Genomic DNA, 52852 nt, shown 5'->3' with positions numbered 1-52852 from the left:
ACAGTTATGAAGCTGCTGTGATTCTAGCCTGTGTCTTTATTTGGCTGCCGCTGATTTGAATTCTATACAGACCCTAATATATATACCAATATACAGCTTCAAAGAACAAATATTTTTTTAAGCATTATTAGGATGGTCTAGAAAACATTTAACTCATTTCACTCTCACCCAAATTCAAATTAACGCTAAATCCTATCCCCCTCAAATAGTCACCTCTAAATTATTAGGATAGGAATGTATGCGCGGGCCAAACTCATAATCTCCATAACCAGCATCACTCCGCCCATTACATAATAGCCAAGCGACGACTTGCTGCTGTACCCTGTCGTTATAGAGTAACTTGTAATGACTTACCCCATAAAAAATAGCCTTATGCCCTTCTGGTACAGACAAAGTGTGCTCGCCAGCATGCTCACCTAGTGCCGATTCTATCGTGACCAAACCATCACCCAATAAGCTTGTCGCCTTAGAGTCATAATGAGCCTCAACTAAGGTGGCCGCAACAAAGTAAGCACGAACATGTAAAGGCAGACGAGTGGGATGGCGAAATTCTGCTGGGAGGACACTGCGACCTTCTAAAGCCTGCCAGTCAGCATCGCGAATACTGCCATAACGTAGATCAATGATTCCCGCACTACGCAAATCGCCCAGCTTAGCTAATGAGCCCGCAAAGGGCAGCTTGGCAATCCTATCTTGCACAAAATTACCAATCCGCTCGAGGCTTGCGCCATGATGCGGTGAGCCCAGAGTTACAAGATTACCAACCCGTTTCATCCAATTAAAACCTTGTTGTTTACCATAAAACAGCGCGCTACGAGCGACCAAACCACCCATACTGTGACCAACTAAATCAATCTGGCTGATGTCTGGATTGTTATCTACTAAATCCTGCAATACTTTAGAGAAGTCGTGTCCGTTAATTGAGATGCGTCGTCCTGTATTATAATTAAGGTATAAAACAGTAGATGTCGGCCGACTATGAATAATGCGCGCGCCTAGACTGTCACTCTCGGATGGATACCAGCTTAAATGACTCATGCAAAGACCATGACATAAAATAATAATACGCCCCGACAGTTCATCATGTTGCAGATGACAGCGTCTATTGTATAGAACCATCGAAACAGCGAGGGGATTATCGTGATTGATAAGGTGGTCACCCATGACCCCATTTAAGATATTGACTAACCGTTTCAAATTCTTAGGTAAAGGCTGAGTATGTTTTTGATTGCGCATATTATTATACAGGTGCAATCCTGATGCTAGATTATTACCTACTAAGAACATCACATTGCGTACCGTGCCGTAGATTCGTCCGGTGATACCGCGCTGCCATTTCGTTAAATTTTTTTCATTAAAGCGCCCTAATGGACGTAAAATAATCTCACGGTGGATAGCTTCGACAATATCGGTAACTTCAACCACACCCATCGTTGCAAGCTGAGCCAACCCTTCAAAGAAATCAACTATAGAAATCGGCTTACCTAGGATGGTATCTCTGTTGTCATCGGACATCAGGCGAACTGTTTTATCCACATAAATATATTCAAGCTGAGCCAGCTGCTCATACACGTCACCCTGAAAATGCGTGCTAGAGTCGGAGCTAGCATCAGATTCGCGCTTAGGGCTGGCGAATAGGTCATGGATAGTATCGAGCGGTTTTGGATTGGGCATGATTTTGACATATTCAGCAGTAAGGATAGCTTTATATACTATCCTGTAAGTCGGGTAATGAGAAGGGATGGTTTAACTTATAGGTAGGCTTACACTTACTTTCTAAAGTACTATTTAATAAAAAATCCCATAAATAAAAAACCCCAAGCCGTAACTTAGGATTTTTTATTTATAAAGACCATCTTTTATACAGACAGCTTTTTATGCAGGCGACTCACTGAACTCGCGACTGCCACTCATGCGCGCCTAGTACCAATTTTAATTCATCACCAGCTTGCAATACCCCAACGCCACTTGGCGTACCAGTCATGATGACGTCGCCAGCTTGCAGACTAAAGGCTTGGCTAATCTCGGCGAGTAACTCATACACTGGAAACAGCATCAACGCGCTATCGCCATCTTGCTTGAGCTCATTATTAATATAGAGCTGATATTGCACATGGCTAAAGTTACCAAACGCTTGCAGATCAACCCAATCAGCGAGTACGCAAGCACCGTCGAAGCACTTAGCGCGCTCCCATGGTTGGCCTTTGTCTTTGAGCTGACTTTGCAAATCGCGTAAGGTTAAATCCAGCCCCAAAGATACCCCACCAATCGCTTGCTGTGCCTGCTCAGCAGTAGCGGCGCTTAAGTCAGCTGATAGCTGAATACATAGCTCCGCCTCATAATGAGTATCACCATATACCACTGGATCTGGACGGACAATATCATGCCGTATAGTGACCACAGACGATGCAGGCTTCATAAATAATAGTGGTGAGCTCGGTACTTCATTATCCAATTCACGCGCATGAGCCGCGTAATTGCGACCAACGCAGACTACTTTGCCAATAGACACGCGTGCCGCACGATTGGCTCCAGTACTTTTATCACTACCAGAATCGTGTTTGGTGACACTATCCGCAATGGCATTGGCCAAAGACATATGTGGGGACTGGTTCATAATAGGGTCTCGCTATAAAAATTAATCATACTATTCTCTATCAATAACGCTATTTTACTTAATGAACTTAGCGTAATCTACAAACCGATACTTAGCAGGGATTTCCTTTTTCTCATCTCCTTCATCTGCTGTAAATAACAGCTTTGATTTGCCGTTAACCTTCACTGAGTCAATACTCTCTATATTTTTTAAATCCTAAATTTCAGGTAAGTCAACAGGTATAGGGGCGGCGTTCTCATCGAATACCTCAGTCGGGTTTTCAATAGCGACAATAATGGCCAAGTTTCCTGCCATTAGTGCGCACAGACCAAGCATCAGATCTTGACTTTTATTATAATACGCTAAGCCTTCGATATTAAGCTCATCAAAGTCAGGCTTTTTATCCGTGTGCGCTTTAATCGCAGCTGCAAGCGTTTTAGAGTTGCTCAAATCATCACGTATCAGTATCTGCATGCGCTCCGATATTTTTCACGAGTCAGAAACGGGCGTCACGTTTAATCAGGGCTTTAAACCATTTTGAAAAACCAGTAAAGTAATGGGCTTTTTCAGGGGCTGCTGCGAGGATAGCAAAAAATATGGAGGCAGCAGCAGTGAACATAAACTTCGCTACTGGCACTAAAAATACGGCCGATGAGACGAAAATAAATGCTCCAGAAATCATGAGTACCGAAATAATGATGCCATTGAGCGAAATCATAATATTGGCTTTGGTCGCTGCCAGTGCAATCAAATCAAGCTCCGTTCGCAAGGCGTTATGGAACATGGTTTCGACGTGCCAAGCGATGCTTTAGTGTCACCTGCTTTATCAATGCTAACCGCGGTCTATAGTTCCGACTTCTTTTTCTTCTTTTCTTTACTTAAATCTTTATCCGAGTTTTCACTCGAATCTTTATTTAAATTTTCACTCGAATCTTTATTTAAATTTTCACTCGAGTCATTGCTCAAAATTTACCTACTCTGCAATAATAAAATGGTTCAAGTGACCAACATCATTAAGACGAGTTATGGCCTAAAGTGCGCCAACCATTTTCAATATTTTGATGTTATTTGCCCGTCAGATGAATAACATCGATGCGTTATCACCTTATAGCATGACTCACTATATTGTTTGTCCAAAGCTAATATTACAATTAGGGAATGGTATGTGTGGCCACATCTGGTGGCACATAGGTCGTGTAGCGATTCATTCTTTTTTCAAACAGTCTAAAACTGAATAAAATCACCCAAGACAACAACAGATAAACGATACCCGCCGCAAAGAACAGCTCCATCAAGGTATAAGTGCGCGCGCTGATGGTACGGGCAACCCCAGTGATATCCATCAAGGCAATGGTCGACGCCAACGCACTGCCCTTCAGCATAAAGATAACTTCGTTACTATAGGCAGGAATGACGATACCGAAGGCGCGTGGTAAGGTAATTCGCGTTAGCTTCTGCCACTTTGACATCCCAATAGCGTCAGCGGCTTCAAGTTCACCAACCGGAATGGTTTGAATCGCGCCGCGAATAATCTCTGCTAAATAGGCGCTGGTATTCATGGTAAAGGCAATGATCGCGCACCAGTACGCTTGGCTAAGGACCGGTTCCCATAAGAAAGAATTACGGACGGCTTCAAACTGACCCAGTCCATAATAGATTAAGAATATCTGTACCAGCAGCGGCGTGCCACGGAAAAAGAAAATATAAGAAAAGGGTAATATCTGTACTGCCCAGCTTTTAGACAAACGCAGCTGCGCTAAAATTAAGCCAAAAAACAGCCCAATAATGCCGGAGATAACCACCAGCTGCACGGTTAATACTGCGCCGCCTAATAAGTCTGGGATATGCTCAAAAATAACCTGCCAATTCCAATCCATGAGTAACTCTCCCTTACCCTATAGTCGATTGTTGGTCGATCGATTGACGGCTAAGCTTTTTAGAATAGCGCGCCGCTGGATTGGCGCGCCATTCAAGCCACAGCATAAAGCCAGTAATCAGCATGGTCAGCCCTAAATAAATAATCGCTGCGGCCATATAAAAAGTAAACGGCTGCTGCGTCGACTGTGCAGCACGCGATGACTGATACATGATGTCTTTCAGCCCAATTACTGAGACCAAAGCGGTGTCTTTGAGCAGTACCAAGAATAAATTGCCCAGACCGGGTAGCGCAATTTGCCATACTTGCGGCAAAGTGATGCGATAGAAGGTTTGCAGTGGACGCATGCCAATCGCTTGCGCCGCCTCATTTTGTCCTACCGGAATCTCTTGAATCGCCATCCGAAGAATTTCGGTCGCATAAGCGCCAAAAGCAATAGATAGTGCCATCACCCCGCCCCAAAAGGCACTGATTTCGACATAGTCATTGTAGCCGAACTTTTTGAGGATGCTCATCAGCACCATGGAGCCGCCGTAGTAGATGAACAGCACCAATAAAAGCTCAGGAATACCGCGCATCGTTGCTGTATATAGAGTCGCAAGCTTACGCAGCAGCCAAACTTTCGACAGCTTAGCAGTGGCACCCATCAGTCCTAGAATCATGCCTATGATGAGGCTAGTCGCAGCAAGCTTGATGGTGACGGTTGCGCCGCTCAGTAATAGCGCGCCAAATCCTTGTAAATCAAACACAATTTTCCACTTAGTCTCTTTATATTAGCCAGTTAGCAACATATAAGTTAAAAGAATCAGTACCCAAATCAGTAAATATAACCTTTTGCTATCTATGATAGCGCGCGTGTTATCCTCACATATGAGACCCGTATTAAAGTATGGCAGATTGGCACGGTAAAAATGACTCGTGATTTTATCATATTCACGTTGCGCTATGTTACTGCTTGCACGCAAAAGCAGTGCCAAAATAGACACTCATTATATTAAAACTAATTTACATCGCCCAAATTTGGTGACACTGGGCAGTCAATCTTTTATTAAAAAGACAAAAAGGACATCACCAACATGGCAATATCCTTTTTAGTGACTTCTGAATGAGCGTATAGCTGGTTTATGACTTGCTCATGCTTGAATACTGACTAGCGACTACAGACTACAGACTACAGACTACTTTGCAGTGTCAGTTTCTATTACCGGCTCAGATGCAGCATTATTAATATTGGCCGCTACTGGCATCGCAAAGTACTGTTGATTGATTCTATCGTAAGTACCATTGGCTTTTATATTGGCTAAGGATTTATTAATTTTGGCTTGCAGCTCATCATCTGGACGTACTGCAATCGCAAAGTTATCATTAATATCTATCTCATCACCTTTGAGCGTATAGTCGCTGCCTGATGGTGAGCCGAGCCATTGCAAAGCCGGAAGTTTGTCAGAAACCATAGCATCAACGCGACCGGAGCCTAAATCCAAAAAGGCATTGCTCAAAGTATCATAAAGCTTCATATCGGCTTTTGGATAAGACTTCTCAAACCACTGGGAAGAGATAGTGGCGCGCTGAGCGGCAATCGAATGCGCATTGATGTCACTCTCATTACTGGGGTCAAAACTACTGTCTTGCTTAGCCAAAAATACTAAGGTATTGCTAAAATACGGATCAGTAAAGCTCACTTGCTGCGCACGCTCTGCCGTCACCGACATGGCAGCGACAATCGCATCGTACTTGCCAGCTTTTAGCCCAGGGATAATACCGTCCCAGTCTTGCGCCATAATCTCACAGGTGACCTGCATGTCCACACATAGCGCATTGGCGATATCGACATCGAAACCACCAAGAGTACCATCAGCATTAGTATAGTTAAAAGGGGCGTAAGCCCCTTCTGTACCAATACGCAGTACCTCACCGCTGGCAGCGGCAGTCGCGTCTAGAGTGGCAATATCTGCCGCGCTATCCTGACTATTGCTACAGCCCGCTAGGGTTAAAACTGCCACGCTTGTTAGGATTAGGACAAAAATTTTACTCATGGTCATCCTTGACTTTATTCTTCAATAAAAAGACTGCTAATCCTTAGTAGTTAACTGTCTATTAATTAGTCACTCAGTAAGTTAATCACTCAGTAAACAGGCGCTTAGTTAGCTAGCGCTGCTGCACGCTCTTCTTCCTCAATAGTAGGATTGGCAACACTGTCGATATCATCAAAATTATCAGCGTCGTCAACGTCAATACTATTATCTTCGATTACAATCACATCTTTTACGCCGCCACTCGCCCCTGCTTTTTGGGCCGCCGCTGTAGAGCTGGTACCAAAGTAACTGCTAGAGATTTGATCGTAAGTACCATCGGCTTTTATCTCAGCCAATGCCTTATTGAATTTAGCAACTAGAGGGTCACCTTTCCGAAAGCCAATACCCATTGCATCTTGGTCAGTACTGATTTCTTGCCCTTTAATTTCATAGTCTTTGCCAGCGGCTGTTTTTAACCAATCAAGACCGGTCACTTTATCCGACATCATCGCGCGCACACGACCTGAAGACATATCCAGATAAGCATTGTCTTGGGTATCATAAAGCTTAATGTCAGCGTCTGGATGGCTGTCTTGCAGATATTGCGCAGCAACCGTCGCGCGCTGCGAGGCAATAGGCTGACCTTTTAGGCTATCAACACTGACATTATCGCCTTTTTTACCGATTAGGATAATGGCAGTATGAAAGTATGGATCGGAGAATTCGACGACTTCTTGGCGTTCAGGAGTGATTGAAATACCCGCCATAATAGCATCGAATTTTTGGGCGTTTAAGCCCGGAATCAAACCATCCCAATCTTGAGAAATAATGTCGCAATCGGCTTTCATTTGTGCGCAAAGGGCTTCAACCAGCTCAATTTCATAGCCAATTAGATTGCCATCAGCATCGGTATAGCTAAACGGTTTATAACTAGATTCAGTCGCGATTTTTATAGTCATTGGCGCGCCATCAGTTGCTGTGTCGGTCGTTGCGCCATCTTCTGGGGTCGAGCTATTGCTACAGCTGGCTAGCATCAACATTGCAGCACTAAGCGGGGCCAGCCATAAGGCTTTATGGGTAATTGAAATTGTCATTTTATTATTCCTTCATGAGTGGACCCGCAGCTTATTGATCGGTAGTCCATTGAGCTGTCGTTTATTGACACACCGTTTACTGACCAAAGTTCGCCTTTTCAAGGCTTGCAAGCTTACCGTTGCTACGAATCTCACTTAAGGCTTTATTAAAATCGTCACGCAATGGATCACCTTTACGGACAGCAATGGCAATATTATCATCGTTGTCAATCTCATCGCCAATCATACCGAAGCCATCAGGATTGTCTTTTAGCCATGATTTAGCAGAGACTTTTTCGGCCAATACCGCATCGCTACGACCAGACTTTAAGTCTAAATAAGCATTGTCATAGTTATCATATAACTGAACGGAGTTGCCGTCTTTACCATCATAATTGTCTTGTAAATACGCGCCGGGTGTCGTTGAGCGTTGACCGCCAAGGGTCAGATTTTTAATTACCATAGGGTCAAAGCTGCCTTGGGTATCGGTCAGCCATACCATCGTATTGGCAAAATAAGGCTCGGTAAAATCAACTTTTTCTTGACGTTCAGGGGTGATAGACATGCCAGCGACAACCGCGTCATATTTCTGCGCCAACAGACCGGGGATAATACCATCCCACTCTTGAGCGACAATCTCACACTTGGCTTGCATCTGCTCGCATAGTGCATTGGCGACATCGATATCATAGCCGGCAAGGCTGCCATCGGCATTGGTATAGTTAAAAGGAGGGTACGCACCCTCAGTAGCAATGCGCAAAGTCTTACCAGCGCTACCGTCAGCTTGGGCATCGCCACTAGCATCAGTACTATCTTGAGGTGAGCTACAGGCACTAAGCGCTAGGGCGGCGGTGATGGTCATTGATGACCACAGTAGACGAGAAGTCGACATCATACATTCCTTAGTTTCTGATATGTGTTGCTGATATTTTCACCCTCTGACATCCATGCCAGATAACAAAAATAATAACAGTATTGATAGCTTATAAACTCGTCGATAATACCTGACTCAAAAATCAAAAACAAACGCTTTAGATATTGACTGTCATTATGCCGTTATAAACGGCCTATATGTAGGCCGTTTATAACGGCATAATTAAGTTAAGGCGCTATTAACTTAATACGCGCTTAGCGATGCGACGCCATAAAGTTTCTTACCCGCTCTGATTTTGGGTTGTCAAAGACCTGTTCCGGTGTCCCCATCTCTTCAATGATGCCTTGATGCAAGAACACCACTTGGCTGGAAACTTCACGGGCAAAGCGCATCTCATGGGTGACAATCAGCATGGTACGCCCCTCTTCTGCCAGCTCACGCATCACCGCAAGTACTTCATTCACCAGTTCAGGATCTAGGGCGGAAGTCGGCTCATCGAACAACAAGACTCGCGGCTGCATAGCAAGGGCGCGGGCAATAGCCACACGTTGACGCTGACCGCCAGATAGATTGGCTGGATAAGCGTCTTTCTTATCGAGTAGGCCAACTTTATCCAGCAGCTTTTCAGCATCACTGATGGCCTGATCTTTTTTGATTTTTAATACTTGCGTTGGCCCTTCGATGATATTTTGCAAAATTGTTTTATGTGGCCACAAGTTAAAGTTTTGGAACACAAAACCCACGCGCGCCCGCAAGCGCTCTAACTGTTTAACATCTGCTGCCTGCATCTCACCGGACTTAGTGGGCTTTAATATCAGCTCTTCATTACCAATACTGATGCTACCTTGCGTCGGTTTCTCCAGCAAATTGACACAACGCAATAGCGTAGACTTTCCGGAGCCTGATGACCCCAGAATAGAGATAACATCACCATCATAGGCAGTCAGTGATACACCTTTGAGCACGGCTAAAGAGCCGAAGCTTTTATGAATATTTTGTAAATCTAAGGCGATAGGGCGAGTCGAATCTTTGGCAAGCTCAGGCATGGTTCAACAGATTTCCAATAGTTATGAATAGAAAGTAGTGGCAACAAGCACGATAAAAAAACAGCCCAGGTTGCCATTGCAACTCTGAGCTTATTTTATCATTTTAATAGACAGTGTGTTGTTTTATACGGCTGGGCTAATATATGACCCTGTTCTGTTATTTTAGGTCATTTACCTTAATAAGTCGAGAAGTGTTCTTCTGATTCAGTGCCGTCTAATATTTCTGAATCATCAGCCGTAGCCACGCCCACATCATCATTCATCATGTCAGCATCACCGTCTACTGCCAAACCATCATTTGCCATGCCGTCGTTGGCACTAGCCACTGCGACATCATCATTTAGCATAGGATCATTAGAAGCATCTGCAGTTGCGACGCCTGTAGCTTGTTGCTCCACAGGGGTCTGAGCATCGACTACCGGTTCAGTTTCCATAGGTGGCTCGTTTTTCTTACCGCAGGCACTTAACGCTAGCGCCGCTGCGACTAGCGTTACACCTAGCCATTTTTTATGCATCGTTTTTTGTGTATTCGTAATTCTCATTATTTCTGCCATGGTATTAATCTCTATAGTCTGATAATCAATGCTAGAGCTTACTAAGCTCAGGCAATGCGAAGGTACTTTAGTATTCAACTATCTACTGTTCGACTATACTAACAAACGAATAGTGCTACCTTAGTAGTTACGACACAATTGTGTTGAGAACACGTAACTTCAGAGATTTAGATTGAAAAAATAATGGAAAAGAGAATAATAATAAACATGATAAAAAAGAATGAACAAAATAATGCGGCTGCTCTTTCTATATAAAAGCTAGACAAAAATGCCATAAAGCTACTAAAAGCCTATCTTCTAATAGGCACTGTTCACAAATTCGTCTTTACTATCGCCCTAATCTCCTCTATGTTAAATAGCATGACGCCACAAAAGCTTTAAACCTCCCATTTTTGTCCATTATTGCTAGTATTTGGCACATTTTTTCGCCTGTTTAGGCGCTTCTGCTTTGTTTGGCAGACTACTTGCTACCTTTTTATCAAAACTCAGTTTTGCTTAATATTCAGCAATAATAATTATACAAGACCTTTTATTACCCATTTATAGACATAAGGAAAATACTTTATGAGTCAATCGACTACCACAGATATTACCGCTTATATGCAAACCGTTGGTCAGCAAGCGCGCGCCGCTTCCCGTGCCCTCGCCGCTGCCAATACTGGCGATAAAAATGCCGCACTGATGACTATTCATGAAGAATTAGTCACTGCCAAGCAAGACATTTTATCGGCTAATAAGATTGATATGGATAACGGTCAAAAAAACGACCTTGATGCCGCCCTTCTTGACCGCTTAGAGCTTAATGACGAGCGCTTTGACGGCATGCTTCAAGGCCTAAAAGACGTCTCAAACTTGCCAGACCCTATCGGCGAAGTCACTGATATGACCTATCAGCCATCAGGAATTCATTTGGGCAAAATGCGCGTACCGCTCGGTGTTGTTGGTATGATTTATGAATCACGTCCTAACGTAACTTTAGAGGCCGCATCATTGGCGTTAAAATCCGGTAACGCGATTATTTTACGCGGTGGCTCAGAAGCGTTTGAGTCTAACCAAGCCATCGCTAAATGTATCCATCGAGGCCTCAAAAAAGCTGGATTACCTGAACACAGTGTCCAAGTATTACAAACCACTGACCGCGCCGCTGTCGGCGAGCTAATTACCATGACCGAATATGTCGATGTGATTGTCCCACGTGGCGGTAAAGGCTTGATTGCACGTATTAGCCGTGACGCAAAGGTGCCGGTGATTAAGCATTTAGATGGTAACTGTCATACCTTTATTGACCGTGATGCTGAGCCACAAATTGCTATCGAAGTCAGCGTTAATGCCAAAACCCATCGTTATGGCACCTGTAATACCATGGAGACGCTATTGGTTGATGAAACAGTGGCTAATGATTTACTACCCCAAATTTCTGAAGCTATCATAAAAGCGGATGATGCGATGCAACTGCGTCTCGATGACAAGTCACAAGCGATTTTGAATGACAATGCCAAGCTTAACGGTCATCTATCAGCCGCAACTAGCGAAGACTGGGATACTGAGTATTTGGCACCAATTTTAGCTATTAAAATCGTGGCAGGAATTGATGAAGCGATTGAGCATATCAATACTCATGGCAGCCATCATACCGATGTGATTATCACTGATAACTACAGCAAGTCACAGCGCTTTATCCGTGAAGTAGATTCAGCAAGCGTCATGATTAATGCGTCAAGTCGCTTCGCTGATGGCTTCGAATATGGACTTGGTGCCGAGATTGGTATCTCAACCGATAAGATTCATGCCCGTGGCCCAGTTGGACTTGAAGGTCTAACCTCACAAAAATGGATTGTCTATGGTCATGGCGAAACTCGTGCTTAACGAGTGGTTATAAACCTCAGTAATAGCATTAAATAACTAAATCAAATAATTAAAACGCCAGCATTCATGCTGGCGTTTTTTTATGCTTAACCTGCAGCCTTTAATTGGGAAGTAGGACATATAATCACAAGTGGAAATTCCAGTTACTGTATATTTTTTAAGCGGTAATCATTACAATAGCTTTACCAAATTTAATGTGGGCCAAAATAAGCCAAGCCATTTACTATACTGAATGCTGCAGCACTGCACTTGAGCAAGCAGTTAATAGTCATATTGATGACATATTTACAGCTTTGCTTAGCCGATATTGAGGCATTAAGTAATGAAGATTTAAAGATTTTTAGAATATTCATTGAGGTTGGCTATAAGGATTTTGGTAAACCGCAATTATGGATTGCGGTGTCCAGTGAGAATAAATAATTTATTTCAGCGACTCACTACGAAAATCTACATTCGGAATAAGACTAGGCAGGCTAATAAGCTGGTTTTATCTTGAATTTAGGTTAATTTATATTTATAGAAAGGATTAAGTTATGGAAGTGACTTTAAATGGCTATTACACGCTGATATTTGCAACATTAGTGCTGTTGCTTGGACGCTTTTTGGTTAAGAAAATTAAGTTTTTAGAGGACTTTAATATTCCAGAACCCGTTGCCGGTGGTTTGATTGCTGCGATGATTGTTTATGCCCTCAATGTAATTTGGGGCTATAGCTTTAACTTTCACCAAGGCTTACAAACGGCTACCATGCTGATGTTTTTTGCGTCTATTGGACTGAGTGCTGATTTTGGTAGGCTAAAAGCAGGTGGTACGCCGTTGTTAGTTTTCACCGTCGTTGTGTCAGTCTTCATTATCTTGCAGGATATCGTTGGCGTGGGAATGGCGAGCGCACTTGGACTTGATCCTCTGCTCGGATTAGTGACAGGTTCCATCGCCCTAACTGGTGGACACGGCACGGCAGGAGCATGGGGCATTGTGTTGGAAGAGCAGTACGGTGTGGTCGGCGCGACGACCCTTGGTATCGCTGTTGCAACCTATGGATTGGTAGCAGGCGGCCTTATTGGTGGCCCTGTTGCTCGTAGATTGATTAAAAACCTTGGTTTAAAACCTACGCCAACTAATCTAAATCCGAGTGACGTTGAAAAACTCGCCGGTGAGCAGTCGTTATACAGTACCCAACATACCGAAGATGGTGATCATAGACAGGAGGAAATGTTCGAAAAACCTGATAATATTCGCCTTATTACAGCCTCTTCGACTATTGAAAGCTTAGCATTATTTGCTGGTGCTTTGGCTTTTGCAGATGTAATGACCATAATCGCAGAAGGCACTGTGTTTGAGCTCCCAACATTCGTTTGGGCACTGGCAGGCGGCGTGATTATTCGTAATGCGTTAACCATGGTTTTCAATTTTGATATGTTTGACCGTGCTATTGATGTTATCGGCAACGCCTCTTTGAGCCTATTTTTGGCGATGGCGTTGTTGTCATTGAAACTATGGGAGTTGACTGAATTAGCAGGCCCTGTGTTGATTATCTTGCTGGTGCAGACATTCGTCATGATTGCGTATGTTTACTTTATAACCTTTAAAGTGATGGGCAAGGACTACGATGCAGCAGTTTTGTCAGCAGGACATTGCGGTTTTGGTATGGGTGCAACCCCAACTGCCATTGCCAATATGCAGGCAGTAACCGATCGCTACCTGGCATCGCCTAAGGCCTTTTTGATTGTACCGATGGTTGGTGCCTTCTTTGTAGATATCGTCAACGCAACCGTGTTACAAATATTCACTAAATTGCCATTTATGTAAGCTAGTGAAGCAATAAAATCAGCTTAAACTGAGTGATAAAATAAAAAAACCGCCTAGCATAAGCTAAGCGGTTTTTCTTTTTCAGTCTGACTAAACCTCATAAAAGCTAGTTTTCAGCTCATTAGATAGCAGCTTACTGGTTTTTAGCATAAACAGGCTTTTTAGCACAGATAGCTTCAACTTTTTTGCGGGTATCAGCAATTACTTGCTCATCGCCACGGCTGTCTATTACATCACACATCCAGTTAGCCAAGTCTTTCACGTCTTTTTCATCAAAGCCGCGAGTCGTTACCGCTGGCGTACCGATGCGGATACCAGAGGTTACGAATGGAGATTTTGGGTCATTTGGAACGGCGTTTTTATTGACAGTAATATACGCATCACCCAACCATTTATCCGCTTCTTTACCTGTTATTTCTTGCTTTACTAAGCTGATAAGCATCAAATGGTTTTCAGTACCACCAGAGATGATTTCATAGCCACGATCTTGGATGACGGTCGCCATTGCTTGTGCATTTTTAACCACTTGCTGCTGATAAGTCTTAAAGTTATCTTCTAAAGCTTCTTTAAAACAAACTGCTTTAGCAGCGATAACGTGCATCAACGGGCCACCTTGGTTGCCTGGGAATACCGCTGAGTTGAGTTTTTTCTCAAGCTTATTATCACGTGACATGATGATGCCTGAGCGTGGACCACGTAGGGTTTTATGAGTAGTACTAGTGACCACATCTGCAAACGGTACTGGGTTTGGATAAACGCCAGTAGCTGCAAGACCAGCAACGTGTGCCATATCTACTAAGAAGTACGCGCCAACTTCATCAGCGATATCACGGAAACGCTTCCAATCTACCACTTGTGAATAGGCTGAAAAACCAGCAATAATCATTTTAGGCTTATGTTCACGAGCCAAACGATCTACTTCGTCATAATCGATAAGACCCGTTTCTTCAACTAATCCATATTGTACCGCGTTGTAGTTGATGCCTGAAAAGTTAATGTGCGCGCCATGAGTCAAGTGACCACCCGCATCAAGGCTCATGCCAAGAATGGTGTCATTCGCATCAAGAAGGGCTAAGAATACTGCTGAGTTCGCCTGGCTACCTGAATGTGGCTGAACGTTCACATATTCTGCACCAAATAATTCTTTTGCGCGATCGATAGCCAATTGCTCAACGACGTCAACGTGCTCACAGCCACCATAGTAGCGTTTACCGGGATAGCCTTCAGCATACTTATTGGTTAGATCAGTACCTTGCGCTTCCATTACTGCTTGTGAGCAGTAGTTTTCTGAAGCAATAAGCTCAATATGATTTTCTTGACGAACGCTTTCAGCGGCCAATGCTGCTGCAAGTACCGGATCAAATTCCTTGATTGATATATCTTTGAACATATTTATATCCTATATAATTTCTATTATTAGAAGGGAGCTGGTAAAAGAGAGTCGCCTAGAATCGACTTCTCATGCTCAGCAATAGTTTTGATGCGCTCCTGCATCTTCGGTATCGCTGTAAACAAGTGTACCATGAAACTTTATGTTACGACTGCAAAAGACACTCGCCTTAGCCGGGAAGGGTTACATGACGCTATAATTTTAATAAAAAACCTATATAATCAACAACCTATTTAATTAAAACACACTAAAAATCTGCGATTTTTTACCAGAATTGACTCAATTAAGGGTTAAAACCAAGAAATAGTTACAAAATACCTGACTAATTGGTCAAGTATTTTTCACTTGCTAGCAATAGATTCAAACTTCAATTATTTTCTGGCAAAAACTTGGTAGAAAAGTTTCACTTATCAATAAGCGCCGACCATACCAATTATAGCGTGTTTGCCGCTGCCAGCCATCAGAAGTATGTTGAATAAAACGCTGATTGGGTAAAGTACGGCTGCGTTTAAATAACACATAGCCAATAGGCGTGCCTTTGAGCTGCTGCAAACGGCGTGCGCGCCCTTGTAAACTTGCCACCGGGAAAATGCTTTGCGCTGTGACCCAAGGTAATTCATCATTACCATATAGCTGCGCCTCACGTACCCAGGCCAGCATCGGACGATTCAATGCCGAGCCTTGTAGCCCCAGCTGCTGCTTTTGACTTAAAGACAACTGGCGATACCCTTCAAAACTGCGCTGGACTCGTAGCGGCTGCCCCGCTTTTGCTTCTAATACGGCAGTCAGGGAGCCTTCCGTATTGAGCCAAGGCCTCAGCGCGGGCGGTGGCAATATATTGGTTGGATAAGAAGAATAATTACTGGACATAATAAACTGCCAATAGTGAAAAGCTAAAGTTTAATTTAAAAAATCAGGCATATTATCTACGTTAAAAGGCAACGCTTCGTGTGCTTGCTGGCGATATTGCGCCATCCGCTGGCAGTCTGTGGCACAAAAGTCACTAATCGCTGGTATAAAGCGCGGATCATAAATCCGGTGTAAGGAATGGGTCTTAGTCGGAATAAAACCACGGATAAGCTTATGCTCACCTTGAGTACCTGGGTCAAAACTCGTCAAGCCTTGCTCAATCGCAAATTCGATGCCTTGATAATAACACAGCTCAAAATGTAAACTATCGTACTCACCAAGTGCGCCCCAATAGCGACCATATAAGGTAGATACTGTTTCTTTAGATGGAGCTTTAGACTCAGTATTAAACGCAGTTTTAGAAGAGGTATCGAGACTATCATACAAGAATAAGCTACTAGCAATAATCTCGCCCGCGCTACTATAAGCCTGCGCTAACATTAAATTCTGCGGCATGCTTTGTGCCAATGCCATAAAAAAGCCAACCGTTAAATAGGGCTGCTGTCCGCGTACCGCATAGGTCATGACATAACAGTGATAAAAAGCTTTCCAGTCCTCATCAGTAATTTCATCACCGCATTTTCGTGAACAGTAAATACCTTGCTCTGCAACTTTTCTACGTTCAGCGCGAATGGTTTTACGTTTTTTGGCTTTTAGCGTTGCCAAGAAATCCTCGAAATCAGTAAAGGGCTGTCCGTTCTCAAGCAAATTTTCATTTTGCCATAAGAACTGGCACCCTTGACGTTCAAGTACTGGAACGGCCATGGGTAAAGACTGGCTCTCTAGTTCAATATCTCGGACATCTGTTGCTTTATTGGCTTCATTGTCTGTAGAAGTCGCCAAATTAGCCAATTCAGGAGTGACAAACAAGCCATGCCAGCCTGACGCGCCTACTTGTTGGGCAATATCATCGACCCCAGTAATCGCTGTTTGTACAATCTCAGCGCTAAGGCTTTCGCCTTCTGCCAACCACAAACGCTCGCCAGTGATAGGTGTGTAAGGCACGCTAGTCACCAGACGTGGATAGTAATCAACGCCATAACGCGCATACGCTTCTGCCCATGAATGGTCAAACACGAACTCGCCTTGATGATGGCCTTTTACAAATACTGGCATGACTGCTACAGGTTGCTTGATATCTACAGCAGACCCCATTTCATTTATAGCTGTTTCCGTATTGGTACCTATATTAACGTCAGTATCAACACCTACATCGTCAACGCGATGAACCAACACAAAGATAGGCAACCACCCTGCCCGCTCACCAATCGCGCCGGTATCACTAAGCGCCTGCCAAAAAGAAAACGACATAAATGGGGTGTCAGGCGTCTGCCAATTCGCCAAGCTTTGCCAGCTGTTATCACCGAGTAACGCATACTGTAAACTCATAGTCATATTGTTCATTGCCACTATATTATTAATATTTTAGTTATTAACTAGCCTAGCAAATTTTCACTAGGTTGCTGTCACAATTTGCAAATTAAATGAGCAAAACAGATAAAAACTATTCTCTAAATAGTTATATATTGATCGCAAAAAAAGCCAGCTACAAGAATATAGATGACTTTACTTGTTGTTTTATTCTTTAAAATACCATTAGAGGTTATTTGCCTGTTATTTATACTTAAAATGTGTATATCCGTTTTTTCACTTATATTCAAAACAGTGCTGGTACGGAAAGGATGTAATTTATGCTGATGGCTGGTAGAATAGGGCTCTTAATAGTCTAATATAATTCAGATACATGGGACACGAGCGAAAACAGTATACTTAGTTCATTATGCGAGATTGACATCATATCGGATTTATAGTGGATAAACTATAATATGCCGTCAGCAATTCAGACGATGTAATCAAAGCGCCTTTTTAACGAAAGTTAACGCTAACTAACGAAAAAAATTCCAAGCAGACTCGAAACCCTCTAAAAGACTACCTATAATGTATTTGATCTTACCGCATCGCCCATTATTGCATAAGGGCTATGTAGAACTATTAAATTATATTTAAGCCTTATCATTAACGACAACCAAAAGGAATGCCCTACTACAATGTCAAAAATTATTTATACAAAGACTGACGAAGCCCCAGCGCTAGCGACCCTATCATTCTTGCCTATTGTTGAAGCTTTTACGCAAACCGCAGGAATCTCTATTGAAACTGCTGATATCTCTCTAGCTGGGCGAATTATTGCCTTATTCTCAGAGTTTTTACCTGAAGAACAACGTATCCCTAGCGCATTCGTAGCGTTAAGTGAATTGGTAAAAAAACCTAGAGCAAATATTATTAAATTGCCTAACATTAGTGCTTCTATCCCGCAGTTAAAAGCGGCGATTAAAGAGTTGCAAGATAAGGGTTATGACTTACCTGATTATCCTGATCACCCAGAAACGGATGAAGAAAAAGACGCTCGTGTTCGCTATGACAAAATCAAAGGCAGTGCTATAAACCCTGTTTTGCGTGAAGGTAACTCTGATAGACGCGCTCCAAAAGCAGTTAAGGCTTTTGCAAGAAGTCATCCGCATTCAATGGGCGCGTGGAGTGCTGATTCTAAGTCTCATGTGGCTACTATGGACCATGGCGACTTTGCGGATACTGAAAAATCAGTGACGATCGATAAGGCGACTGATTACCGTATCGAGTTTACCGCCGATGATGGCAGCGTTACCGAGTTGAAAGCCCCAGCGCCGCTACTAGCCGGTGAAGTAATCGATGCGGCTATATTGAGTCATGATGCGTTAACTGAGTTTTTTGATGAGCAAATACAAGACGCCAAAAAGTCTGGTGTCTTATTTTCATTACATCTAAAAGCCACCATGATGAAGGTTTCTGATCCCATTATTTTTGGTGAAGCGGTAAAGGTTTTCTTTAAAGAGCTATTCGCTAAGCATGGTGATACTTTTAAAGAGCTGGACGTCAATGTCAATAACGGCTTTAGTAACCTACTCGCGAAGTTAGATGAGCTACCTGAAGAAAAGCGCAAAGAGATAGAAGCTGACATTCAGAGCATCTACGAGAGTAACCCAGATCTTGCCATGGTTAATTCAGACAAAGGCATTACTAACTTGCATGTGCCCAGTGATGTGATTGTCGATGCATCAATGCCGGCGATGATTCGCAGTTCAGGTAAAATGTGGGGCGCTGATAATGAGCTACACGATACCAAAGCCGTTATCCCTGACAGTAGCTACGCTAGCATCTATGATGAAACCATAAAGTTCTCTAAAGAACACGGTGCGTTTGATCCAACTACAATGGGGTCAGTACCTAACGTTGGCCTGATGGCTCAACAAGCTGAAGAATATGGCTCGCATGATAAAACATTTCTAATACCAGCTGCTGGTAAAGTTCAAGTTCTTGATAGCGACGACAATGTGTTGACCGAGCATGCGGTAAAAGCAGAAGATATCTGGCGTATGAATCAGGCAAAAGACGCACCGATTCAGGACTGGGTTAAATTAGCCGTGACTCGTGCCCGTGCGAGCAATATTCCCACTATTTTCTGGTTAGATAAAGATCGTCCACACCACGCAGAACTGATCAAAAAAGTCGAGCATTATCTAAAAGATCATGATACCAGTGGTTTAGATATTCGTATCATGTCAGTTAGAGACGCCACTCGTTTTACCTTAGAGCGCTTAAAAGAAGGCAAAGACACCATCTCTGTCACCGGTAACGTACTGCGTGATTACCTAACTGATTTATTCCCAATTTTAGAGCTAGGTACCAGTGCAAAAATGCTCTCAATCGTCCCACTCATGAATGGTGGTGGCTTATTTGAGACGGGTGCGGGTGGTTCAGCTCCTAAGCACGTTCAGCAGCTTATAGAGGAAAATCACTTACGTTGGGACTCATTAGGTGAGTTTTTAGCATTGGCGGTATCTTTGGAACATTTAGCAGAGCACGACGACAATGCCAAAGCACAAATATTGGCGGATACACTTGATACGGCGACCGAAAAACTGTTATTGAATAACAAATCGCCATCACGTAAAACTGGTGAGTTAGATAACCGTGGTAGTCACTTCTATCTAGCAATGTACTGGGCTCAAGAGCTGGCTGAACAAAATGACAATAGCGAGCTAAAAGCGAAATTTGCGCCACTTGCCCAAAAACTAGCCAGCAATGAAGACGCGATTGTTAAAGAGCTGAATGACGTTCAAGGCAAACCGGTAGATATCAATGGCTACTACTTTTTCGATGAAGCATTAGCCAAGAAAGTGATGCGTCCAAGCAAGTTACTCAATGACGCTATAGATTCATTGTAGAATCGTTGTATCTGTGCTTAAGCAGCTAAGTTTAGAACATTGGGCTTAAGCGACTTTGCACCTTAAAGCTTTTTAAGCTTAAACAAAAAACACCTCAACGGTCTAAGACTATTGGGGTGTTTTTTATTTCAAAAACTGCCAACCCTAATGAACAGATAGTAATGCTCTGTCACAATGATGTTGTATAAACAAGAGTCCTGTCCTTGTTGTTATCTGAGGGCTAATGCTAAAATTATCCCCTAGCTGTTCATAAACCTTAAGCTAAAAATTTGGCTAAGCACTTGTATTATCTTTCACTTTCATCTGGTGTGAAACATAGCTTTGATTTACTAGCAGCTATCATCAGCGCCTATTTGCAGCAGTATCCCTTTGTAAGTCGAGTTATAATATAAGTTATCAGACACGTCTTATTATTCATTGTAACCAAGAAGAATACACTCCTCTCATGTCAAAAATTATATATACAAAAACTGACCAAGCCCCAGCGCTTGCGACTCTATCGTTCTTGCCTATTGTCAACGCTTTTACCTATACGACAGGCACTGCTATTAAAGCCACTGATATATCCATAGCGCAAGAGGCCGTATAATTATGGAAAAAATCACGACGGCTAGGGGACTGCTTTTTATCTTTGTCTGCGTTGGAGCCTTGTGGTATGCGCTCATTAGCTTTTTGCCCGACAACACTTGGCGCGCTGGTTTCACCATTGGCATGACTTTTCTGTTTAGCGGGGTTTTTCTTTGGTCCCTGTTTAGTACTTTGCAACGTATTTATGGCGACGACGGCAATCTGTGGAAAGAGCTGGCGATGACGGTGCTCAACGCATTTTTATTTTTGCTGACGTTCGCAGCGGTTTACCAGAAAATTGGTATCGTGGACACCACGCTCGACGGTAATCCGATCACGTATGATTTCTGGAATTGCTGCTACTATTCAGTAATCACTTTTACGTCCACGGGTTATGGCGATTTCAGGCCACAAGGTATCGGGCGCGTGTTGGCGAGCGTACATTCGCTGATCGGCTATCTGGTGCTGGGTCTGCTGGCTTCAACCAGCATGTCAGTTGTCAAATGGACGGCGAATAACAGTGGTGTAGATCGAGGCGGCAAAGATTGAGGCTGCGAAGATTGAAAAGGGAACAAGGGCTGAAACCACAGTTCCCGATGACGAAGTCCACCTAGAAATCGTCAGCCTACATAAAATTTGAGCGCTTAAGAGCTATTTGTAACTCCTGCTGTCGATTAATCTATAACCTTAGGTAAAGCGTGTACTGTGCGTATGAAGCTATTAGCTGAAAACGATACTACAAAGATTTTAAAGCCAAAATGCTTTATTGGACAAAGATGGTCTCTACCGTACTTTTTATTCATTTAGGAAACTCTGTTTTATGTCGAGCTCTAGCCTTATCTTATTTAACAAACCTTATGGGGTACAAAGCCAGTTTCGAGAGGATGATGATAATGCTCATACCACGCTTGCACCTTATTTTACCGATAAGTCGCTACGAGTCGCCGGTAGATTGGATGCCACCTCAGAAGGGTTATTGATTTTAACTAGTGATGGACGAGTGAATAAGGCCATTACTCAACCACCAAAGAGCAATGACTTTCATAAAGCCTCAAGCAAACAAGGCAAGACTTATTTAGTGCAAGTGGAAGGCTTAGTAACGTCGGTACAATTAACAGAACTGGCTCGCGGTGTCATATTAAAAGACGGCAAAACCTTACCAGCGTCAGCCTTAATGGTTAATGAAGCCGATTTGCCCATCGTACTCTGGCAACGTGATCCGCCTATCCGCGAACGCAAAAATGTACCGACCTCATGGCTGATGCTGACTATTTATGAAGGTAAGAACCGTCAAGTTCGGCGCATGACTGCGCATGTCGGTCTACCGTGTTTGCGCCTTATTCGTTGGTCAGTGGCAGGGTTTGAGTTAGGGACACTTACCGTTGGAGAGCTTGTGCGCATTCATCTCAATGCGGAACGCTGTCAGCAGTTGGGGATTACCATTTAAACTGTTTCACTTGGCCCTTATTTATTTGGTACTTAGTAAGTTTCATTAGTACACTAAACTCAGTTACGAAGCTTCAAACACTGTGTCTCAAACGAGTAAGGTTTCTTTGTTAAAATTCAACACCTTATTATGCGCGTGTAATGGGTTATATGCGCATGATGAGTTTTGCTAGCTTATCATTTAGCTCTTTTAAGTTAAGGATATATCATGACTGCTTCTTATCGTTTTGCCCTTCTTACCGCCAGTGTAGCCGCTACCCTTGCGCTTAGCGCTTGTCAACCTACTCCTGAGGATAATACTGAGGCAACACCAACAGAAGATGTCATACTGACGCCGATTGAAGCGCCTGAGGGTGATACTAGTGCAGATATAGAGGCACACGCAGACACTGATATGGCTGATGAGGGGGTGATGTCCGATATGCTGAAGGACTATACCAAGTCAATGACTAAGATGCACGATGAGATGATGATTGGCATGAACTATAATGATCCGGATACAGCATTTGCTAAAAGCATGCTGGGACATCATCGTGGGGCGATAGATATGGCAAAAACTGAGCTGAAGTATGGCACCGATGCCGCCATGCTTAAGCTGGCGCAAGAGATTATCGACTCTCAGCAACTTGAGATCGATACCATGAGAAAATGGCTTGCAAGCCACCTTGACTCCGCCAATCCAAAGCCTGAAACCCTAGCCATGCAGCAAGCCTTTGCCAAGGGGAAGGACACAATGCATAGTAAAATGATGGTTGGCATCGCAGATCCTGTACCGGATATGGCATTTGCTCGTGGTATGTTACCGCTTCATGTAGGCGCAGTTGATATGGCGATGGTACAGCTCAAATATGGTAAAGATGAAGAGATGCGTAAGCTGGCACAAGAGATTATTGATGCCCAGCAGCCTGAAATTGAGTTGATGCAAGATTGGATTGCTATGAATGGGGCAGATGAGACTAGTATTAATGAGACGGGTACTGCTGACGCTCAAGACGGTTTACAGACACCAGTAGCGCCTGTTAATGAAGACAAACCTGCTGCTTAAACCGCAGTTACCTTAGCCAAAGTTCAACGTAACTGTTAATGAAAGCTATAGCTTAGATTAATCTTAATAAAAAGCTCTTTGCCAAACATAATCGTTCAGCAAAGGGCTTTTTCAGCGCTTATTTATTAATAAAATATAACCGTTGCTCGCCTTTAATCTTAATAACGCGTCATAACATCAAGCCAAGTTTGCCATGCCGGCGCAGTCGTTTTATTATTTGGAGTATTCTCTGATAGGTTGTCAAATTTGGCCAAGCGCAAGCTTACTTTATGCGGGTATGATTGATTCCTACTGACCTGTTTTTTAGCCTCAGTAGAACTGGTATCGATATCTGTATTAGCGCTGACACTAGTATCCGCATTAGGCGCTACGCTGACACATATCAGCTCATCGCGGCGAAATAGATGACAGTCAATATCATGCTGGGTAGTGGTTAAAGTAGCCAATTGCTTAGTGTCCGCCTTAATACCATCAAGGGCGACAATCACATCATTGGCTGATATGCCGGCTTTAGCAGACGGGCTACCACGCTGTACCCGATTCACTTTAAGCCCAGCTGGTGTCTCACTACAGCTCATACCCCAAGGAACATTTTTATCAGCGGTTTCTTTGTTATCAGCATGGATTTTAATGCCATTAACGGTGAGCAGTTTTTCAATGGGTAGCTCCTCTACCCCATTGACATAACGACTCTCAAAATCATCCCAGTCTGCTTCTGGCATAAACTGACTAATTACCGCGCCCATATCGGCACTACTGATACCAATGCGTTGATTATCATTTTGCTTGGCTTGAGTATAAAACGCCTTGACCACATCGAACAAGCGATAGCGACCGGCACTTTTTTGCAATAAGGTTAAGTCCAAACATAACGCTACCAGTGCCCCTTTATTATAATAACTAATCCCCGCGTTACCAGTATTTTCATCACTACGGTATAGTTTAATCCAAGCATCAAAACTTGACTCAGCGACACTTTGATGGGCTCGGCCATGCGTTTGGTAATAACGGTTTATTTGCTCAGCTAACAAGGTTAGATAACTTGGTTTATCGATCACACCGGAAGCTTGTAGCATAAAGTCATCAATGTACGAGGTAAAGCCTTCAAACACCCATAGCAGCGGGGTGAAGGCTTCTTTACGCAAATCAACCTCGAGCATCACATCGGGGCGCACGGTTTTGACCCACCACGCATGAAAATACTCATGGCTACACAAGCCTAAAAAACGCTGATAACCAGCACTTGGTAATTCAGGCTCATCAGTACGGGGTAAATCTCGGCGCGGGGTAATCAAGCTGGTCGAGTTGATATGTTCCAAACCACCATAATCTTGACCGCTGGCATAAGTCATAAAAGTGTAGTCATTAAACGGCGCATCGCCCAACCAGCTCAGATAAGTCTGACAAATCTGAGTCACATCTTGCTGTAAGCGTCCCATATTAGCGCTATGCTTGCCAGCAATAAAAAAGCGATGGCTCAGGGTCTGATGTGCATCATTTTGAATGATAAAATCAAACTTCTCTTGGATAGCAATCTCAAACGGATGATCAATCAGCTGATAATAATCGTCCGCTTGTAGACCATAGCCCTGTTGGTTGTCGCCATATTCACTAATACTTTGCAAATGACTGGCTTCAAGTCCACACGCCAGCATCGCATTGCTTGCCTCTTTATCTGCCAAAAATGCTGCTGGTACGATTAAGCTTACCTGTACAGGCGACTGTTCCTGCCCTTCAACTGCCAATGCTAATGAGGTAAAGTTACCGTACAGGCGCTGCTGATCGACATAAGCGGTACGTACTGATAAGTCATAACAATACACCTCATAAGAGACATTTAATGTTTGTCCTGCCTCAGCTTTTGGGAGCTGCCACGTATGTTTATCAATCTTTTGGGCACGATAGGATTCAGTGGGTGCATTATCGTCTTCTAATAAGTTTCCTTCTATTAAACGATAATGCACCGCCGTGATATGACGAGCAAATTCACGCATCAAATAACTGCCCGGAATCCATGCCGGTAACCAAAGCTGCGGCGCATCCATACCAGCAGTAAAGGTAAGCGTCACATCCACCAGATGCTCATTAAAGCGCACAAAATCGAGCCGGTAATTAATATCAGTAGTCGTCGCTACATCGTTTGTTTGGGATTTAGTCATGGTCAATTCTTATCATTGTATTTATCATTATGGTAGAAGTCCTAGGGCAAAAACGCAACTGGCAAACCATGAATAATCAATAACTGCCGTACTATCGTCTTAAAATGGCCATTTTTCTAATAATTAATATATTAATTGGCAATTTTTATGGTTTTTACCTTGAAAGTTATAACTGCCATCTCAATTAAAGATGCTAACTGTTAAAGTTACTCAAATAAACTGATGATAATTGACTAATGACATGGCTTTTTGGCTGGCTAATTGGCTTTTTGAGGTTTATTGCAACCGTATTTAAATTTTTATATAAATATATTTAGGATAATTTATGACTACTATCGCAAAAGATACCGCCGTCAAATTCAACTACACTCTAAAAGACGACGAAGGCAACGTACTTGACCAATCTCCAGAAGGTCAGCCACTTGCTTATTTGCATGGCCATAGCAACATCATTCCAGGTCTTGAGCAGCAATTAGAAGGCAAATCTGCTGGCGAAACAGTCAATGCAGTCGTTGAGCCTGCTGATGGCTACGGCGAATACCAAGAGCAAGCGGTACAACACGTACCACGTGATAACTTCCAAGGCGTTGATGATATCCAGCCTGGTATGCAATTTCAATCAGAAGCTGGCGGCCAAGTAATGTTAGTAACGGTTACTGACGTCAATGATGATGAAGTAATTGTTGATGCCAACCATCCATTAGCAGGCAAGCGTCTGACTTTCGATGTTGAAATCCAAGAAGTACGCGCAGCTACTGAAGACGAACTAAACCATGGTCACGTCCATGGTGCCGGCGGCGTTGATCACTAATTTATTGATTACTAAGCCGTTTAACACTAACTTTTACGCAATCGTATTATTGATTGTTAGCAAGAGTTTAGTGGCTAAGTTGATAAGACTGAACGGCTAAACCCAAAAAGGCCAGTAGCACTCATTGTCTACTGGCCTTTTTTTATGGCATAAATTCATGATGGCTTAAATTTATAATGAAACCTTTATACGATTATTATACGACTATTTGATTCAATTATAGTAAAAGTTATAAAGTCCAGATACAACAAAGCCGTGTAGTGACCAGCACTACACGGCTTTTATTACTAACTATCCTTGTTAATATAACAACTTACCTAATCCCGAAGTGAGTTATTATTAACAGGCATCCAGCCTTATCATCCATGATGAGCAATCAATCCCTGAAACAATCTATAAGCCATTTTTAAATACCAATCCCTAGTATCAATAAATAGTATCGTTAGACCGTGCAGTGAGTACATAATCGCAGATTTACCCTTGCTTAGTAAGAGGCTATAGCGTCATTGCATGTAAGCATATGCTTACGTTAAACTCTCGGCTGCTTATTCTCTACGGTATCAGTACTTAACGTCTATAACTTATCTTGAGGACTGACACTAACTTTCGGTTCAGCGCTCAGCATCAGATAAGCGGCCTCATTAATATAAGCTTCATCCTCTGGCAGTTGCGGGCGCTCACGTGCTTTCATTTTGCTACGTTCTTCGAACTTGGCATCCATTGCCGCCTGATACGTATTCCAATTGGAATAAAGGGTCTCACCAGTAGCTTTTAGACGTTGATTTTCGGCTTCTAATGAACGCTTTTCAACCAGCTTCATTTTGGCACGACGACTGTTGATATCAAGGTTGATTGGGGTTTTTCCATCTTCCATATCGCGAATCATATTAAGCGCTGATAAGTAGACAAATTGTGGGTTTTTCTGCTGGCGGATCTTGGACTGCTGGTTCAGTGTCGCTAGCGTATTAGCAGTAAATTTACCTTCGGGCTTATAAGGCGCGGTCTTAATAGTGTCCCAAGGTAGCGCTTTTTTCTGAGCGCGCTCACCAAAGGTGGCATCATCATAGATATTGACCAACTTGACATCAGGAACAACACCTTTATTTTGCGTACTACCGCCGGTGATACGGTAAAATTTGCGTTGGGTCAATGTTGCTGAACCCAGTGCTAAGTTGTCCAGCTGGATTTGTGCCGAACCTTTACCAGTAGTGGTGTTACCGACGACCAGTCCACGACCATAATCCTGTATGGCGGCAGCAAAAATCTCACTAGCAGACGCAGAAGCTAGATTGGTCAAGACGACCACCTTGCCTTTATACAATTGCTGACCACCATCGTCATCGCGGTAAACTTGAACATTGCCGCGATTATCACGGATTTGTACTAGGGGGCCACTCTTAATAAATAAACCAAGCATTTTGGCCACTTCATCTAATGATCCGCCAGGGTTATTACGCAAATCAACCACTAGACCATCGATATTTTGTTTGTTTAATTCTTTTAGAGCGCGCTCAGTATCAATGCTGACACTGCGATACTCTTCGCCATTACGGCGCGCACGATAGTTCAGATAAAAGCTTGGAATCTCAAGCACACCTATGCGTTTTGGGCTCGCATCGATATTAGGACGCTGGATTTCAACCACTCGCTGGGTGACGCCAGATTCTTCTTGCTCGATAACATCACGCACTACAGTCACCGTACGGGCACTGGCGTCTGGGGTATTAGGCTGACGTACCTTTAGGGTAACTGAGGTACCGCGCTTACCGCGAATCAGGCCAACAATTTCACGTGTTGACCAACCCACTACGTCAACCATCGTCTTGCCGTCTTTGGCAATACCAACAATTAAGTCATTAGGTTTGATTTGTCCCCCTTTTGACGCCGGACCACCATCGACTAAGGTCACAATACGCGTATAGTTTGGGTCTTTGCGATCAGGACGGATAGAAACGCCAATCCCTTCTAACTGTAAGCTTGACTGACTTTGCAGCTCAGCCGCTTGAATAGGCGCATAATAGTTACTGTGCGGATCATAAGTGAGCATGGCCGTATTTAATACTGTCTCCATAATCTCATCGTCTTTAAACCGCTGCATCTGTCCTTGCTGACGGGACAAACGCTCGAGCAAAATCTCACTTGGCGTACGCTTATCATCACGCACCAAGTCTTGACCACGAGTGATATCCGGATTGTCTAAGAATACTTTTTCTTTGGCTTTTTCGTCTTCTTGGCCTAAGGTGATGCTTATCAACTGGAACTTTAACTGCCGTACCCAATAGTCACGCTGGGATTTTTTGGTCTTAAAATGACCCAATTTTTCGCGGTCAAGAATAATGGTCTCTTTACTGGTCAAATCGATTTCAGATTTAAGCATTTTTGTAGACATCTCAAAATACTCATGGGAGCGCTTGCGATAACGCTCAAAGATATCCACTCCTGCGGATAAATCGCCACGTTTTAGGCGATTACCAAACTCGCTACCGTATTTCTCTTTAAACTCATCAACATCAGATTGCAAAAATAAAGTGTGATTCGGATCAAGGTTGTCGATATACATCGATAGGATTTCATTGCCCATCTTACTATCAAGCGGCTGGTTTAAATAATGGCTGCGGTCTAATAATGCCGCAACCTGCCGGGCAGTCAGTTGTTGTTCAGGGGTCTGCACGAAGCCATCAGTATCGGGGTTTGCCACCGCAGTACCATAGCTTTGCGTAAGAATAAGTCCAGCGACGCCCACTGACGCCACACTGAGTAACCACTGCGCGGGTTGTTTTTTCATCGTATACACCTAATTGTTGTCAGTTGTGCTCTTAATTTATGATCTTAACTCATGGTTTTAAGTTACAGATAAATATCTAACTATAGTTGCTTGCGGTCTGTCTTTAATAAGATTATAAAGTTAATTTTTATCGCTATAATTATAATAGTTGATAAGTAGGAACTTTAATAACTATGGTTAATAGCCACGACATTTATCTCAGCTTGCCGTAAATAGCGACACATGCCGCCGATAGTCGGTTATTAAAAGGCCGTTAATATTAGCACGGTTATTTATACCGCACTGTCTCAAACTGTATAAACAATCTTACACGCTACGCCTACACATACCAAACTTTCTGTCATACTTATTATGATTCATTACGGGATAGCTGGTTATGAATGAGCCGCTCCCTTATTAACTAGTGATTGAGCAAACCCACTCGCTGAATCAACTGCCAAGTTATGCTCAACGACCAATAGCTGACATAATAGGATTATGGTCACGAAGTAAGACTGAATTTATTTATGGTCTTCGTTTGCCAATCAAGCTCACCCGATAGCAGTGTATAACACTATAAGGAACATGCAATGTATGGCGTCTTAATGATTGATATTGGTAGTACCGCACTGACAGCTGAAGATGTCAGCTTAATCAAGCAAGCACAAGTTGGCGGAGTAATACTCTTTGCACGCAACGTAGCAGATGCCGCTCAAGTTCGCGAGCTATGCGACGAAATTCGCTATCATAACCCTGATATCCTCATCGGTGTCGACCAAGAAGGTGGACGGGTAGCAAGACTGCGCAAGGGTTTTACTAAGCTACCAGCAATGGGCAAGCTTGGTGAGCTATTCTCTCATGACCCCAATCGGGCGCTGACTTGCGCCTATGATTGTGGCTATCTGATGGCGACTGAAGTATTAGCAGTTGGGATAGATCTGAGCTTTGCACCAGTCCTTGATACTAATGGTTTAAGCCAAGTTATTGGTGATCGCAGCTTTCATAAAGACCCGCAAGTTATTGTCGCTCTAGCTTCTCAGTTGATGCGAGGGATGAAAGCTGCCGGCATGGCCACAACCGGTAAGCATTTTCCCGGTCATGGTGCTATTGCCCCAGACTCGCATGTGGCAGAAGCCATCGATGATCGCAGCTTAGATGAGATTATGAACAGCGATATGCAGCCCTTTATACAGACGCTACCATGGCTTGATGCTTTGATGCCGGCACACGTTATTTTTTCACAAGTGGATAATAAACCTGCGGGGTTTTCCAAAATTTGGCTACAAGATATTTTAAGAAAACAGCTAAAGTTCGACGGCGTATTATTCTCTGATGACTTGTCCATGGCAGGCGCACAAGCGGCAGGTGACATTAGCGCACGCGTAAATGCCGCTATTAAAGCTGGCTGCGATATAGCGCTGGTATGCAATGATAGAATTGCCGCTCACGAAGCGGCCGAAGCAGCGCAAGACTTACCTTATCCCAATCAAAGTCGCATCAAAACTATGCGCGGAAAAATTCCAATGTGGCAAGGTAATCTGCAGTCGACATGCCAGCAGTTCGAGCATTGGCAGCAAGCCAAAGACAATGTTATGCAAAATTTTTTTAACCCTCTATCCGAGACATTGCTAACTGATACCAGTGTTAAGCCGAAAGATTCTAATATTGATAAAGAAGACCCTACTGCGTATAAATAGTAGGGTCTTCTAGACGATAATAACTGATATATTGCAATAACTCATATACTTCAATACGCATAAAAAAACCGCACCTTATCAAAGATGCGGTCTTTTATTAGATACGATTTATTTAAGCTTTAATCAAATAAACATTTTATAGATTATTCGCTTTTGGGTCAAGTTCAGTACCACGACTAGGATCGTCCAAATCTGGTAGCAAATCATCATTGTTACTGTCTGTAGGATTCAAGTCTGGATCAAACTTGTTGTTAGCAGCTGGAATCGAGCTTCTAGGCGCTGGCGTAGCCATGTCAGTCGATGTACGATCATCGCTGTCTGGCATTATGTCATCATTATCGCTATCTAATGGGTTCAAATCAGGATCAGATGAGTTTCCACCACCAAGCGTCGCGATATTAGCACCTTCATTATTCATAGCAGACTCGTCATAAACAGTAAACTCGATACGACGGTTACGGAAACGGCCCTGTTCAGTTGAATTATCCGCGATAGGGTCAGTCTCACCCATACCTTTAGTCATCAATTTACTAGCATCGGCGCCTTGTGACACCATATAGTCTTTCATGGACTGAGCACGTTCTTGTGATAACTTCATATTGTAGTCGGCACTAGCAGTTTTATCAGTATGACCGATAATCATCAGCTCCATCTCTGGAACTTGTTCCATCAGTTTTACAGCACGATCAAGGAACTGCTTGTTCTCGTCAGGAATAATTGCTTTATCTACTTGGAAGTTAACAACTTGTAAACTAAGCGCACGAGCAACATCGCGTGGGTCTGGATTGTCACCAAGATTATTCATAGCAGTATCTGTAGCCACTAAACTGTCATCAATCTCTTTTTGTATATCTAATGGACCTTCTGCGACAACATTCATTCCTGGCGCCGCTGCTTGGATATCAGCTACTAATTGCTGAAGCGCTGCGTCATCAGGAGCATTAACGACGATTTCATCATCTTTAATGATCATGCTAGCGTTGGGAACGTTCTTGATGATAGGTAAGATAGAAGCAAGCTGGGCTGCTGCTGGCATGTTCATCGCGAAGTTATCGTCGACATCAGCGCGGCACTTACTGGCTTCATCACCAAAGGTGGTATTCATAGCATTCATGACTGTAGTTTGAAGTGCTTCATCACCGACATTCATGCGGCAAGCATATAGCGTATTGGCTTCTTCACCAGTAGCAATACGTAGCGATGCAGGCTCAACAGCGGACGCTACAGCGGTTTGATTGTCACTGTCAACACCTTGTTCTTGTGTGGCAGCTGGCGTAGCGACAGGTTCAGGATTGTCTTGGCAACCTCTGAGTAAAGCCCAAGCCAATGCCCCTAAAATAATCAGACCAATGATCGGCAACAACGCTTTCATGAAGCCGCTTTTTTCTTCTACTTCTTCATGATGTAGCGGTGCCATACTTGTGGTGTCAGAAATACGCTCTCCCGCAGGAGCTGCAGCGACCATCCCAGCAGGAACAACAGTACTTGCCCATGCAGGAATATGATGCTGATAATTAGCTTTATTATCATTTAAGAATTGTGGTACAGGCGTGGTACCCGCGAGGCTTTTAATCTCATGATAGGCTAAAGGAGCCGCCATCGTCACCAGACCGCGCGCTGCAGTGGCGTCTACATTATGTTCGGCAGCAAGTTCGCGTGAGATGCTATCGCGTTGGCTACTCTCAGTCCATACCCGATCATAAAAACCTTGGTCGTCCTGAGCAATATTTTCATTAGCAAAACGGCTATGAGTGTCCTTGTCCGCTAAACGCGCGGCAAAAATAGCATAAAACTGTTCAAGTAAATTTTTCTTAGCGGGGGTGCTGTCATCTCCAAGTACTGCTGGGCTGACCGTTCGGGTTAAATGACTGATAATATCCATAATATACTTCCTCCGATTATAATTGTTTGATTCTTATCCTTAATGTCTTATTAATTACAGTTTGCAGTAAGTAATAAATAAGGACAAGAAGGTATTACTTATTTTATAAAACTGGTCGATTTAGTAAGATTAATAGGTTTTATAACAAACGCCACTTAGTAACTTCTATCACAAAACTGCCTAACGAAACTACTTAATGAGACTATGATTCAAATACTAATAACTTCCGTGAAGATTACGATGCGTTTAATATATTTATATTATTAATATTTTTAGTTCTTATGTTTCGATAAGTATAGATAAAAACTAGTGGTAAAAATACTAGGGTCTTATACCTCTAATTGATTGCCTGCTAATCAAGCTATCTAACTTACTCATTATAAAAGCAATTGGTCGTCCATCACAACAAACCTGCTGTTGTGTAAATGATACGGTAGGTAATGTTTCAGTTGCAACACGTAACCACAGCTGCTTTATACTACGAATGAATAACATAATAGCTAAACATGATGAATAAAATTTATGAGTGGGCATTATAAGTACAATATCTTTTGTTGTAAGAGCTGCTTACTTTTGAATAAATACAGTTTGTTTGATAATAAATATAGAAAATCAAATCAAGTGATCACTCATAAACTCAATATAGACAGGTGTGACACTTAACAATGCCAATTTAACTAAGCTTCATTCATAAAACCCAGCTGGTTGAATGAAGCCAAGCTAATGAAACGATATCGGACTACATGATATCTTATTATTAACGTTCGCTATTTTCTATAAGTAGTACAAAATAGATCTTGGCCTCGATACCGCTACTGGGTTATTGGACGCCCACCTTGGGCAGGCTCTGAAATGATGGTGTTATTAGCAATGGCGTCCACTTCAGCTTGCGACATCTGTCTTGGATTTTGGGTAGGCTGATTATTTTGTGATTGATTATTATTAATATTATTGCTACTGCCGTTATTGCCATTATTAAGACTACTTTGCGGTTGTGGTGGCGGCGGTGTTTCAAAATTGCTGTTATTGCTAGCAAGTGGCGGATTGGGCTGATTGGTAATCATATTATTATTACTGGTAATGGGGGCACTGCCGTTGTTTGGCATAGCGCCATTATTATTGTAATTCTCATTGTTATAGTCGTCGTTATTATAGTTACCATTATTATTATAAGTTTCGTCGTAAGTATTGGCGGGCGGCTGCGCGTTGGTAGCAGGTATGGCGGAGGTAATATTCATCGCTGGTACTAAAGTATGCATTTCAATAAGTAGATTCTGTAATAACATCTCATCCGGCCCCTCTATGCTCATACTGTCATTTTGCAGTTGCAAGCGCGAGAATGGGGCGGTTCTCATCAGGGTCAAAACATTGGGTAGCGTTTCTATATTTATATTCGCCAGCGTAGTAGCAACCTCTTGTTGCACGGTCAACTCACAGATATTGGCCTGCTCACCAAAGCTCGAATTCAGTGCTCGCCTGAGTGCTGCCTCCAAACTCGCATCACCGACGGTTGCCGAACAGCTATATAAGTTACCGTCGTTATCAACGACCACAATCAATTGCGCTGGGTTCAATACTTGTACCGGTGCGACTGCTTCAATTTCTGGTGTGGTTACGACAGGAGCGATAGCGATTGGCTCTACCGGTTCTACTTCGTTGGGTTTGATAACGAACGCCCAAAATAGGACAATCGCACCCAAGGCCAACGCTAACAGTGATAGACGTATCAATAAATCATTGCGCTGGTTACGGCGGCGTACCTCTCCTATACCCTCAATGGTTCGGCTCTCAGGTGAGCGATAGTCTGAAGGGTTGGCATGGATAGCACCCGTGGTATCGGTATTAGTAGTATTGATAGTATCATCTGCGGTTACTTGCCCATCCCTGCCTTCGACAATCACTGGCACTCCATCAGCGCCGAGTATTTGCCCAGCAGCGGCCGTTACATTAGGCACTTTGCTGTTATCATAAATAAGCGCATCAGATACTAGTGCGGGTTCTTCTACCACTACCGCCACAACAGGCGATATAACAGCTGACGTCCAAACTGGTAAATACTGACGAATAATTGGCTGTTGCACTTGCAAAAATGCCGGTAAAAACTGACCATTCGCCAAGTTTCTAAGCTCTTGATACGCTAAAGGGGCGGCGTTTATCAACAGCTGCCCCGTTTCGGTCTCAGCTATATGGTGGGTCGTTGCCAGCTCTTGAATCAATAAATGACGCTGACTGGGCTGTTCCCAAAGCTGCTCAAACAATGGGCTGCTAGTGACTGCCGGTTCCATGTGACTGGTGGGATCATTACGTTGTAGCTGAGTGTACACTTCCGGTTCTGCCAAACGTGTGACCAAAATCGCATAAAATTGCTCAAGTAAGCTAACGTGCGCCACGCTACTATTAGTGCCTAATACCGCAGGAGTCACTATTTTTTCGAGTTGATCAATAACGTTCATAAATACGGCCTTTACCGGCGTTAATTATAAAAGCAAAAATTTTGCAAAATGGTTAAAAAATTAAAACTAATCACCATGATTAACCTTGCTGATGAGTAAATAAAGCAGTGCACAAGTCAATCACAAAAAATGCTTAAGGTATATATACTTAATGCATTAAATTCGGCCTTAATAGAACTTAATTTGTATGGGTATGTAAATTCTATTGATGCATGATTGTGGTTTGACTTTAATGTATCTAAGATAATAGATAAACACTCCCGCAGCGTTTACGCTACTATTTATCTAAAATTTTAATTTAGCTGTTATTTTAATTAACAGCTACTGTGTTAATAACTATTATTTATGAGCTGTTATTCAGCTGTAATCATTAGGTTTTTAATGCCTTTATCTATCAGACTTGGCTTGAGGATTATTCTTTGTTGAACCACACGACCCTTATTATTATTATCACAGTTATCGTGAGCTTATTGGCGTGGCAAAATAAGGCGCTGTTCAACCGGTTAATTTTCTATCCGCCAGCTGTCGCCGGTGGTCAATGGGATCGCTTTGTGACCCATGGCTTTATTCATGCCGATAGCATGCACTTGCTGTTTAATATGTTTACCTTATACTTCTTTGGTCGTGCTATTGAAGGATTATATCGGCAGTTCTTGGGCGGTTATGGCTTTGTGGTCTTTTACGTGTTGGCCATTATTATTGCAATGATTCCAAGCTACATTAAGAATAAAAACAGCGCTAGCTATTTAAGCCTCGGTGCATCGGGCGGTGTCTCGGCAGTGCTATTTGCCTTTATTTTATTAGCGCCGTGGGAGACCCTTTATTTGTTTGCCATTGTTCCTATTCCCGCAATATTATTTGCAGTGGCTTATGTGGCGTATAGTATCTATGCCAATAAGCGTGGTGGCTCGAATATTAACCATATGGCACATTTATGGGGCGGAGCGTTCGGGATTATCGCAACTATTGTATTGCAACCGCAAGTCCTGCCACACTTTATTAATGCACTATTATCACCCAGCTTCTAGAAGGTACTTTTTTAAGCACTTTCTAAATTTGATAACAACTTATAATTTTTGATGACAACTTATGATTATAGATATTATTGGTGATATTCACGGTTATGCTGATAAGTTAACCGGCCTGCTGAAACAATTAGGCTATGTCCATAATGGTAAGTGTTTTATGCCACCAGACGGACATCGGGCGTTATTCATTGGCGATTTAATTGATCGCGGCTTACAGCAATTGGCGACCCTTGAGATTGTTTTTGCGATGCTCGATGCAGGAGTTGCTGAGGCTGTTATGGGCAATCATGAATACAATGCGCTGGCCTTTGCCACCCTTGACCCACATCATAACAATAGCCAGCCTGCGCGTTATTTACGCTCGCATAATGAGGTGCATGTGCGCCAACATAAGGCGTTTTTGGCTGAAATTCCGTTTGGCTCAGAAGCGCATCAATATTGGCTACGGCGCTTTTATGAGATTCCATTATGGCTTGAGACTGACTATGGTTGTTTTGTCCATGCTTGCTGGGATGTGGATAGCATGGCAGTGCTACAGCCTTTACTAACGGCTGATAACTGTCTGACGCCTGAAGTGCTTATCATGACTGCCCAGAAAAACTCTCCACCTCATGAAGCGTTAGAGCGCGTGCTAAAAGGGGTGGAAACTGCCTTACCTGAAGGCATGGTGATGGTTGATAAAGATGGCGCTGAACGCTCGCAAGTTCGGGTACGCTGGTGGCTGGACGATTTAAATACGAGACCAATTCACGAAATTGCTCGTGCACCCAGCTCAGGAATGGCGCAAATTCCAAAAGATGCTATGGCTGAAAATATCGACTTTGCCTTAAAAACCTATAAGCCCGTGTTTGTTGGTCATTATTGGCTCACAGGAAACCCTGAACCGCTCAGTATTCAAGTAATATGTACTGATTATTCAGCCGCGGTTGATAGTGGCTACTTGACTTGCTATCAACTAGATACTTCTGAACCTCTGCCCCTCAATGCCGCTAACTTTGTACAATATCGCCACGATTAAGCCCCAGCTATTGGAGCATTGAGCAAGCTCATTTGTAAGCACAATAATAAGCTACGAAGGAAACTTGGCTTTACGGCGATGGTAAAATTTTTGTATGATGGTCTTTTTAAGGATATTGAATCATGAGCTCCGCACCTACTGGACAACCTGAACCTATCACTTCTCCTACCGGTAAACCAAAGGTCGGTATCATTATGGGCTCGCAGTCTGATTGGGCAACCATGCATGTTGCAGCGCAATTACTGGCCGACTTCGATATCGCTTTTGAATGCGAAGTGGTGTCTGCGCATCGAACGCCCGATAGATTATTTGACTATGCTAAAGGCGCAAAAGACAGCGGCCTGCAAGTCATCATCGCAGGGGCTGGCGGCGCGGCGCATTTGCCAGGAATGTGCGCCAGTCAAACCCCACTGCCAGTATTAGGCGTGCCGGTAAAATCCTCAATGCTGAGCGGCTGGGATAGTTTACTATCTATCGTACAAATGCCTAAAGGCATCGCTGTCGGCACATTAGCTATTGGATCAGCAGGTGCTTATAACGCTGCCCTCCTCGCTATTCAAATATTAGCGTTGCACGACAATTTAATTGCTACTCAGCTTCACAATCTGCGCGAAGACCAAACCAAAACTATTCTAGCCAGCCCAACGCCTGGTATCGTTAATTATTGATAATTAAATACAAGCCGTGCAAATGACAATTTTTTATTAATATAACTATTATTTCAGCGCAGACAGTTTTAATTTAAACCTTCTTAACTTGATATTTCTTAACAGATAGGTTTTACTAAATACGAGGTGCATACAATGCACCTTTTCCTATTTTAACGCCTCTTACAATTGCACAAATCGCAACTTTCCAAATTGTATTTGTTCAAATGACTCAATTTGTATTTGTTCAAATGACTCAATCCATTGCCAACTCAAAGAGCCCGCCATGACTACAGCCAACGCTTATCCTATTACCCAAACCATTCGTACTATCGGTATCTTAGGCGGTGGTCAACTCGGTATGATGCTCGCCGAAGCCGCCCTGCCACTCGGCTATCAATGTGTATTTTTAGAAGACAATGTCAGTTGCCCCGCCAGTCTTTACGGCCGCGTATTTAGTAGCACGCAGTTAGATGGTTTCATTGCCGCCGCCGACGTGTTTACCTTAGAGTTTGAAAACACCCCAACCGCAACCGTTAAGCAGCTGGCTAAGTTGTCCCAGTCAAACGTAAAAAGTACAGGCACAAAAAGTACCGACAGCAAACAAGGAATGTTTCCACCGCCCATCGCCCTTGAGATTGCCCAAGACCGCTTAAAAGAAAAGCAGATGTTTAATGAGTTAGATATTGCCACTGTACCTTTTATCGCAGTCAGTACGCAGGCCGAACTCCAGCAGGCTTGCGAGACTTTAGGCTTGCCTATCGTCCTCAAAACCAGTCGCGGTGGTTATGATGGCAAAGGTCAATTTATCATCTGCGAGGACAGTGATATCAAAGCGGCATGGCAAAACCTAAAAGATGCCGTCGGTGGTAAAGGCAGTCTGACCACAACGCCTGCACCATTAATTGCCGAAGGTTTTATTAACTTCAACCGAGAAGTGTCTATCATTGCGGCGCGTGCACAAGACGGTACGGTACGCTGTTATGATTTGGTTGAAAACCATCACTATCATGGTATCCTTGCTAAGACCCAAGCGCCATCGGTGGGTACCAGTCATTTATTCCAGCAAGCACGAGAGGCGATAACCACAGTGATGAATCGTCTCGATTACGTCGGCGTCATGGCCTTAGAGCTGTTCGTGACTAAAGACGCCCGCGGGAATGACTATTTGCTAGCCAATGAGATCGCTCCGCGAGTGCACAACTCAGGACATTGGAGTATTGAAGGTGCGATTACCAGTCAATTTGAGAACCATATTCGTGCCGTAGTAGGACTGCCATTAGGCGATACCGACAACGTCCACCCCTCCATTATGATCAATGTCTTGGGACAATATCCTGATATCAGCGCGGTGCTTGCTATCGATGGCATACATTATCATAGCTATCATAAGGAAGAGCGTAACGACCGTAAAATCGCGCATATTACCTTAATGCCTAATGATGTGGCTGATTTAGAATCTGCGTTGGCAAAGCTGATTGCGGTGTTACCTAACAAGGTTGGTCTCGATAAAACAAGCACAGCGATAGACATTGATGTCTCTAAGCTTGATAGCACAGGCGATGCTGCAAGCCAAAACGCTGAAGAAGTTGAAGCTGAACTTAATACTGCAAAGGAAACAGCATCTTCAACACCTGCTACAAACAGCAAGGCCAAACAAGATAGCAATCATAAGGCAAAGAAATAATGCAAATTTGGGTTGATGCTGATGCCGTGCCACTGATTGCTAAAGACTTGATTATCAAGACTGCTGAGCGTACACAAACGGTGGCGATATTCGTCGCCAATCAACCGATTAAGCTGCGTAAGTCGCCGTTATTGATCATGACCGTAGTACCCCAAGGCTTTGATAAGGCCGATGATTATATCGTTGAGCATATTCAAGCGGGTGATTTGGCCATCACTAGTGATATTCCATTGGCCAATGATATTCTGGATAAAGGCGGTAAAGTATTAACCACCCGCGGTGTTATTTATGATAAAAACAATATCAAACAAAAGCTGAATATGCGCGACTTTATGGATACCATGCGCGGTACTGGCGTGTTAGAGCTACAGCAGATGAGTGGGCAAAAACCTTATGGTGACCGTGATAAAAAAGCTTTTGCCGATGGCCTCAATAGCCTTGTACGTTGATAGTTAGTTTTTGAAGTCTTTCTTGCAAAGCTTATACACTCTGCAACTAAACATCATCTAAGTCGCACGCTTCATAACCTAGTAGCTGTCCTATTATTGTTATCGTATGTTCAATCGTTAACTATCAATTATCAAGAATGATAGTTGCAAACATCGAAAACACATTAATAATAATAGGAAACATGATGAAAATTTTAGTGATTGGCGCAAGTGGTCGTGTCGGCAGTGATTTGGTTGAGAAGCTATTAGCGGTTAACCATCAAGTCATCGGTACTACCCGTCAGGACAAACAGTTATTTGATGCAGATAATTATTCGCAATTGAATTTAGATATTACTGCTGATAAAGATGACATTCAAAGTCAAATGGATGACGATATCGATGCTGTTTATTTTGTGGCGGGTTCTGGCGGTAAAGAAGTGTTAGAAGTCGATTTGCATGGTGCAGTCAAAACTATGCAAGCGGCGCAAGATAAAGGTATTACCCGTTATATTATGCTGAGCACCGTATTCTCACTGGATACCAAAAAATGGGACAACTCTGCCATTGCTGATCTAAAAGGTTATTACATCGGCAAACATTATGCAGACGAATGGCTGGTTAATGACAGTACGCTTAATTATACCCTCGTACAAGCCGGCGCATTAAAAGAGCGTGCGGGCACGGGTAAAATTACGGTCAATAGTCCTGAGGCTGGTGAAAATGCCATTGCGGATGTGGCAGCGACCTTAGTAGCGGTATTAAGTGCTGATAGTGCTAGTAAGAAAGTCTTTCACATTCAAAATGGTGAGACACCAATTAAAGAAGCAGTCGCAGACTTATAAGGAAGCGGTTGCCAACTTATTATATAGGGAAGTTTCCCTAACAGTTTTTAGTTAAAGAAAAAGCGGACAAGTTAATAAGCTTGTCCGCTTTTTTATTGCAGCTTGTATTATAAAGTAATTTATAGCACAGGCTGCAAAACAAGCTATCAGGCTAAACCGCTGGGAAAGGTAATCACCTCTTGCACAGATATTACTCCTGCAATCACCATAAGTAGCCTATCGATACCAACGGCGATACCGCTACAAGGGGGCAGGTCATCACAAGCAGCAAGCAAGTGTTCATCAATGGGCATTGGTGCTAGATTATGGCGGCGACGTAATACATTGTCTTGCTCAAAGCGCTGTCGTAATGCCTGTCCATCGGCCAGCTCATCATAAGCGTTGGCAATCTCAATACCATCGATATAGAGCTCAAAGCGCTTAGCGACCAGATTACCGTCCTTATCAAGGGCGGTTTTTGCTAATGCAGCAGTGGCAGGTGGATAATCAATAATTAATGTCGGCAAGTCATGACCTAAATTAGGCTCCACAGCATGACTGAATAATAAATCTAGCCAGCTTTGACGGCTGTCTTCTTTATCACCATTAAAGCCTTCTTCTATGCCAAAATCAAACCCTGTCAAACCTTTATCTACAGCCACCGCCTGTAGCGCATCAATACTGGCTGTCAGTGGATGAATACCCACAAAGTCCATAAAGGCATCGATATAACGATAATGGTTCGTCACTAACGGATAGCCATATAACACTTCTAATAGCGCACCTAGCTCGTTTGCAAGCTCAGTTAAGCTATAATGCGGCTGATACCATTCCAGCATCGTAAATTCAATATTATGCCGAGACCCTATCTCGTTATCACGGAATACTGGACAAATCTGATAGATGGCTACTTGCCAATCAGCCAGCACCCGCTTCATAGCAAATTCAGGAGAGGTATGCAGATAGTAAGTTGTCGGCTTATCTTGATAAGTTACTTGCGCACTAACTGATTGTAAGAAGGTATCCGTATTGCCAGCTTGCGACAGTAGTGGCGTCTGTACTTCTAATACTTGTCGCATAGCAAAGAACTGGCGAATATCACGCAGCATTTTTGCACGCTTACGCGCCATCGTTAGGCTCATTGTTGGCGCGTACGACACTCCATTAAGATAGGGTTTAAAGGCATTATTATCTTGAGTCATATCACTCTACATATCTTGTCTATTACAAACTATTATCAAGCAGTCATTAAAATTGCCATTCACGGCGCAAATGATAATCGCGACGCAATTGGTCAAAATCTGCCCCACTAACCTGTCCGTCAGTTACTTTTGCACGTAGCAATTTATCATCTTGCATGATGTCATAAAACTTAATCAGCCTATCCGGATATTCCTTGAGCTCAGACCATAAATACATATTGACCGGTAACAAGTTATGCATAGATTGCGCAGGCGTTACGTCAAATTCTTCACATAACGCATCATAGACCATTTGCGTACCGCGTAGCTTACCCTCTAAAGTGTAACCAGCAATATGCGGGGTGGCAATGGTCAGTTTCGACAATAACTGCTCAGCGATTTGTGGTTCATGTTCGAAGACATCAAGTACCACTTGCCGTGCAGTTTGGTCTATATTCACCTCTAAAGCTGTGGCATCAACAACCGGACCACGGGCGCTATTAATTAATAACGTATCGGCTGGCATTGCATCTAACGCAGCCACACCGATCAAATGCCGCGTTGGGTAAGCGCTACTGTTCCGTCCTTCTGCATTGGTTAACGGAACATGTAAACTAATAGCATCGCTTTGGCTAATGACCTCATCGAAGCTGGCATTATTAAACGTTGATGCTGGCAATAACGGATCATAACCAAGTACCTGCCAGCCCAAATCAGCGGCGTATTGTGCCAATGTGCTGCCAATATTACCCAGTCCGATAATGCCTAAAACTAAAGGCTGCTGCCAATATCGCGGACGCAAGGTTAAAATTGCTGCGAGTACATATTGCGCGACTGAATGCTTGCTACAACCAGCGGCATTAGCAAAAGTGATATTGCGCTCAGATAAATAGGCTTGATCAACGTGGTCAGTGCCGATGGTGGCAGATCCAACAAAGCGTACACTCTGATTATCTATTAATAATTCAGCATTAACGGGGGTTACAGAACGTATTAATAGCACGTCTGGCTGCAATTCGGAGAGCAGTTGGGCAGTGATATCGCGCCCTGCTACGGTGACAATATTGACGGCCTGCGCCGTGTCTTGTCCGAGCGTCTGCGCATTAAAAAACTCATCAAGGCTGGCAATATTACTGTCAGCGATAATAGTCAGCGTACGCCCTGCTTTTATATCTTTAGAATTATTATTTCTGGTAAGTAGACCGCTGTTAAAGGCATTGACGTCAGTCATATTAGGCATGGTTGAGCACCTCACTTGGTAGGAGTTTATATTTATTATAATAGTTAATAAGTACGGGGATGCAAGTAATTCTAACCTATTACGAGGTTAGCGGCCGTCTTCGGCACGATTAACCTCTGTGCTGTCATCAGAATCTAGAGTGTTGTCGGAAACTGGCGGCTGAACTTGATTGTCGGTTAATAGCACTTTTTTTGGGGCAAAAACCTCACCCTTATGTTGCGAGATCCATTCGCGCCAGACCGCAAGCCCAATAGCCAATACCACAGGCCCAATGAATAGGCCAACGAAGCCAAACGCTGTGAGACCACCAAGTACGCCAATAAAAATAATAATAAACGGAATCTTGGTAGCACCACTAATGACCATAGGTCGAATCAAATTATCTACCCAACTAATTACCAACATGCCCCATAATGCAAGTCCAATCCCCTCTGTCGTATGACCTTGACTCAGTAGCCAAATAGAGACCGCTCCCCATGCAAACGGCGCCCCAAAGGGTATCAACGCCACCACAAAGGTCACCATAGTCAATAGAATAGGACTCGGTGCGCCGGAGAAATAATAACCAACCCCTGCAAATAATGCCTGCGCTAATGCCGCCAGTCCAATGCCATACACCACCGCACGCATTGTCGTACCCACTGAATCAATATAACCATCGATACGGTTACCGATGATATTGCGTAGTGCTTGGCGGATTTGACGAATTAGGCTGGTGCCATCACGATAAAAGAAAAACAGCGTCATTAGCGCCATCCCAAGCTTCGCCAAGTTACTGAACACCACATCCAATGCCACCTTGCCATAATATAAGTGTGACTGAATCCACGCACGAACTACTTCAAGCGTGCCTTCAGGATTTTCATTGATTTGCGATAGAATGTCTTTGACTTGCCGACCGACGATGGGCAAATCTTTAATAGAGTCGGGCACGTCCACGTAGCCCATTTTAACGCGATAAATCAAGTTAGTAATGAGGCCTAGCGCTTCTTGCTGCAAAACAAAGAGGCCAATAACGAGTGGCACTCCAATAATTAAAGCAATGCTTACCGTCATAATAGCCGCACTAAAGCTCGAACTGAGTCTTACCTTTTTATGAAAAAACGTATAAATTGGAAAGGTAACATAAGCCAAAATCGCCGCCCACAAAGCCGGTATTATGAAAAACCGTCCCACTTGAAAACATAAAATAAATAATACAACTAATAGGCTAATCGCCAGCAAGCGCTGAATAATAAACTCTTTTGTCCAGTCTTCCATCATAGCTTGTTAACCAACCATTGATAGCAAAGACGAGAGTGCTTTTGCTATAAAATTTATAAATATAGGGGCATCAATAACATAAAACAGTCAAACCCTACCATTCCTGCCATTATAGACGCTAGCTAGTTAGAAAGGCCTAACCGTTAACATCAATTATGCAATAAGATATAACAAATAAATAATACTATGTTGTAATTTTTACTTACAATTTTATTTAGCTCGAACCCTGTGTTAATAAGCTTAGACTCAGCCCTTCGAAGTGAGTGAGTGCTTTTTTTCTTAACTATTTGAACTGGCCAGTGAGGCGAGTAAAACACCGCTGCGTTCTCGTTGACTTAATAATTAATGTTATACTAATGGTATTATTTTGCATTTTTGAATGTCATTAGACATATTTTTAATCCTAATTTGAATACGTAGCTCAAACAAGATTTTAGCGGCCGTGTTGCTGCGGAATATTATCGCCTACACGTTTTCTAGATTTAACGTTCAACACTGTGGTTTATATTAATAACCTAATAACTTAATTGAAAACTCAACTTAATTATACAAACAACTTAATTGGACACCTGCTTTCGATTCATCGTGCATAGTCATGTTTGAACGACAATCCAGCGTTATCCACCAAATTTTAAATGATATATTGATAGGAACAATAACAATGTCAAAAGACAATGATACTTCTAATATTACTGTGACCAATGATGTGAGCGTGTCTCCTGATACCGTTACTTTTGCCTTAGCTCAATCGCACTTTTTAGTGGGCGATATCGCAGCTAACGTCGAAAAAATGCGCACGCTTGCCCTGCAAGCCCGTGCTCAAGGCACTGATGTCATCATCTTTCCGGAGTTGGCTTTATTAGGCTATCCACCGCAAGATTTATTGTTGCGCCCAAGTTTATCTGGTCGCGTCAAAAGCGCTCTATCCACTCTAAGCGATATCGAAGATATTGTCATGATTGTCGGTTATCCGCATGTCGATCATCACGGCACCTTTAACTCAGCGGCTATCCTGCATAACGGTCATCAAAAAGGCTTTTATCATAAGCAGTATCTACCCAATTACGGAGTATTTGATGAGCGCCGCTACTTCGATAAAGGTCGCAATCAAGTTTTATTTGACTATAAAGGCATTACCATTGGTCTACTCATCTGTGAAGATTTATGGGAAAAGAACCTCATTTCTGAGCTAAAACAGCAAGGCGCTGACCTTATCATTAGCTTAAATGCTTCGCCGTTTGAATTGAAAAAACAAGACGCGCGCAAGACTATGCTGGTAAAGCGTAGCCATGAGAACAAGTTACCGATTATTTATGTGAACGCAGTAGGCGGACAAGATGACCTGGTATTTGATGGGGGCTCGATGGCGGTACAGGCTGACGGTACTATCGCTCATGAAGCATCACGCTTTATGACTCAGCTTATGCTTGCCAGCTTAAACGTCGATACCTTTAAATTTAATGCTCAAGTTAAAGCGCCCCTGACATTAAGCCGTGAATCAGAGATGTACCAAGCGCTAGTCGTCGGCTTGCGTGATTATGTCAAGTATTCAGGATTTACCGGTGTTATTGTCGGCCTGTCCGGTGGTATTGATTCAGCGTTAACCTTATGTATCGCTGTCGATGCACTGGGCGCAGACAAAGTTTATGCCGTAATGATGCCATACGAATATACGTCGAAAATCAGTTTAGAAGACGCACAGGCGCAAGCACGCCGGTTGAATGTTTCTTATACGGTTTGCCCTATTTTTGACGCGGTCGAAGGTATTCGTCATACGCTAGCGCCTCTATTTAACAAGTCGCCGGCGGACACTACTGAAGAGAATATCCAAGCGCGCGCACGCGGCGTTATCTTAATGGCCTTGTCTAATAAGTTCGGACACTTGGTCATCACCACGGGTAACAAATCAGAGCTGGCCGTCGGTTATTCAACCCTTTATGGCGATATGGCTGGTGGTTTTGACGTGCTAAAAGACGTCTACAAGTCGCAGGTCTATGACTTGGCCAACTATCGCAACCGTTTAGAGGACACGCCTGTTATTCCTGAGCGCGTCATCACCCGTCCGCCATCTGCTGAGCTGCGTCCGGATCAAATTGACCAAGATAGCTTGCCAAATTATGACGTTCTCGATGGTATCCTCACTTTATATGTCGATGAAGACTTGGGCTATAAGGACATCATCGATAAAGGCTTCGATGCCCAGGTGGTCGCCAAAATCATCACTATGGTCGATAAGAGCGAACACAAACGCCGTCAAGCACCAATCGGTACCAAGATTAGCCATAAAGCCTTTGGTCGTGAGCGCCGTTATCCCTTGGTTAATAAATGGTCAATAAAAGGCTAAGCGTTAACGCCTGAACTAATTCCTTAAGCTTATCTCTTATCGTCACTTTTACTATCAGCTGGGTGCTTATTTACCCAGCTTTTTTATTATCAGAATTTTATCATTAGAAAATTGAATTTAATGAATTATTCTAAATTACCTACCTTAACCACCCTATCTTAACGGTCGCCCTGACCAGTTCCTATCCGAGTATTTCATGAGCTTGCTAACCGCCAGTGTGTTTATTTTTATCTTAATTGCGTTAAGTGCCGTAGTGTCAAGCTCCGAGCTGGCGCTTGCCTCAGCTCGTAAAATCAAGCTTCAAGTAATGGCAAAATCTGGTGAAGTACGTGCGCTTGACGTACTTAATATGCAAGAACAGCCCGGTAGCTTTATTACTGTGGTACAAATTGCGCTCAATGCAGTGGCAATCCTAGCAGGGGTCATCGGTGAATCGGCAATCAGTCCCTATCTAGAGCAATTATTTGGTCATGAAGCGTTGGCATCCATCCTATCCTTTATTATCGTGACCAGCGTGTTTGTGCTGTTCGCTGATTTGATGCCCAAGCGTTTGGCAATGTCGAATGCTGAAGCCATTGCAGTAAAAATGGTACGACCGATGATTTTTTTAATTTTTATATTTAAACCTATTATTTGGGTATTTGATGGGGCAGCAAACTCCCTCTTTAAGTTAATAGGCATCTCTACCGTACGCCAAGATGAGATGACATCAGAAGACATTTATGCGGTTATGGACGCAGGTGCGGAGGCCGGCGTCATTAAGCATCAAGAGCATCACTTGATTGAAAATATCTTTGAGATGCAAGAGCGCACGGTGACTTCAGTCATGAATCCGCGCGAAAATATTGTTTATTTTGATACCAAAGCCAGCACTGAACAGGTGGTCGCGGTGATGATTCGTCAACCGCATAATAAGTTTTTAGTTTGTAGCGGTGAAGATTTGGAGCATATTATCGGTTATGTGGAATCGCGCAGCTTTTTGGCTTCCGTACTTGAGCAGCAACAGGTTTGCCTGACTGACAAGGCGCTACTCAAATCAGCGTTATTTATACCCGATACTTTGTCATTGTTCGAGGTGTTAGAAACTTTCAAATCTAATGGTGCAGACTTTGCCGTTATCGTTAATGAATATGCGCTGGTGGTGGGCGTCATTACCCTCAAAGACGTGATGAGTATCGTTATGGGCGAGCTGGTAACCTTAGAGGAGCAGCCCATTGTTCAACGTACCGATGACTCATGGCTGATTGATGGCATGACCCCTATTGAAGATGTGATTCGTGCACTCGGTATTGTTAATCTGCCTCATAGTGAAAACTACGAGACTATTAGCGGTTTTATGATGTTTATGCTCCGCAAAATTCCAAAAAAAACAGACAGTATTAAATATGCCTGTTATCACTTTGAGATTCTTGCGACCGACAATCTTAAAATCAATCAATTGCTAGTGACTAAATTTATAGATGCGGCTTAAAAATACGATTACTCACGTGCCCCAAATATTGCCGTACCCACGCGCACCATAGTCGAACCGTTGGCAATCGCGTCTGCCATATCATCACTCATGCCCATGCTCAGGGTGTCCCATGCTAACAATTCTGGATGCTGCTGTTTGATACTCTCAAATAGCTGCTGCGTTCGCGCAAAGGCATCAGTATCGTCTTTGGCCGGGATAATCATCAAGCCGCGCAGTTGCAGACGCTCATAGCTTTTAGCAGTGCCAATAAGCTCTGACAACTCTTCTGGACGGCAACCTGACTTGCTATTCTCATCATCAATATTAATCTGAATAAGTACATTAAGCGGTGCCATATTGTCTGGGCGCTGATCATTGAGACGCTTAGCAATAATATCGCGCTCAAGGGTCTGCACCCAATCAAAATGCTCAGCAATATCGCGAGTTTTATTACGCTGAATACTACCAATATAATGCCAAACAATCTCCTCGCCTTCAGGCTGATTTTTTAAAGTGGCAATTTTTTCAATCGCTTCTTGCAGGTAATTTTCACCAAAATCACGCTGGCCCTGTTTGGCTAATGTGGCCACCATTTCGGCCGGTTTGGTTTTTGATACTGCTAGCAAAGTCACGTTATCCGTTGCCTCATGCCCAGCTTGCTTGCTTGCCTGTACAACTTGCTGACACACCTGTTGCCAGTTATCCGTTAAAAGAGTGCTATCCATATTATTCTCATTATCTTGATTGTGATTAAGAAGAGTATATAAAAACACTATTTATAAAAAACTCAGAATAAACAATGTGATTGATTTGGAAATCTAGATAAACTTAACCGTTAGTCGGCTATTTTTACATTTAATTTATATCGTTGATGGTTAAATAAGAATAGTATTGTTATCATATTGTTACATTATTTAATGTATGCTGCCAGTGCCAGTATTCATTGTAATGAAAGCAGCCAAACACAATAGTATACCTGCCTATTCAATAATCTAATTTTGTGATTTGTGCTTCTTACTCGTATTGATTGAGTTTTGACTGATAGGAATACCCGACCATGGCTGAAAAAAGCACCTTAAGTATTGAAGATTTGCTGCGTTTTACTGTCAAGCATAAAGCATCAGATTTACATATTTCTGCTGGCATGCCAGCGATGATTCGGGTCGATGGCGAGATGACGCGCATTAACATGCCAGCTATGACCCATCAGGTGGTACATCAGCTGATATACGACATCATGAATGATAGACAGCGCTCCGACTTTGAGGAGTTTTTTGAGACCGACTTTTCATTTGAAATTCCGAATTTAGCACGTTTTCGGGTCAATGCCTTTAACCAAAATCGTGGTGCGGGTGCAGTCTTTCGTATTATTCCATCCAAAGTTTTAACTCTAGAAGATTTAGGTATGGGTGAAGTATTTAAACGCGTCTCGAACTTTAAACGCGGGGTGGTATTAGTGACTGGTCCGACAGGTTCAGGAAAGTCAACCACACTAGCGGCGATGGTCGATTATATCAACGAGACTCGTAAAGAACATATCCTAACGATTGAAGATCCTATTGAGTTTGTCCACGAATCAAAAAAAAGCCTGATCAACCAGCGCGAGGTTCACCGAGATACTTTGGGATTTGAGCCGGCACTTCGCTCTGCCTTGCGCGAAGATCCAGACGTTATTTTAGTCGGTGAGCTACGTGACCTCGAGACCATCCGCTTGGCCTTAACCGCTGCTGAAACGGGACATTTGGTATTCGGCACCTTGCATACCAGCTCAGCGGCCAAGACTATTGACCGCGTGATTGACGTGTTCCCTGCTGCCGAAAAAGATATGATCCGCGCGATGTTATCTGAGTCGCTACAAGCCGTGATTTCCCAAAGCCTGTTACGTAAACAAACAGGGGGCCGTGTTGCTGCGCATGAGATTATGTTGGGCACGCCAGCGATTCGCAACTTGATACGCGAAAATAAAATCGCCCAGATGTATTCATCGATTCAGACTGGGTCCAGCGACGGTATGATCACCCTCGATCAGTCACTCAAAAACTTGGTGACCAAAGGCACGATCAGTAAAGACGTGGCGCGCCCATATGCCAAACAGCCTGAGGCTTTTATCTAAAAGCGATTGCTGGTTTTTAATAAGCGTTGGTTAAGTTTAAAAAACATTCATCCCCTTCCTCAATAACAGTATGTATTTTATATTAGGTACGCTATGGACTTTGATAAGCTACTACAACTGATGATAAAAAATAACGGCTCTGATTTATTTATCACCGCTGATGTGGCCCCCTCAATGAAGGTGAATGGCACTATTCGTCCGGTTGGAAAAACACCGCTAACGGCTGAACAAACAATGATGCTGGTCAAAAGCGTGATGACCGAAAATCAAAAGCAAGAGTTCAAAGAGACCAACGAATGTCAATTTGCTATTACTGATAATGCCCAGCAAGCGCGTTTTCGTGTCAGTGCTTTTATGCAGCGCGATATGGCAGGAATGATTTTACGAAAAATCGAAAATAAAATCCCTACCGTCGAGGAGCTGCGCCTGCCGCCTTCATTGAAAGAGCTGGCCATGAAAAAGCGCGGTATCATTCTACTGGTAGGCGCTACTGGTACGGGTAAGTCCACTACCCTTGCCGCCATGGTCGGCTACCGCAATCAAAACTCACATGGACACATCATTACTATCGAAGATCCCATTGAGTTTGTGCATCAGCATCACGGCTGTATCGTCACCCAGCGTGAGGTTGGCATCGATACCTTAACGTTCGAGGCCGGTCTAAAAAATACCTTGCGCCAAGCACCAGATGTCATCTTAATCGGAGAGATTCGTAACCGTGAAGTCATGAGTTACGCCATTCAATATGCTGAAACTGGGCATTTGGTGTTTGCCACCTTGCATGCCAATAACGCAAACCAAGCCGTTGATCGTATCATTCACTTTTTTGAGTCTGATCGTCACAATCAGTTGTTTATGGATTTATCGCTGAATCTGCAAGCCATTATCGCCCAGCAGCTTATTCCAACCCCTGACGGCAAAAGTCGCCGTGCCGCTATCGAGATTTTATTAAACTCGCAGCTGATAAGTGACTATATTCGTAAAGGTGAAATTCACGAGATTAAAGAGGTCATGACGCGCTCACGTGATAGCGGCATGCAAACCTTTGATCAGGCGCTATTTGATTTATATGAAAATGGTGACATCACGTATCAAGACGCCATCAGTCATGCTGACTCGCCGAATGACTTGCGCCTCAAAATCAAACTTAGCATTAAAAATAGCACCCAAAATCTAGATGAAGGGGCTGATGGCTTGTCATTAGACATCAACTAGAAAAGCACTAATAAAGTCATAATATAAAAACACAACATAAAAAACAGCGCTTATAATGAGTGCTGTTTTTTGTTTATCAAATCTACTAAGGGGCGGTTAATAAATAACTGAATATAATTAGCCCCTACTAAAAATAGCTATCAATAATTGACTGTCAACTAGCAAAAACTTACTTAGCACTATCTTTGCAGTCTTGATTATTACAAATACCGAAAAGCACCAATGAATGGCCCGAGAGTTTAAAGCCGTGTTCTTTAGCGACTTTAAGCTGTTCTTTCTCGATGGTCTCATTATGAAACTCGATAATCTTGCCACAAACATCACAGACCAGATGGTCATGATGCTCTTCTTGTGCAATCTCGAACACCGATAAATTATTTTCAAAATTATGACGCTCAACGATGCCTGCTTGCTCAAATTGAGTCAGCACACGATATACGGTCGCTAAGCCCACATCTTCACCTTGCTCAATCAGTGCTTTATATACTTCCTCAGCACTCATATGATGCAGCTCTGCACTCTCAAGCAGCTCTAAAATCTTAATACGCGGTAAAGTCACTTTCAAACCCGCTTTACGTAAATCTTGATTGGTAAAAGAAGCCATGATATTCCTTTTGACTATTGAAGTCTTAGCAAATAAAAACACAAAAAAGTGAGGTTAATAAGGGTTGTGAATTCATTATTATTGAATTTTTAAAATATTAGCAGTGATAAATGGGGGAAATATCACATCAATAATAAACTAACACATACCAATTATTTTAATGCAAGTCTATGAATTTACACTATAAATCATAACGCATATCGGGCGCTGTTTGGTAAATAATGTCGTAAGTAGTAGGCAATGAGCAGTAAATGACGTATCATTTATCGGTGATTGCCGGTAAGACTTGCATTAGCTGCACTTAGCCGCGCCTAACCCATTTCTTATGAGTCATCTTACCATGATAAAGCCGTTAACCTTGCGTCCTCTTAGTCGCCGTCCGCTTAGCTATACTCGCACTTTACGCACGCTTATGATTACTGCAACCCTAGGCGCATCTGTCGCTATGTCTGGTTGCTCGTTGCTTAGTGTCTATAAGATTGATTTGCCACAAGGGACCCCCATTACTCAAACGCAAGCGCAAAAGTTGCAAGTGGGTATGAACCAAAACCAAGTCCTTTATATCTTGGGTAGCCCAGCTATTAGAGACACGCTTGAACCCAATCGTTGGGACTATATCTATGACTATCAAGCGGGTACTGAAGGTCGCCGTAAAGGTATCGCCGATGTCAAAAATGCCAGTCAGCATCTAATAATCTATTTTGATGCTAA

Annotated in this window: 42 protein-coding genes and 1 pseudogene (1 of these 43 running past the window's edge); 20 read left to right on the top strand and 23 right to left on the bottom strand. The window is 43.1% G+C overall.

Annotated elements, in window-relative coordinates:
- Positions 1-201: 201 nt before the first annotated feature.
- The 11 genes from JMY06_RS05415 to JMY06_RS05365 all read right to left on the bottom strand — a co-directional run bounded on the left by JMY06_RS05415 (position 202) and on the right by JMY06_RS05365 (position 10034).
- Positions 202-1674 carry an esterase/lipase family protein gene (locus JMY06_RS05415; protein WP_201616899.1) on the bottom strand — a complete coding sequence of 491 codons (1473 nt, stop codon included), beginning with the start codon at positions 1672-1674 and terminating at the stop codon, positions 202-204.
- 214 nt (positions 1675-1888) lie between these two features.
- Positions 1889-2617, bottom strand: a complete 729-nt coding sequence (locus tag JMY06_RS05410) for a fumarylacetoacetate hydrolase family protein (RefSeq protein WP_201616897.1) — start codon at positions 2615-2617, stop codon at positions 1889-1891.
- Positions 2618-2812: 195 nt separating this feature from the next.
- The gene (locus JMY06_RS05405) at positions 2813-3070 is read right to left on the bottom strand and encodes a hypothetical protein (RefSeq protein ID WP_201616895.1); all 258 of its coding nucleotides are present in this window, start codon (positions 3068-3070) and stop codon (positions 2813-2815) included.
- Positions 3071-3092: 22 nt separating this feature from the next.
- Positions 3093-3380 carry a hypothetical protein gene (locus JMY06_RS05400; RefSeq protein WP_201616887.1) on the bottom strand — a complete coding sequence of 96 codons (288 nt, stop codon included), beginning with the start codon at positions 3378-3380 and terminating at the stop codon, positions 3093-3095.
- Positions 3381-3747: 367 nt separating this feature from the next.
- Positions 3748-4473 (bottom strand): ABC transporter permease, encoded by a 726-nt coding sequence (locus JMY06_RS05395; protein WP_201616885.1) that lies wholly within the window; start codon positions 4471-4473, stop codon positions 3748-3750.
- Between the two features lie 13 nt (positions 4474-4486).
- Positions 4487-5221 (bottom strand): ABC transporter permease, encoded by a 735-nt coding sequence (locus JMY06_RS05390; protein ID WP_201526456.1) that lies wholly within the window; start codon positions 5219-5221, stop codon positions 4487-4489.
- 429 nt (positions 5222-5650) lie between these two features.
- Positions 5651-6508, bottom strand: a complete 858-nt coding sequence (locus JMY06_RS05385) for an ABC transporter substrate-binding protein (protein WP_227672184.1) — start codon at positions 6506-6508, stop codon at positions 5651-5653.
- Between the two features lie 104 nt (positions 6509-6612).
- Positions 6613-7581, bottom strand: a complete 969-nt coding sequence (locus JMY06_RS05380; RefSeq protein WP_201616882.1) for a transporter substrate-binding domain-containing protein — start codon at positions 7579-7581, stop codon at positions 6613-6615.
- A 76-nt stretch (positions 7582-7657) separates the two neighbouring features.
- Complete coding sequence (locus tag JMY06_RS05375) at positions 7658-8455, bottom strand: transporter substrate-binding domain-containing protein (RefSeq protein WP_201616880.1); 798 nt, start codon at positions 8453-8455, stop codon at positions 7658-7660.
- A 233-nt stretch (positions 8456-8688) separates the two neighbouring features.
- A complete protein-coding gene (locus JMY06_RS05370) occupies positions 8689-9480 on the bottom strand; it encodes an ABC transporter ATP-binding protein (RefSeq protein WP_201616878.1) in 792 nt (263 codons plus the stop codon).
- 176 nt (positions 9481-9656) lie between these two features.
- Complete coding sequence (locus JMY06_RS05365; RefSeq protein ID WP_227672183.1) at positions 9657-10034, bottom strand: hypothetical protein; 378 nt, start codon at positions 10032-10034, stop codon at positions 9657-9659.
- A 564-nt stretch (positions 10035-10598) separates the two neighbouring features.
- Between JMY06_RS05365 and JMY06_RS05360 the strand changes: the two genes are divergently transcribed.
- Entirely contained in the window at positions 10599-11900 is a 1302-nt protein-coding gene (locus JMY06_RS05360) for a glutamate-5-semialdehyde dehydrogenase (protein WP_201616870.1), read from the top strand.
- A gap of 533 nt (positions 11901-12433) precedes the next feature.
- The gene (locus tag JMY06_RS05355) at positions 12434-13708 is read left to right on the top strand and encodes a sodium/glutamate symporter (RefSeq protein ID WP_201616868.1); all 1275 of its coding nucleotides are present in this window, start codon (positions 12434-12436) and stop codon (positions 13706-13708) included.
- 133 nt (positions 13709-13841) lie between these two features.
- Here the strand turns inward: JMY06_RS05355 and glyA are convergent, their stop codons facing one another.
- From glyA to JMY06_RS05340, 3 genes are all read right to left on the bottom strand, one after another.
- Entirely contained in the window at positions 13842-15098 is a 1257-nt protein-coding gene (gene glyA, locus JMY06_RS05350; protein ID WP_201526472.1) for a serine hydroxymethyltransferase, read from the bottom strand.
- Positions 15099-15458: 360 nt separating this feature from the next.
- Entirely contained in the window at positions 15459-15968 is a 510-nt protein-coding gene (locus tag JMY06_RS05345) for a chorismate--pyruvate lyase family protein (RefSeq protein ID WP_201616866.1), read from the bottom strand.
- 30 nt (positions 15969-15998) lie between these two features.
- A complete protein-coding gene (locus JMY06_RS05340) occupies positions 15999-17396 on the bottom strand; it encodes a GNAT family N-acetyltransferase (protein ID WP_201616864.1) in 1398 nt (465 codons plus the stop codon).
- Positions 17397-18055: 659 nt separating this feature from the next.
- Between JMY06_RS05340 and JMY06_RS05335 the strand changes: the two genes are divergently transcribed.
- From JMY06_RS05335 to JMY06_RS05315, 5 genes and pseudogenes are all read left to right on the top strand, one after another.
- Complete coding sequence (locus JMY06_RS05335; protein WP_201616862.1) at positions 18056-20272, top strand: NADP-dependent isocitrate dehydrogenase; 2217 nt, start codon at positions 18056-18058, stop codon at positions 20270-20272.
- Positions 20273-20717: 445 nt separating this feature from the next.
- Positions 20718-20846, top strand: a pseudogene (locus JMY06_RS05330) (NADP-dependent isocitrate dehydrogenase); the annotation flags it as partial.
- 17 nt (positions 20847-20863) lie between these two features.
- Positions 20864-21388 (top strand): potassium channel family protein, encoded by a 525-nt coding sequence (locus JMY06_RS05325; protein ID WP_201616855.1) that lies wholly within the window; start codon positions 20864-20866, stop codon positions 21386-21388.
- Between the two features lie 271 nt (positions 21389-21659).
- Positions 21660-22286, top strand: a complete 627-nt coding sequence (locus tag JMY06_RS05320; protein WP_201616853.1) for a pseudouridine synthase — start codon at positions 21660-21662, stop codon at positions 22284-22286.
- Between the two features lie 207 nt (positions 22287-22493).
- Positions 22494-23330, top strand: a complete 837-nt coding sequence (locus JMY06_RS05315; protein WP_201616851.1) for a DUF305 domain-containing protein — start codon at positions 22494-22496, stop codon at positions 23328-23330.
- Between the two features lie 158 nt (positions 23331-23488).
- Here JMY06_RS05315 and JMY06_RS05310 read toward each other — a convergent pair whose 3' ends face one another.
- The gene (locus JMY06_RS05310) at positions 23489-25489 is read right to left on the bottom strand and encodes a M61 family metallopeptidase (RefSeq protein ID WP_201616849.1); all 2001 of its coding nucleotides are present in this window, start codon (positions 25487-25489) and stop codon (positions 23489-23491) included.
- A gap of 325 nt (positions 25490-25814) precedes the next feature.
- On the opposite strand from JMY06_RS05310, the gene JMY06_RS05305 reads away from it, so the two are divergent.
- Positions 25815-26300 carry an FKBP-type peptidyl-prolyl cis-trans isomerase gene (locus JMY06_RS05305; RefSeq protein ID WP_201526491.1) on the top strand — a complete coding sequence of 162 codons (486 nt, stop codon included), beginning with the start codon at positions 25815-25817 and terminating at the stop codon, positions 26298-26300.
- A 574-nt stretch (positions 26301-26874) separates the two neighbouring features.
- Here JMY06_RS05305 and JMY06_RS05300 read toward each other — a convergent pair.
- Positions 26875-29085, bottom strand: coding sequence for a carboxy terminal-processing peptidase (locus tag JMY06_RS05300; RefSeq protein WP_201616847.1), 2211 nt, complete (start codon positions 29083-29085; stop codon positions 26875-26877).
- 569 nt (positions 29086-29654) lie between these two features.
- Between JMY06_RS05300 and nagZ the strand changes: the two genes are divergently transcribed.
- Positions 29655-30761, top strand: coding sequence for a beta-N-acetylhexosaminidase (gene nagZ / locus JMY06_RS05295; protein ID WP_201526495.1), 1107 nt, complete (start codon positions 29655-29657; stop codon positions 30759-30761).
- 136 nt (positions 30762-30897) lie between these two features.
- Here the strand turns inward: nagZ and JMY06_RS05290 are convergent, their stop codons facing one another.
- Positions 30898-32643 carry an OmpA family protein gene (locus tag JMY06_RS05290; protein ID WP_201616845.1) on the bottom strand — a complete coding sequence of 582 codons (1746 nt, stop codon included), beginning with the start codon at positions 32641-32643 and terminating at the stop codon, positions 30898-30900.
- An 812-nt stretch (positions 32644-33455) separates the two neighbouring features.
- Positions 33456-35096, bottom strand: coding sequence for a hypothetical protein (locus JMY06_RS05285; RefSeq protein WP_201616844.1), 1641 nt, complete (start codon positions 35094-35096; stop codon positions 33456-33458).
- A gap of 419 nt (positions 35097-35515) precedes the next feature.
- Here JMY06_RS05285 and JMY06_RS05280 point away from each other — a divergent pair, with 419 nt between their 5' ends.
- From JMY06_RS05280 to JMY06_RS05255, 6 genes are all read left to right on the top strand, one after another.
- The gene (locus tag JMY06_RS05280) at positions 35516-36124 is read left to right on the top strand and encodes a rhomboid family intramembrane serine protease (protein ID WP_201526507.1); all 609 of its coding nucleotides are present in this window, start codon (positions 35516-35518) and stop codon (positions 36122-36124) included.
- A gap of 61 nt (positions 36125-36185) precedes the next feature.
- Positions 36186-37142 (top strand): metallophosphoesterase, encoded by a 957-nt coding sequence (locus JMY06_RS05275; protein ID WP_201616842.1) that lies wholly within the window; start codon positions 36186-36188, stop codon positions 37140-37142.
- A 122-nt stretch (positions 37143-37264) separates the two neighbouring features.
- A complete protein-coding gene (gene purE / locus JMY06_RS05270; protein ID WP_201526511.1) occupies positions 37265-37810 on the top strand; it encodes a 5-(carboxyamino)imidazole ribonucleotide mutase in 546 nt (181 codons plus the stop codon).
- 265 nt (positions 37811-38075) lie between these two features.
- Complete coding sequence (locus JMY06_RS05265; RefSeq protein ID WP_201616836.1) at positions 38076-39476, top strand: 5-(carboxyamino)imidazole ribonucleotide synthase; 1401 nt, start codon at positions 38076-38078, stop codon at positions 39474-39476.
- On the top strand, positions 39476-39925 hold the full coding sequence (locus JMY06_RS05260) for a YaiI/YqxD family protein (RefSeq protein WP_201526514.1): 450 nt from the start codon (positions 39476-39478) through the stop codon (positions 39923-39925). Before JMY06_RS05265 ends, JMY06_RS05260 begins: the two co-directional genes overlap by 1 nt.
- A 182-nt stretch (positions 39926-40107) precedes the next feature.
- Entirely contained in the window at positions 40108-40749 is a 642-nt protein-coding gene (locus JMY06_RS05255) for an NAD(P)H-binding protein (RefSeq protein WP_227672182.1), read from the top strand.
- 146 nt (positions 40750-40895) lie between these two features.
- Here JMY06_RS05255 and epmA read toward each other — a convergent pair whose 3' ends face one another.
- The 3 genes from epmA to JMY06_RS05240 form a co-directional block, all read right to left on the bottom strand.
- Positions 40896-41930, bottom strand: coding sequence for an EF-P lysine aminoacylase EpmA (gene epmA, locus JMY06_RS05250; RefSeq protein ID WP_201616835.1), 1035 nt, complete (start codon positions 41928-41930; stop codon positions 40896-40898).
- Between the two features lie 46 nt (positions 41931-41976).
- On the bottom strand, positions 41977-43149 hold the full coding sequence (locus tag JMY06_RS05245; RefSeq protein WP_227672181.1) for a 4-phosphoerythronate dehydrogenase: 1173 nt from the start codon (positions 43147-43149) through the stop codon (positions 41977-41979).
- Positions 43150-43236: 87 nt separating this feature from the next.
- Positions 43237-44412 carry an AI-2E family transporter gene (locus JMY06_RS05240; protein WP_201616833.1) on the bottom strand — a complete coding sequence of 392 codons (1176 nt, stop codon included), beginning with the start codon at positions 44410-44412 and terminating at the stop codon, positions 43237-43239.
- 661 nt (positions 44413-45073) lie between these two features.
- On the opposite strand from JMY06_RS05240, the gene JMY06_RS05235 reads away from it, so the two are divergent.
- Both JMY06_RS05235 and JMY06_RS05230 read left to right on the top strand, forming a co-directional pair.
- Positions 45074-46756, top strand: coding sequence for an NAD+ synthase (locus tag JMY06_RS05235; RefSeq protein ID WP_201616832.1), 1683 nt, complete (start codon positions 45074-45076; stop codon positions 46754-46756).
- A 196-nt stretch (positions 46757-46952) separates the two neighbouring features.
- Positions 46953-48227 carry a hemolysin family protein gene (locus tag JMY06_RS05230; protein WP_201526523.1) on the top strand — a complete coding sequence of 425 codons (1275 nt, stop codon included), beginning with the start codon at positions 46953-46955 and terminating at the stop codon, positions 48225-48227.
- 8 nt (positions 48228-48235) lie between these two features.
- On the opposite strand, the gene JMY06_RS05225 is transcribed toward JMY06_RS05230, so the two are convergent.
- Positions 48236-48934, bottom strand: coding sequence for a YggS family pyridoxal phosphate-dependent enzyme (locus JMY06_RS05225; protein WP_201616830.1), 699 nt, complete (start codon positions 48932-48934; stop codon positions 48236-48238).
- A gap of 332 nt (positions 48935-49266) precedes the next feature.
- Here JMY06_RS05225 and JMY06_RS05220 point away from each other — a divergent pair, with 332 nt between their 5' ends.
- Positions 49267-50322, top strand: a complete 1056-nt coding sequence (locus JMY06_RS05220) for a type IV pilus twitching motility protein PilT (RefSeq protein WP_201526525.1) — start codon at positions 49267-49269, stop codon at positions 50320-50322.
- A 93-nt stretch (positions 50323-50415) separates the two neighbouring features.
- The gene (locus tag JMY06_RS05215; protein ID WP_201526526.1) at positions 50416-51537 is read left to right on the top strand and encodes a PilT/PilU family type 4a pilus ATPase; all 1122 of its coding nucleotides are present in this window, start codon (positions 50416-50418) and stop codon (positions 51535-51537) included.
- Between the two features lie 169 nt (positions 51538-51706).
- On the opposite strand, the gene fur is transcribed toward JMY06_RS05215, so the two are convergent.
- Positions 51707-52141 carry a ferric iron uptake transcriptional regulator gene (gene fur / locus JMY06_RS05210; RefSeq protein WP_201526527.1) on the bottom strand — a complete coding sequence of 145 codons (435 nt, stop codon included), beginning with the start codon at positions 52139-52141 and terminating at the stop codon, positions 51707-51709.
- 325 nt (positions 52142-52466) lie between these two features.
- Between fur and JMY06_RS05205 the strand changes: the two genes are divergently transcribed.
- Positions 52467-52852, top strand: the 5' portion of a protein-coding gene (locus JMY06_RS05205) for an outer membrane protein assembly factor BamE (RefSeq protein ID WP_201616829.1). 49 nt of this gene lie beyond the right edge of the window; only the first 386 of its 435 coding nucleotides appear in the window; it begins with the start codon at positions 52467-52469; its stop codon lies off the right edge, out of view.

The sequence above is a fragment of the Psychrobacter urativorans genome, assembly GCF_904846675.1.
GTDB classification, from domain to species: Bacteria; Pseudomonadota; Gammaproteobacteria; order Pseudomonadales; family Moraxellaceae; genus Psychrobacter; species Psychrobacter urativorans_B.
Note: the sequence above shows the minus strand (reverse complement) of the source record. Positions and strands in the feature narration are given on the sequence as shown.

Excerpts from the sequence above, each read along its gene's own strand:
- JMY06_RS05305 (WP_201526491.1), top strand. The coding sequence starts at position 25,815 with ATGACTACTATCGCAAAAGATACCGCCGTCAAATTCAACTACACTCTA.
- JMY06_RS05340 (WP_201616864.1), bottom strand. The coding sequence starts at position 17,396 with ATGAGTTTACAGTATGCGTTACTCGGTGATAACAGCTGGCAAAGCTTG.
- JMY06_RS05315 (WP_201616851.1), top strand. The coding sequence starts at position 22,494 with ATGACTGCTTCTTATCGTTTTGCCCTTCTTACCGCCAGTGTAGCCGCT.
- JMY06_RS05235 (WP_201616832.1), top strand. The coding sequence starts at position 45,074 with ATGTCAAAAGACAATGATACTTCTAATATTACTGTGACCAATGATGTG.
- JMY06_RS05230 (WP_201526523.1), top strand. The coding sequence starts at position 46,953 with ATGAGCTTGCTAACCGCCAGTGTGTTTATTTTTATCTTAATTGCGTTA.
- JMY06_RS05360 (WP_201616870.1), top strand. The coding sequence starts at position 10,599 with ATGAGTCAATCGACTACCACAGATATTACCGCTTATATGCAAACCGTT.
- JMY06_RS05265 (WP_201616836.1), top strand. The coding sequence starts at position 38,076 with ATGACTACAGCCAACGCTTATCCTATTACCCAAACCATTCGTACTATC.
- JMY06_RS05375 (WP_201616880.1), bottom strand. The coding sequence starts at position 8,455 with ATGATGTCGACTTCTCGTCTACTGTGGTCATCAATGACCATCACCGCC.
- JMY06_RS05260 (WP_201526514.1), top strand. The coding sequence starts at position 39,476 with ATGCAAATTTGGGTTGATGCTGATGCCGTGCCACTGATTGCTAAAGAC.
- JMY06_RS05335 (WP_201616862.1), top strand. The coding sequence starts at position 18,056 with ATGTCAAAAATTATTTATACAAAGACTGACGAAGCCCCAGCGCTAGCG.
- nagZ (WP_201526495.1), top strand. The coding sequence starts at position 29,655 with ATGTATGGCGTCTTAATGATTGATATTGGTAGTACCGCACTGACAGCT.
- JMY06_RS05320 (WP_201616853.1), top strand. The coding sequence starts at position 21,660 with ATGTCGAGCTCTAGCCTTATCTTATTTAACAAACCTTATGGGGTACAA.
- JMY06_RS05395 (WP_201616885.1), bottom strand. The coding sequence starts at position 4,473 with ATGGATTGGAATTGGCAGGTTATTTTTGAGCATATCCCAGACTTATTA.
- JMY06_RS05370 (WP_201616878.1), bottom strand. The coding sequence starts at position 9,480 with ATGCCTGAGCTTGCCAAAGATTCGACTCGCCCTATCGCCTTAGATTTA.
- JMY06_RS05290 (WP_201616845.1), bottom strand. The coding sequence starts at position 32,643 with ATGGATATTATCAGTCATTTAACCCGAACGGTCAGCCCAGCAGTACTT.
- JMY06_RS05240 (WP_201616833.1), bottom strand. The coding sequence starts at position 44,412 with ATGATGGAAGACTGGACAAAAGAGTTTATTATTCAGCGCTTGCTGGCG.
- JMY06_RS05275 (WP_201616842.1), top strand. The coding sequence starts at position 36,186 with ATGATTATAGATATTATTGGTGATATTCACGGTTATGCTGATAAGTTA.
- JMY06_RS05415 (WP_201616899.1), bottom strand. The coding sequence starts at position 1,674 with ATGCCCAATCCAAAACCGCTCGATACTATCCATGACCTATTCGCCAGC.
- JMY06_RS05400 (WP_201616887.1), bottom strand. The coding sequence starts at position 3,380 with ATGTTCCATAACGCCTTGCGAACGGAGCTTGATTTGATTGCACTGGCA.
- JMY06_RS05225 (WP_201616830.1), bottom strand. The coding sequence starts at position 48,934 with ATGGATAGCACTCTTTTAACGGATAACTGGCAACAGGTGTGTCAGCAA.
- JMY06_RS05285 (WP_201616844.1), bottom strand. The coding sequence starts at position 35,096 with ATGAACGTTATTGATCAACTCGAAAAAATAGTGACTCCTGCGGTATTA.
- JMY06_RS05380 (WP_201616882.1), bottom strand. The coding sequence starts at position 7,581 with ATGACAATTTCAATTACCCATAAAGCCTTATGGCTGGCCCCGCTTAGT.
- JMY06_RS05385 (WP_227672184.1), bottom strand. The coding sequence starts at position 6,508 with ATGAGTAAAATTTTTGTCCTAATCCTAACAAGCGTGGCAGTTTTAACC.
- JMY06_RS05220 (WP_201526525.1), top strand. The coding sequence starts at position 49,267 with ATGGCTGAAAAAAGCACCTTAAGTATTGAAGATTTGCTGCGTTTTACT.
- JMY06_RS05300 (WP_201616847.1), bottom strand. The coding sequence starts at position 29,085 with ATGAAAAAACAACCCGCGCAGTGGTTACTCAGTGTGGCGTCAGTGGGC.
- JMY06_RS05365 (WP_227672183.1), bottom strand. The coding sequence starts at position 10,034 with ATGGCAGAAATAATGAGAATTACGAATACACAAAAAACGATGCATAAA.
- JMY06_RS05310 (WP_201616849.1), bottom strand. The coding sequence starts at position 25,489 with ATGACTAAATCCCAAACAAACGATGTAGCGACGACTACTGATATTAAT.
- purE (WP_201526511.1), top strand. The coding sequence starts at position 37,265 with ATGAGCTCCGCACCTACTGGACAACCTGAACCTATCACTTCTCCTACC.
- JMY06_RS05355 (WP_201616868.1), top strand. The coding sequence starts at position 12,434 with ATGGAAGTGACTTTAAATGGCTATTACACGCTGATATTTGCAACATTA.
- JMY06_RS05345 (WP_201616866.1), bottom strand. The coding sequence starts at position 15,968 with ATGTCCAGTAATTATTCTTCTTATCCAACCAATATATTGCCACCGCCC.
- fur (WP_201526527.1), bottom strand. The coding sequence starts at position 52,141 with ATGGCTTCTTTTACCAATCAAGATTTACGTAAAGCGGGTTTGAAAGTG.
- epmA (WP_201616835.1), bottom strand. The coding sequence starts at position 41,930 with ATGACTCAAGATAATAATGCCTTTAAACCCTATCTTAATGGAGTGTCG.
- JMY06_RS05325 (WP_201616855.1), top strand. The coding sequence starts at position 20,864 with ATGGAAAAAATCACGACGGCTAGGGGACTGCTTTTTATCTTTGTCTGC.
- glyA (WP_201526472.1), bottom strand. The coding sequence starts at position 15,098 with ATGTTCAAAGATATATCAATCAAGGAATTTGATCCGGTACTTGCAGCA.
- JMY06_RS05405 (WP_201616895.1), bottom strand. The coding sequence starts at position 3,070 with ATGCAGATACTGATACGTGATGATTTGAGCAACTCTAAAACGCTTGCA.
- JMY06_RS05215 (WP_201526526.1), top strand. The coding sequence starts at position 50,416 with ATGGACTTTGATAAGCTACTACAACTGATGATAAAAAATAACGGCTCT.
- JMY06_RS05255 (WP_227672182.1), top strand. The coding sequence starts at position 40,108 with ATGATGAAAATTTTAGTGATTGGCGCAAGTGGTCGTGTCGGCAGTGAT.
- JMY06_RS05245 (WP_227672181.1), bottom strand. The coding sequence starts at position 43,149 with ATGCCTAATATGACTGACGTCAATGCCTTTAACAGCGGTCTACTTACC.
- JMY06_RS05410 (WP_201616897.1), bottom strand. The coding sequence starts at position 2,617 with ATGAACCAGTCCCCACATATGTCTTTGGCCAATGCCATTGCGGATAGT.